The following is a 57,671-nucleotide window of genomic DNA, read 5'->3' on the forward strand; positions in this document are numbered from 1 at the left end:
GGCTGGGCATTCAAGAAGTTCTACAACTCCGAGTCAGCCCGACTCGCGGCCCTGCCAGCATGGGTCCACGAGTACAACCACCACCGGCCCCACTCAGCAATCGGCAAGGCCGCCCCCATCACCAGACTGACCAACCTGGCTGGGCATCACATCTAGATGATGGCGTTGTCGGTGATGAGCGGCCCGGTGTTCGTGATGCTTGTCATGCCTGGATCTGCTGCACGATGAGGGCGACTTCTTGGTCGGCTGCTTCGGTCGATGCCTTCCGGGCTCGAACGTGAAGTGCACCCGCTGGCCCAGACACACCAGGTCGTAGGTTCGACTTCTCCCGGGGGCGCCCGGGTCAGCCACATGCATCCTCGGCTCCTGCAACGATTCGGTGTGCAGAGCACGACCAGCCCTACGTCATGGTCCAGCCCGTCGTGCTGCTCGTCGGCGTCCACCGGACCGCGTGGCAACACGGCTCGCTGCTCAGGGCGGGTCGGGAGGCGGGGAGGGGGACCGGATCGAGCGTCGCGCGGGCTCGGGTCGGGAGCCCGGGCGCAGCGACGACACGAGGTCGTCGGCGTCCTCGGGGTGCACCGGACCGAACCAGGCGTCGTCGGGCTGCACGCAGACCACCGGCCCCCGGTTGCACGGCGAGAGGCAGGCGGTGTGGGTGAGCAGGACGTCGTCGTCCTCGAGGCCGCGGGCGACCATCGCGAGGACGATCGCCTCGGCGGTGCGGTCCGACCCGCGGGCCGTGCATCGCGGGCCGCGGCAGACCAAGAGCTGGTGGCGGTGGCGAGGGGGTTCCTCCCAGGCCGGCGAGTCCAGGGCCCCGGCGTCGTCGGCGACGACCCGGGAGGCCCCGTCGGCGACGAGCGCCAGCACGCGCTCGAGGGTGTCGGGGGCCGGGCCCAGCGTGGGCGCAGCCAGGTGGACGACGGGAGCCGACAGCCCGCGGACCGACCGTTCGTCGAGCCACGCCGCGGCCACGCGTCCTGCCCAGGAGACCCCGGGCGCCAGCGACCCGAGCGAGACCCCGACGAGCAGGACGTCGGTGGGAGCGCCGGGGGCGTCGGCGAGGGAGTCCAGGACCATGTGCAGCGAGGGGGCTCCGACCTGCAGGAACGCCACGTGGGCGACGGTCGAGGCGGCCGCCTCGGCCAGCTGGTGGCGCTCCTCGACCTCCCGCACGGACAGTCCGACCAGCACCACGGTCGCGGCACCAGGAGGGGGAGACGTCACCCACCGATCCTGACTCATGACCCGGACGCAGGACCACGAGGGGGACCGGGCACGGCTCGGCGTCCCGGGTCGTGCCCTAGGGTGACGACACACGTCTCGTGGTGATCAGGAACCCGGTGCGACCTCACGGTCCATTCCGGGGCGGTTCCGCCACTGTGAGTCCCCGCCGCGAGGCCGGGACGTAGCCAGACACTGGCCACGGGACCTCCGTCGAGCAGGGGCGAGAACCCCGAGGAGAAACCCATGACCCGTGGCGTCCGGATCGCCCTCTTGTCCACCTCCGACACCGACCTGCTCTCCGCGCGGGCCAGCGGTGCCGACTACGTGCTGGCGAACCCCTCGAGGCCCGGCCACCAGTCGATGGCCGAGACCCTCGACGGCTGCGACCTGGTCGTCGGCCGGCTCCTGGGCTCGGCCGAGGACCTCTGCTCCGGCTTCGAGAGGGTCAAGGCGTCCGGCACCCCCGTCGTCGTCCTCGGCGGCGAGCAGCAGCCCAGCGCCGAGCTGATGGAGATCTCCTCGGTCCCCCTGGGCGTCGCCGCGCAGGCCCACCGCTACCTCGCCGAGGGCGGCCCGGAGAACCTGCGTCAGCTGCACGCCTTCCTCTCCGACACCGTCCTGCTCACCGGTGAGGGGTTCGAGCCGCCGGCCGAGGTGCCGCAGTGGGGCTTCGCGGAGCGCCCGGCCGCGGCCGCCGTCCAGGGGGCGCAGGACCTGCCGCGCGTCGGCATCCTCTTCTACCGGGCGCACGAGGTGAGCGGTAACGCCGCGTTCGCGCACGCGCTCGCCGACGCCGTCGACGCGACTGGTCGAGCGGTCGGCGTCCCCGTCTTCGCGGGGTCCCTGCGCTCCGCGCCCGACGCGCTCTACGAGGCGCTCGGCACGCTCGACGCCGTGGTCGTGACCGTGCTCGCGGCCGGCGGCACCACCCCGGCCGAGGCACAGGCCGGGGGCGAGGACGACACGTGGGACGTCGCCCGGATGCGCGCGCTCGACGTCCCGGTGCTGCAGGGGCTGTGCCTGACCTCCAGCCGCGCCGAGTGGCTGGCCAACGACGACGGCGTGACCCCGCTGGACTCCGCCACCCAGGTGGCGATCCCCGAGTTCGACGGCCGGGTCATCACTGCCCCGTTCTCCTTCAAGGAGGTCGACGAGGACGGCCTGCCGCACTACGTCGCCGACCGCGAGCGCTGCGCCCGCGTCGCCGGGATCGCGGCCAACCACGCCCGGCTGCGGCGCCTCGCCCCCGCGCGACGGCGGCTCGGCCTCGTCCTCTCGGCCTACCCGACCAAGCACAGCCGGGTCGGCAACGCGGTCGGGCTCGACACGCCCGTCTCGACGGTCCGGCTGCTCCGCCGGCTCCGCGAGGAGGGCTACGACCTGGGCGCCGACAACGTCGTCACCGACGTCCTCGCCCTCGCCGAGAACGACGGCGACACCGCCGCCGGGGACGCGCTCATCCACGCGCTCATCGACGCCGGTGGCCAGGACGAGGAGTGGCTGACCACCGCCCAGCTCGGCGACGCCCACGTCCGCATCCCGGGCGAGACGTACCGCCGCTGGGCCGCCGACCTCGACCCCGACCTGCTGGCCGGGATGGAGGCGGCCTGGGGCCCCGCGCCCGGCTCGCTCTTCGTCAACGACGAGGGCGAGCTCGTGCTCGCCACCCTGCGCGCGGGCAACGTGGTGCTGCTGATCCAGCCGCCCCGCGGCTTCGGCGAGAACCCGGTCGCGATCTACCACGACCCGGACCTCGCGCCCTCCCACCACTACCTCGGCGCCTACCGCTGGCTCGAGGCCGAGGAGGCCGACGGCGGGTTCGGCGCCCACGCCCTCGTGCACCTCGGCAAGCACGGGTCGCTGGAGTGGCTGCCCGGCAAGAACGCGGCGCTCTCGGCGTCCTGCGCCACCGACGCCGCCCTGGGTGACCTGCCGCTGGTCTACCCGTTCCTCGTCAACGACCCCGGCGAGGGCGCGCAGGCCAAGCGCCGCGCGCACGCCACGATCGTCGACCACCTCGTGCCGCCGATGGCGCGCGCCGAGACCTACGGCGACATCGCCCGGCTGGAGCAGCTCCTGGACGAGCACGCCAACGTCGCCGCCATGGACCCGGCCAAGCTGCCCGCCGTCCGCGGGGAGATCTGGCAGCTCATGCACGCGGCCCAGATGCACCGCGACCTCGGCCTCGACGAGCGTCCGGACGACGAGGAGTTCGACGACTTCCTGCTCCACGTCGACGGCTGGCTTTGCGAGATCAAGGACGCCCAGATCCGCGACGGCCTGCACGTGCTCGGGCAGGCGCCCGACGGCGAGGCGCGGGTCAACCTCGTGCTCGCCATCCTGCGCGCCGCCCAGGTCTTCGGCGGCCGGCAGCACGCGGTACCGGGCCTGCGCGCGGCCCTCGGGCTCAAGGACGACGAGGCGACCGTCGTCGTGGACGAGGCCGAGCAGCGGGCCCGGGCGCTGGTCGAGGCCATGGAGGCGCACGGCTGGGAGCCCGCTGCCGCCGAGGGCCTGCACGACGACCCGGAGGTCGTCCGGGTGCTGCGCTTCGCGGCCACCGAGGTGGTGCCGAGGCTGGCTCGCACGACCGACGAGCTCGACGCCGTCCTGCACGCGCTCGAGGGCGGCTTCGTGCCCGCCGGGCCGTCCGGCTCCCCGTTGCGCGGCCTGGTCAACGTCCTGCCGACGGGGCGCAACTTCTACACGGTCGACCCGCGTGCGGTGCCCTCGCGACTGGCCTGGCAGACCGGCCAGGCGCTGGCCGAGTCGCTCGTCCGTCGTCATGTCGAAGACACCGGGGAGGTGCCGCGCTCGGTCGGCATCTCGGTGTGGGGCACCTCCGCGATGCGCACGTCGGGCGACGACGTGGCCGAGGTGCTCGCGCTGCTCGGCGTGCGCCCGGCCTGGGACGAGGCGTCGCGGCGCGTCACCGACCTCGTGCCCGTGCCGCTCGAGGAGCTCGGCCGCCCGCGCGTGGACGTGACGGTGCGGATCAGCGGGTTCTTCCGCGACGCGTTCCCGCACGTCGTGGCCATGCTGGACGACGCCGTCCGGCTCGTGGCCGGGCTCGAGGAGTCGGACGAGGACAACCCGGTGCGCGCGCACGTCGCCGCCGACCTCGCCGAGCACGGCGACGAACGGCGCGCGACGACCCGGATCTTCGGCTCCAAGCCCGGCTCGTACGGCGCGGGCGTCCTGCAGGTCGTCGAGTCCGGCGGGTGGCGCAGCGACGCCGACTTCGCCGAGGTCTACACGGCCTGGGGCGGCTTCGCCTACGGCCGCGGGCTGGAGGGCCGCCAGGCCGCCGACGACATGCGCACGTCCTACCGGCGCATCCAGGTGGCGGCGAAGAACGTCGACACCCGCGAGCACGACATCGCCGACTCCGACGACTACTTCCAGTACCACGGCGGGATGGTCGCCACGGTCCGCGCGCTGACCGGCGCCGATCCCCGGGCCTATGTGGGCGACTCGACCAGTCCGGACGCCGTGCGCACCCGGACGCTGCAGGAGGAGACCAACCGCGTCTTCCGCGCCCGCGTGGTCAACCCGCGCTGGATCGCGGCCATGCAGCGACACGGCTACAAGGGCGCCTTCGAGCTCGCCGCCACCGTCGACTATCTCTTCGGCTTCGACGCCACCGCCGGCGTCGTGCACGACTGGATGTACGAGGCGCTGGCGCAGGAGTACGTCCTGGACGAGACCAACCAGGCGTTCCTGCGACAGTCCAACCCGTGGGCGCTGCGCGGCATCGTCGAGCGGCTGCACGAGGCCGCTGAACGAGGTCTGTGGACCGAGCCCGACGCCGACCTGCTGGCCGCCATGCAGGCCGTCTACCTGGAGACCGAGGGCGACCTGGAGGACCGGGCGTGACCACCCCGCTCGCGCCTCCCCGCAGGGTCGCGGCGATCGGGATCGGGATGGGGCCGCAGCACCTGACGCTGCAGGCCGTCGCCGCGCTGCGGTCGGTGGACGTCGTCCTGGCCTTCGCCAAGCGCGAGGGCGACCCGCTGCTGGCCGTGCGCCGGGCCATCTGCGCGCGGCACGACGTGTCGCTGGTGGTCCTGGACGACCCCGAGCGCGACCGGAGCCCGGGGCTCGACGGGCCCGGTTACGCCGCCGCCGTGGACGCCTGGCACGCCGCGCGCGCGGCCGCCTGGGACGCCGCGCTCGACGAGCACGCCGGCGACGTCGGCGTCCTCGTCTGGGGCGACCCGAGCCTGTACGACTCGACCCTGCGCCTCCTGGACCGGATGGATCGGCCCGACCGTCCCCTGGCCGTCGAGGTGGTGCCCGGCATCTCCAGCCTGGTGCTGCTGGCCGCGCGGCACCGGCTCGTCCTGCACGACGTCGGTGACCCGCTGCACGTCACGACTGCCCGGCGCCTGCCGGAGGCGTTGGCCCAGGGGCAGCGCAACGTCGTGGTGATGCTCAGCCGCACCGTCGACCTGGGCGGGCTCGGCGTCGACGACTGGACGATCTGGTGGGCCGCCAACCTCGGCGCCGACGGGGAGCGAGCCGTGGCCGGCCGGGTCGGCGACGTGCTGCCCGACATCGCCCGCGCCCGGCGGGAGGCCGACGCGGTCGATGGCTGGGTGATGGACCTCTACCTGCTCCGGGGCCCGGCATGAGCGCGACGCCCGGCGCGTGGACCGCGGCGTCCGGCAGGCGTGGGCACACGGTGCTCGCCGTCCCCGTGCCGGCGCTCGACGACTGGGTCCGCCGGCGGACGGCGCACCACGACGCCTCCTTCGTCTCCGTCGACCCGGACTTCTGCCACGCGCACGTGACGGTGCTGGCGCCCTGGGTCGCCGAGCCGGACGAGGAGCGGATGGAGCGTGTCGCCGGCCTCGTCGGCGCGGTGAGCACGTTCGAGCTGGTGCTGGAGCGGGTCGGGGTCTTCCCGGACGGGCTGCTCCACCTCGTCCCGGAGGACGACGGGCCGCTGCGCCGCCTGGGCCGGGTGCTGACGGCGGCGTTCCCCGAGACCCCGCCGTACGGCGGCAGGCACGCCGACCCGGTGCCGCACCTCACGCTGGAGCAGACGGCCGCCGGCGTGGACGCGGAGTGGGTGCGGGCCTCGCTGGGCACGCTGCTGCCGGTGAGGCACACCGTCGACCGGGTCGACCTGCAGTGGTGGGCCAACGACGACTGCCGGCTGTTGCGGACCTTCCCCCTCGCAGCGGTGCCAGCGCCGGCCTCTCCGCGCGGGACGGTGGACGCATGACCGGCCTCCTCGTCGCCGGCACCACCTCGGACGCCGGCAAGAGCACCGTCGTCACCGGGCTCTGCCGCGCGCTGGCGCGCCGCGGGGTGCGGGTGGCGCCCTTCAAGGCGCAGAACATGTCCAACAACTCGATGGTCGTGGACGCGCCCGGTGGCCTCGACGTGCGGAGTGGGGACGACGACGGGCAGCCGCGCGGCGCCGAGATCGGCCGCGCGCAGTGGACCCAGGCCGTGGCCGCGCGGGCCGTGCCCGAGGTCGCGATGAACCCCGTGCTGCTCAAGCCCGGCGGCGACCGGCGCAGCCACGTCGTGCTCCTGGGGCAGCCTGGGGGGGACGTCGACTCGACCACCTGGGTCGAGGGACGTCGCCACCTGGCCGCAGCCGCCCACGCCGCGTACGCCGACCTCGCCTCCCGCTACGACCTCGTGATCGCCGAGGGCGCGGGCTCGCCCGCCGAGGTCAACCTGCGCTCCGGCGACTACGTGAACATGGGTCTGGCCCGCGCCTTCGACCTGCCGACCGTCGTCGTCGGCGACATCGACCGCGGCGGCGTGCTGGCCGCCTTCGTCGGCACCCGCGAGCTGCTCGACACCGAGGACCGCGCCCTGCTCGCGGGCTGGGTCGTCAACAAGTTCCGCGGGGACGTCGGCCTGCTGCAGCCGGGTCTGGACGTGCTCACCGAGCGCACGGGGCTGCCCGTCCACGGGGTGCTGCCCTGGCACCCGGACGTCTGGCTGGACTCCGAGGACACCCTCGACCTGGAGTCGCGGCGAGCGACGGCGAGTGGGCGCCGGCGGGCCGCGGTGATCCGGTTCCCGCGGGTCTCCAACGTCACCGACGCCGACGCGCTCGGCCTCGAGCCCGACCTCGACGTCGTCCTGGCCTCCTCGCCGCGCGACCTGTCGGGCGCCGACCTCGTCGTGCTGCCCGGCACGCGGGCCACTCTCGAGGACCTCGCCTGGCTGCGCTCCCGCGGCCTCGACCGGGCCGTGCGCGAGCACGCCGCCGCAGGACGCCCGGTGCTCGGGATCTGCGGCGGCTGCCAGATGCTCGGCCGGACCATCGAGGACCCTCACGGCGTCGAGGGCGAGGCCGGCGCCCGGGTCGAGGGCCTCGGCCTGCTCGACGTCGTCACCGTCTTCGGCCCGGAGAAGGTGCTGCGGCGGCACGCGCCCGCCGGCTACGAGATCCACCACGGGCGGGTCACGGGCGACGCCTCGCTCGGGGACGACGGCCGACGGGAGTTCGTCTCCGCCTCCGGGCTGGTGACCGGCACGATGGTCCACGGCCGCCTCGAGGACGACGCCCACCGCTCCGCCTACCTCCGCGAGGTGCTCGGCGTGGAGTCGCGCGCGAGCTTCCCGGCAGCCCGGGAGCGGCGGATCGACGTGCTCGCGGACCTCGTCGAGGCCCACCTCGACGTCGACGGCCTGCTCGCGCTCGCCACCGACGGGCTCCCCGGGGCGCGGCCGTGAGGGTGCTGCTCCTGGGCGGCACCGGCGAGGCGCGCGCCCTGGCCGCCGCGCTGGTGGAACGGGGCGTCGACGTCGAGACCTCCCTCGCCGGACGGGTGGCCGACCCGGCCCTGCCCGTCGGCGGCCTGCGCGTCGGCGGCTTCGGCGGGGTGGACGGACTGGCGGCCCACGCGGACGCCTTCGACGCGGTCGTCGACGCCACCCACCCGTTCGCGGAGACGATCAGCGGCAACGCAGCGCGCGCGCTCGCGGAGCCCGGCTCGCCGCCCCTGCTCCGGCTGGCCCGCCCGGGGTGGAGCGAGCCCGCCGGGACGGGCGTGCGGCCGTGGGTGCGGGTGCCCGACCACGAGACGGCGGCCGCCGCCGTCCTGGGGCACGGGGAGCGACCGTTCCTCACGATCGGTCGCCAGCACCTGGCTGCGTTCACCGGTCCGCTGGCGCACCTCCCGGTGCTGGCCCGGGTCGTCGACGCCCCCGAGGTCGCGGTGCCGGGAGCCTGGACGCTGCTGCGCAGCCGCGGCCCCTACGAGCTCGCCGGCGAGCGGGCGCTGCTGACGGAGCACCGCGTGGACGTCCTCGTCACGAAGGACTCCGGCGGGCCGCTGACCTGGCCGAAGATGCTGGCCGCGGCCGAGGCCGGTATCGCCTGCGTGGTCGTGGAGCGGCCCGCGCCGCCTGCCGGCGTCACCCTCGTCGAGGACGTCGCCGCAGCCGTGGCCTGGGTGTCGGCCCTGGCCGCGGAGACCGGCGAGGGGACGTCCGGTGCCTGATGGGTCGTGCGGTGGCGAGGCCCCACGCGGTGGCCGCAGCGAGCAGCGCGGCGCCCGCGTCGACCCGGCGCGCGAGGCGGCGGGCCCGGACCAGGTCGGGAGTGGCCGGCGGCGGGCCGTCGCCCAACAGGTGCCGGTGCTCGGTGCGGGCGTCGTCCCCGGTGCCGTAGACCAGCGTGCCGCCGAGCCGGACGCCGAGCGCGCCCGCGAAGGCCGCCTCCACCGGCCCGGCGTTGGGACTGGGGTGGCCGGACGCGTCCCGCCGCCAGACCGCCGCGGCCTCGCGGGGGCTGCCCGCCTCGGTGGGGGCCAGGGCGGTCGCGAGCGCCGCGGTGACCCGGGCGCCGGGCAGGCCCAGGACGTCGTCGAGCCGGGCCGAGGCCCAGCCGAAGCGTCCGTGCCGGGCGCTGCGGTGGCCGACCATCGCGTCCAGGGTGTTGGCGGTGCGGTGGGCGACCAGGCCCGCGGGCCCGGCGAGAGCGCCCCAGACCAGCGAGCAGACCACCGCGTCCGAGGTGTTCTCGGCGACGGTCTCGACGCCCGCGCGGGCAACGCCGGCCTCGTCGAGGAACCGGGTGTCGCGGCCGACGACGCGGGCGACCTGGGTGCGGGCCGCCGGCAGGTCCCCGGCGACCAGGTGCTGCTCCACGGCCGCGACCTCGCGGTCGAGGCTGGTGCCGCCCAGCACGGTCCAGGTGGCCAGCGCGGTGAACGCGGCCCGGGGCACGGGGTGTCCACGCAGCGCGCGGTCGACCGCCCACGCGGCGGCCGTCGGCACGCCCACGAGCAGCGCGGTGTACGCGGTGCCGACGGCGCGGCTGTCGCGCCAGGCGGTGCGCTCCAGGCCGTTGCCGACGGCGCCGAACCAGGCCACCGGGTGGTGACGCTGCGGGTCGCCGAGGAGACGGTCTGTGGCCACGCCGAGCAGGATGCCGATCGCCCGGGCGCTCATGGGCGCCCCCTCTCGTCGCAGGAGAACTCATGAGCAGCAGCAACCACGGTGCGCGCCGCGTCCTGGTCACCGGCGGCGTCCGCTCGGGGAAGTCCCGGCACGCCGAGGAGCTCGTGTGCGGCTGGGCCGGCGACGGACCGGTCGTCTACGTGGCGCCCGGCCCGACGGCCGCGGAGGACCCCGATCCCGATTGGGCCGCGCGGCTCGACGCGCACCGCCGTCGCCGCCCGTCCGCCTGGACGACGGTGGAGACCCGCGACCTCGCGGGCGTGCTGCGTGGCGTGCGGGGTGCCGGCGAGCCGGTGCTCGTCGACTGCCTCGGCACGTGGGTGACCGGCATCCTGGACGAGGAGCAGGCGTGGGACCGTCCGCCCGCCGCGCTGCTGGCGCTGGTCGAGGCGCGCGTGGACGCGACGCTCGCCGCGCTGACGGCGACCGACCGACCGGTGCTGCTGGTGACGAACGAGGTGGGCCTCGGGGTGGTGCCCGAGCACCGGTCCGGCCGGGTCTTCCGGGACCTGCTCGGCACCGTCAACCAACGCCTCGCCACGGCGTGCGAGGAGGTGCACCTGGTGGTCGCCGGGCGCGTCCTCGTGCTCTGAGGCCGTCGGTCCCGGCCGAGCGCTCATGCCACGACCGCCGCGAGACCGACGAGCACGATCGCGCAGGACGCCTCGACGCAGGCGCCCAGGACGTCCCCGGTGATGCCGCCGAGGCGGGCGGTGCAGCGGCGGACCAGCAGGACCGAGGCCCCCGCGGCCACCGCGGTGACCAGCAGCGGGCCGAGGGCACCGGACGGCCCGGCCGCGAGCGCGACCAGCGCGAGCAGCAGGGCCCCCAGCGTCCAGGACCCGACGGCGGCGGCGACCGGCACGGTGCCCGCGACGCCCGCGCCGAGCCCCTCGTGCCGGGCGGACGGGACGGGGCGCGCGCAGCAGGTGGCGAGTGCGCAGCGAGGGACGAGGACGGCCAGGCCGACGAGCAGCCAGCCGTGCTCGGCGCGCGTCAGGGCCGCGACGCCGGCGGCCTGGAGACCGGCCACGAGGACGGTGGCGAGGGTGCCCGCCGGTCCCGACGTCCCGGTGCGCATGACCGCCAGCGAGCGCTCGCGGTCGTAGGAGGCGGTGAGGCCGTCGGCGACGTCGGAGAGACCGTCCCAGTGCAGGGCCCGGGTGCCGAGCGCCAGGGCCGCGACGACGAGCAGGCCGATGGCCGGCGTCGGAAGGCCGAGCGCGCCGCCGACGAGGACGACCAGCGCCGCGAGCAGGCCCAGCGGCAGCACCGCGACGGGTGCGAGCACCATCGCGAGGCCGGCGACGCGCGGGTCGAGCCGGGGGACGAGCGAGGCGCGGCTCGGCGGAGGCACGGGCACCGCGGAGAGGGTGCCGACGGCGAGGAGGAGGGCGTCCCGCACCGACCCCACCCGGGACGGGGTCGCTGCGGGCCCGCCGGTCACGGGAGGACGTCCCCCAGCAGCGCCGTGCCCGCGAGCAGGGCTACCGCGGAGCGGACGACCGGGACGGCCGCCACGGCCCCGCTGCCCTCGCCCAGCCGCAGGCCCAGGTCGAGCAGCGGCTCGAGCCCGAGCTTCTCCAGGGCCAGCGACTGGGCCGGCTCGGTGGAGCGGTGCCCGGCCGCGAACCAAGCCGCCGCCCCGGGAGCCAGCGCCTCGGCGGTGAGCGCGCAGGCCACGGACATCAGACCGTCCAGCAGCACCGGGACGCCGGTCGAGGCGGCCTCGACGAGGAACCCGACGGCCGCCGCCAGGTCCGACGCGCCGAGGGCGGCGAGCGTGGCGAAGGCGTCGTCGTGGACGTCGAGGGTGCGATCCAGCGCCGCTTGCACGACCGCGGTCTTGCGGGCCAGCCCCTCGTCGTCCACGCCGGTCCCGCGGCCGACGACCAGGTCGGCCGGCAGCCCGAGCCGGGCCGCGACGAGCGCCGCGGCCGGGGTGGTGTTGCCGATGCCCAGGTCGCCCGTCATCAGCAGGCGGCCGCCGGCGGCGACCTCCTCGCGGGCCACGACGCGGCCGGCCTCGAACGCGGCCGTGGCGTCGTCGTGGCTCAGCGCGTCGACCAGGTGGATGGCGCCGCTGCCGCGGGTGACCTTGTGGTCGCGCACCGCAGCGGGGGCGCCGTCGAGGTCGTCGTCCACGCCGACGTCGAGCACCCGGACGCTCACTCCGTGCGCGGCGGCGAGCGTCGAGACGCCGGACCGGCCGGCGACGACTAGGTGGACCATCGCGGGCGTGATCGCGGCGGGGTAGGCAGAGACGCCGTGGGCGCTCACGCCGTGGTCCCCGGCGAGGACGACGAGGCGCACCTCGCCGGGCCCGTCGAGCAGCGGCGGGGGCACCGACCCGAGGGCTGCGGAGGCCCAGACGGCGAGGTCGCCCAGCCGTCCGAGCGCGCCCGCGGGCGTGGCCAGGCCGGCCAGCCGGTCGGCCGCCAGGCCGGCGACCACCGGCTCCGGCGGGGCGACCGGCCCGAGCGGCCCGAGCAGTGCGGGGGAGGCGGTCACAGGCCGGCCGCCAGCTCGCGTCGTGCCGCGGTCCCGGACGCCTGCCGGTGCAGGGCGCCGACGGCGCCGGTGAGGGCCGTGCCGAGCACCGCCCACAGCGTGGCCAGGGTGACGAGCGAGGCGGTGCGGAACTCCCACAGCGTCGAGGCGGGGAAGTCGCCCACCTCGTCCACCGTCGGCATGACGGCGCCGACCGCGACGACGACCGCGAGGTAGCCCAGCGTGCAGGCGACGACGGCCGCGAAGGCGCCGTGCCGGCGCGCCAGGCGCACCGCCAGGACGACGGCGGCGACCGCCGCCACCAGCGAGATGCCGGCGAAGCCGAAGTAGCCGGCCGTCCGGATGCCGATGGTGTCGCCGGACCCGACGGCCGGCGGGTTGGCCGGGTACCTCCAGAACGGGACGAGGGCGAACGCGACGAAGCCGACCAGGCTGACGACCGCGGTGGACTGGGCGGGCGTCAGCGAGCCCGTCCGCCCGGCAGAGGCAGCCGCCGCGATCGCGACGAGGCCGCCGAGGGCGAGACCGGCGCAGACGGTGGCCAGGCCCAGCCCGACGGTGCTCTGGACGGACCGGGGGACGAGGGCGTCCTCGCCGTGGGAGTGCGAGTGCTCCTCGGTCGCGGCCGCGCCGGCCGTCTCTTCGGAGTCGTGGCTGTGCGTGTGCGTGCTCTCGGCGCTGGTCTCGAGTGCGATGGCTCGCTCGACGGAGGGCTCACCGACGGTCCACGCCACCGCGAAAGTGACGAGACCGGCGAGGAGCCCGGCGAGGAGCCCGCGGACCAGGAAGGCGCGGGCGGTCATGTCCGCGCCTCAGTGGCAGGGGTAGCCGAGCAGGTGACGGCCGTCGTGCACGAGCTCGTGCACGAAGGAGCCCGCCGGCAGCGAGACGGCGCCCTGGTCAGCGCCGACGAAGAACAGCAGGAGGAGGCCGAGGAGGCCGAGGAAGAAGGCCCAGGGGGCGAGCTCGCGGAGCGGGACCGCGACGGTCTCCGGGGCGAGTGCGGGGCCGGCGACGGTGGTGCCGGCGAGAGAGGTCGACTGCGACATGAGTCCTCCTCAGGGATGAGTGCGTCCCTGTTCGATGGGGTGGAAGCGGACCTTCGGGTCTGACTTCCGCCCCACTGGTCCCCGGTCGTGCCGGAGCCAGGAGGACGGTCACAGTAGCGCGACTGTGTCGGAATCCCACCGACTTCCTCGTGCCCGCCGAGGCAGCCTAGGGCACGACCGGGGCACGTGCCCACAGGGTCCTCCGTCCGGATGCCCTGGACGGTGCGTGAGGACCGGACCCCCGGGAGGCGCCCCCGGTGAGAGGCGTGGCGAGAGGTGTAGCGTGCTGTCCGCCAGCGACGGGAACCCGGTGAGAGTCCGGGACTGACGCGCAGCGGTGTGGGTGACGGGCCGGGCACGACGCCACTGGGGGAGACCCTGGGAAGGCGCCCGGTTCGAGTGATCCCGAGTCCGAAGACCTGCTGGTCCTTGCGGCACCCGCCGCGAGGTCGACTGAGGGCTTCGCGCACGAGCCCCGGACCTCCCGAGGAGCCTCGTGGTCACCCCTGCTGCACCCTCCGTCCGCTCTGCCGGCACCACCCGGGTCCGGCGTGACCTCTGCCCGGCGGTGTCGCGGCCGTGGCCCGCCACCGACGGGCTCCTGGTCCGGCTGCGCCTCGTCGGCGGCCTGCTCCCCGCCCGCGCCCTGGGGTCGCTCTCGGAGGCGGCCGACCGCTTCGGTGACGGCGCCGTGTACCTCACCGGTCGCGCGAACCTGCAGGTCCGCGGACTGCCCGCCGGGAGGGAGGGTGGCCTGGCTCCGGCTGCCGACCGCGCGCTGCGGGCCACGGGACTGGTGCCTCACCCCGCGCACGAGCTGGCTCGCAACGTCCTGGTGTCGCCGCTGTCGGGCCTCGTCGGCGGCCGCGCCGACCTGCGTCCCGTCGCCGCGGCGCTCGACGCGGCGATCGTGGCCGACCACGCCCTCGCGGCGCTGCCCGGCCGCTTCCTGCACGTCCTCGACGACGGGCGTGGCGACGTCCTCCCCCGGGGAGGAGACCTGAGCCTGGTGGCCCTCGACGACGTCCGGTGCCAGGTGCGCGCGGGCTCGACGTGGGGCCCGGTGGTCCCCTTGGACCGGGCCGCCGAGGTCCTGGTCGCGCTCGCCCGGGCGTTCCTGGAGTCCCGCGGGGACGGCCCCACGGCGCCCTGGCACGTCGACGAGCTGCCGGGCGGCGGCGCCGCGCTCGTGACTCCGTCCGCCCCCGACCCCCGGGCCGAGGTCGCGTCACCGCCGCTGCCGTTCGGCCTCGTCCGGGCGCGCGGCACGGGTGCCGCGGTGGTGGACCACGTGGAGGCGCCCGACGGCCTGCTGGACGCCGCGGCGGTCGGCGGGCTCGTCAGCCGTGGTGACGTCCTCGTGGTCACGCCCTGGCGGGGGGTCCTGGCGCCGCCGGGTCCGCCGGGTCCGGCCCGTCCGGCCGCCCGCTCGACGGAGGAGGACCGATGACGGCACGCACCGACGGCTCGAGGGGGCCGCAGGCCCCGACGCGACACTACGAGTACGCCACCAGTGGACCGGCGATCTACCTCGAGTCCTTCGCCACCATCCGCCGGGAGGCCGACCTGTCGCTGGTGCCGCCGTCGGCCGAGCGGCTGGCGGTGCGGATGGTGCACGGCTCGGGCCAGGTCGACCTCGTCCCGGACCTCGTCGTCCACCCCGACCTCGTCCCGGCCGCCCGCGCCGCGCTGGACGCCGGCGCGCCTGTCCTGTGCGACGCGCGGATGGTCGCGATGGGCGTCACCGCCTCTCGGCTGCCCGCCGAGAACGAGGTGCTCTGCCGGCTCACCGACCCGGCCGTCCCGGAGCTGGCCGCGCGGTGGGGCACGACCCGCAGTGCCGCAGCGGTCTCGCTGTGGCCGGACCGGCTCGAGGGGGCGGTGGTGGCCATCGGCAACGCCCCGACGGCGCTGTTCCACCTGCTGGAGATGCTCGTGGACGGCGCGCCCCGGCCGGCCGCGATCGTCGGCTGCCCGGTGGGCTTCATCGGCGCGGCGGAGTCCAAACAGGCGCTGGTGGACCTGCGCGAGCAGCACGGCATCGACGTCCCCTTCGTGACGGTGCGGGGGCGCCGTGGCGGGTCGGCGATCGCGTCCTCGGCGGTCAACGCCCTGGCCCAGGAGGCCGAGTGAGCGCCCCCGGCTCCGGGACGGCGCCCCGGCCCGGCCGCCTCTGGGGCGTCGGCGTCGGACCGGGCGACCCCGAGCTCGTCACGCTCAAGGCCGCGCGGCTCATCGGGTCCGCGGACGTCGTCGCCTACCACTCGGGCGTCGGCAAGCCGTCGAACGCGCGGGCCGTCGCGGCCGACCTGATCCCGGCGTCCGCGACCGAGGAGTGCCTCACGTACCCGGTCACGACGGGCCGCACCGACCACCCGGGCGGCTACGCGGGCGCTCTGGAGGACTTCTACGTCGAGGCCGCCGGTCGCCTCGCGGCCCATCTCGAGGTAGGCCGCGACGTGGTGGTGCTCGCCGAGGGCGACCCGCTCTTCTACGGCTCGTTCATGTACCTGCACGACCGGCTCGCCGAGCGGTTCGAGACCACCGTCGTGCCTGGCGTGCCCGCGTTCGCGGCCGCCACCGCGACGGTGGCGTGGCCGCTGGTGAGGCAGACCGACGTCCTCGCCGTGCTGCCCGGCACCCTGCCCGAGGCGGAGCTCGCGCGCCGCCTGGCCGACACCGAGGGGGCGGTGATCATGAAGCTCGGCCGGACGTTCCCCGCCGTGCGTCGTGCGCTCGAGGCCGCCGGGCGGCTCGACCACGCGATGTACGTCGAGCGGGCCTCCACCGACGTCGAGCGGCGGATGCCCGTGCGGGACGTGGACCCCACCTCGGTGCCGTACTTCTCGATCATCGTCGTCACCGGCGACTCGCTGCACGGGGCCGGACGACGCCCCGCGACCGCGCCCGCCGCAGCGCCAGCGACCCCTGCCGAGCGGACCGGCGCGGACGTGGCAGAGCTGCTCGTCGTCGGCCTCGGCCCCGGCCCGGATGGCTGGCTCACGGCGGAGGCCACCGCGGCCTTGGCGCAGGTCGACCACGTGGTCGGCTACGCGCCCTACGTGCACCGGGTGCCGCAGCGCGCGGGGCTGACCCGGCACGCGTCCGGCAACGGCGTGGAGATCGACCGGGCCCGTGACGCGCTCGACCTCGCGCTGGCCGGCGAGCGGGTGGCGGTCGTGAGCGGCGGGGACGCCGGGGTGTTCGGGATGGCCACCGCCGTCCTGGAGGCCGCTGAGGACCCGCGCTACGCGGCCGTGCCCGTCCGGGTGCTGCCGGGGGTGAGCGCGATCCAGGCGGTCGCGGCCCGCGCGGGCGCGCCGATCGGCGGAGACTTCGCGGTGCTCTCGCTCTCGGACCGGCTCAAGCCCTGGGCGGTCGTCGAGCGGCGGCTGCGCGCGTTGTCCGAGGCCGACATGGTCGTCGGCATCTACAACCCGGCCTCGCGCAGCCGCACCGAGCAGGTGGTGCGTGCGCAGAAGCTGCTCCTGGAGCACCGCGACCCCGACACCGTCGTCGTGGTGGGGCGGGACGTCGGTCGGGCCGAGGAGTCCCTGGAGGTCACCACGCTCGGGGCGCTCGACGCGGAGGCGATCGACATGAAGTGCCTGCTGCTGGTCGGGGCGTCGCACACGCGCGTGGACGCGGCCGGCCGCGTGTGGACGCCGCGGTGGATCCGGTGAGGTGGGTGCGGTGACCGTGCACGTCGTCGGCGCCGGGCCGGGCGCCGCGGACCTGCTGACGCTGCGGGCGGTGGGCCTGCTGGGCGTGGCCGACGTCGTCCTGTACCCGGGCACCTACCTGGACGAGGCGGTGCTCTCGCACTGTCGGTCGGGGGCGCGGCTGGTGGACACCGCCCGGCTCGACCTGGACGCGATCCTGGCGGTCATGACGGAGGCCCACGCCCGGGGGGAGGACGTGGTGCGGCTGGTGTCCGGGGACCCGTCGCTGTACTCCGCGCTGCACGAGCAGGCCGCACGGCTCGACGCGGCCGGCGTGCCGTGGGAGGTCGTGCCGGGCGTCCCGGCGTACGCGGCCGCGGCAGCGCTGGTGGGCCGGGAGCTGACGGTGCCGCTCGTCGCCCAGTCGGTGGTGCTCACCCGCACCCGGGCGCGCTCCTCGGCGATGCCGGAGGGGGAGACCTGGGAGGCGTTCGCGGCCACGGGTGCGACCCTCGTCCTGCACCTCGCGATCACGCGGCTGCGTGAGCACCTCGACCGGCTGCTGCCGACGCACGGCGCCGGCTGCCCCGTCGTGGTCGTGCACCGCGCCAGCCAGCCCGGGGAGCTGGTGCTGCGCGGCACCGTCGGCGGGCCGGCCTGCGTGGCGGACGCCGTGGAGGCGGCAGGCCTGCGGCAGGCGGCGGTCGTGCTGGTCGGACGGGCGCTCGGGGAGTTCGTCGACGCCGCGGGTGAGTCCTGGTTGTACGCGGCGCATCGCCCGCGGGGTGCGCCGCACTGATGCGTCGCCTCGGGGTCGGTGGTGCTCCCCGCCCCACGGAGCCGACCGCGGTCAGGCGTGGGGCTTGGTCCAGGTCCACTGGGTGACGGTGCGGGCGGGGGTCCAGCCGGTGAACCGTCCGACGGGCGCAGCGTGCTCGACCGCGAGGCGGGTCAGCTCGCCGCCGTGCCCGGCGTACGCCTCGGCGAGGACCGCCTCGGTCTCCAGGGTCACGCCGTGGACGACCAGCCGGCCGCCGGGGCGCAGCCGCTCGCGGCACTCCTCGAGCAGCCCGTGGGCGGTGGCGCCGCCGCCGACGAACACGGCGTTGGGGGCCGGGAGGTCGGCGAGGGCCCCGGGCGCCCCGCCCTCGACCACGACCAGGTCAGGCACACCGAGCCGGGCGGCGTTGCGGCCGATCCGGGCGACGCGGTCGGGGTGCTGCTCGATGGCGATCGTGCGGCACGTGGGGTGCGCCCGCATCCACTCGACGCCGACGGACCCGGCCCCCGCGCCGACGTCCCACAGGAGCTCACCGGGGCAGGGCGCGAGCCGGGCGAGCGCGGCAGCGCGGAGGTCGCGCTTGGTGAGCTGGCCGTCGTGCTCGAAGGCGTCGTCCGGGAGGCCCGCCACCCAGCCGATCCCGTGGGCCGCGGCCGAGCGAGGCACCTCCACGCAGACCAGGTTCAGCGCCGGCAGGTCGACCAGGTCGTCGCGGGCGGCGAAGCCCGCGGCGGTGGTGTCCCAGCGTGCCTGGGTCGGGGCGCCGAGGTCCGCCAGCACGGTCAGCGCCGCGGCGCCCTGACCGGTCGCCACCAGCAACGCGGCCAGGACGGCGGGGGTGGTCGCGTCCGAGGACAGCACGACGACCCGGCGGCCCGGGGCGACCTCGCGCAGGACGCGCTCGACGCGACGTCCGACCACGGTGACGACCGCGCAGGACTCCTCGCCCCAGCCCATCGCGGCCCGGGCCAGCGCCACCGAGGAGACCGCCGGCAGCACCTCGACCCGGTCGGCGCCGAGCAGGTCCACGAGGGTGGCTCCGACCCCGGAGACCAGCGGGTCGCCCGAGGCCAGGACCACGGCGTCGGGATGCGACGCGAGCAGGTCCACGAGGCTCTCGCGGAACGGGCGGCCCCAGCTCTCGCGGACCTGGTGCTCCGCGCGGCCCGTGGGCGGGGGGAGCAGCGCGAGGTGCCGCTGCGCGCCCAGCACGGAGGGCGCTGCGAGGACGCGGTCGCGTCCGGCCGCGGTGAGGTCGCCGTCCGCGCCGATGCCGACGACGGCGACCCGGGGAGCCGTGCCGGCACGCAGCGCGCGCAGGGCGGGCAGCACGGCGTCGCGGGTGAGCGGGGCGAGTCCGTGGCCGCCGGGCACCGCGGGATCGGCGTCCGCCGGGTCGAGCCAGCAGAGCTCCTCGATCTCGCCGGCCACGACGGGCACGACGGCGGCGCCGGCGGAGTCCCGCGGCAGGTCGGCGACGAAGACGGTCGAGACCACGGTGCGGCCGGGCTCGTTGGCGGCGGCCGCGGTCCAGTGGCCCAACGGACGGGCCACGAGGTCGGTCAGCCCGACCTCCTCGGCCACCTCGCGGCGAGCGGCGGCCAGCGCGGTCTCGCCCGGCTCGAGCTTGCCGCCGGGAAGCATGAACGCGGTCGTCCCGCGCTTGCGGACGACGAGTAGCCGCCCCTGCTCGTCGAGGAGGCAGAAGGCGGCGACGACGATCGGGGCGTGGGCGGCGGACGAGGACATGGGCGCCGACGCTATCGTGAGCGCACAGCCACGAGGTGCCTCGAGCCACGGTCCGCGAGACCGGGGTGCGGAGGAGAATCTGGGAAGCCGGTGAGAGTCCGGCACAGGCCCGCTGCGGTGACCGGACGTGCACGCCATGCACGAGGCCGGAAGTCCGAAGACCGGCCTCGCGGCGTCCTATCCGATGGCGGACGAGCGGGAGCCTCTCATGCCACAGCAGTCAGACCTGTCCTACCCACTCTCGGCCGTCGTGGGCTCCGAGGACATGGTCCTCTCCCTCGTCCTGGCCAGCATCGCGCCCGCCCTCGGCGGCGTGCTCGTGCGTGGCGAGAAGGGCACGGCGAAGTCCACCGCGGTGCGGGCGCTGGCGCGCGTCCTGCCGCCCGTGCGGGTGGTCGAGGGTGACCGGTTCTCCACGGACCCCGACGACGAGGCCGAGGTCTCGCCCGACGGCCCGTTCGGCGTCGACGCCGCGGTCACCAGCCGGCCGGTGCGGCTCGTCGAGCTGCCCGTGGGCGCCGGCGAGGACCGCGTGACCGGCTCCCTGCACCTCGAGCGGGCGCTGGCCGACGGCGTCGCCGAGTACGAGCCCGGCCTGCTCGCCCGCGCCCACCGCGGCCTGCTCTACGTCGACGAGGTCAACCTCCTCCACGACCACCTCGTCGACCTTCTCCTCGACGCCTCCGCCACCGGCCGCGCCACCGTCGAGCGCGACGGTGTCTCGCTGACCCACCCCGCGCGGTTCGTGCTCGTCGGCACGATGAACCCCGAGGAGGGCGAGCTGCGCCCGCAGCTGCTCGACCGGTTCGGCCTCGCCGTCGACGTCGCCGCCCCCCGCGACCCGGCGACCCGGGTCGAGGTCGTCCGCCGTCGGCTCGCCTACGAGGCGGACCCCGCCGCCTTCGTCGCCCGCTTCGCCCAGGACGAGCACCTGCTCGCCTCCCGGATCGCCGACGCCCGGGACCTCGCCGCCTCCGTCGTCCTGGGCGACGCGATGCTGCTCGCCGTCGCCCAGGTCTGCGCCGCGTTCGAGGTCGACGGGCTGCGCGCCGACATCGTCACCGCCCGCGCCGCCGTCGCCCACGCCGCCTGGTGCGGCCGCACCGGCGTCACGCGCGAGGACGTCCGGGTCGCCGCCCGGCTCGCGCTCCCGCACCGGCGCCGCCGCTCGCCCTTCGACAGCCCCGGCCTCGACGACGACCTGCTCGACCAGGCCCTCGACGACGCCCTCGGCCCGGACGACGAGCCCGAGCCCCCGACCCCCGACGGCGGCACCGACGGCGGCGGCGGCGGCGGCGGCGGCGGCGACGGCCCCGGCGACTCGGACGGCCCCGCCACCGACGAGCGCCCCGGCACCGCCCCCGAGGGCGGGACGTCATCCACCCCGGACGTCCCCTCCGCACGGACGGATGACGTCCCTGCCCCGCAGCCCCACGCGCCGCAGCCCGAGCCGCCGCAGCAGCCCGCCGGCCCCACGACCACCGCCGCCGCGGACGCGCCCTTCCGCACCCGCCTGCTCCAGGCGAGGGGCACGACCCGGGGGAGGTCGCGCAGCGACGCCGGCCGCCGCAGCCGCGCCGAGTCCGCCACCGGCCGCCGCACCGGGGCCCGCCCGGCGTCCCGCGGTGGGTCGCTGCACCTGCTGGAGACGCTGCGTGCGGCGATCCCGCACCAGGCCGCGCGGGGCCGCGGCACGGGTGCCGGGGGCGGCGACCGCCTGCTGATCGAGCGGTCGGACCTGCGCGAGGCGGTCCGCGAGGGGCGCGAGGCCAACCTCGTCCTGTTCTGCGTCGACGCGTCCGGCTCCATGGCGGCGCGCAGCCGGATGGCGGCCGTGAAGGCGACGATCCTGAGCCTCCTGCTGGACGCCTACCAGCGCCGCGACACCGTCGGCCTGGTGACGTTCCGCGGCAGCGCCGCGGAGCTGCTGCTCCCGCCGACCGGCTCGGTCGACGTGGCCGCGGCCCGGCTGGAGCAGATGCCCGCCGGCGGGCGCACCCCGCTCGCCGAGGGCCTCGCCGAGTGCGCCCGCGTGCTCGACCGGGAGCGCCGCCGTGCCGGCGCGCGACGTCCCCTGCTCGTCGTGGTCACCGATGGCCGCGCCACCAGCGGTCCCAACGCCCTCACCCGCTCTCTCGAGGCCGCCGACGTGCTGGCCGCCGACGGCGTCGACACCGTCGTCGTCGACTGCGAGGCCGGCCCGATGCGCCTCGGCCTGGCCCGCACGCTCGCCGCCCGCCTGGGCGCCGAGCACCTGCCCGTCGGCACCGTCGACGCCTCCGCGCTGGACGCCGCCGTGCGGGGCTCGATCCTCCGCGGACGCGCGGCGTGACGGCGGCGACCCGTCCCGCCCGCCACCCGCTCTACGACGTCATCGAGGCCCGCAGGGACGTGCGGGCGGAGTTCACCGGCGAGCCGGTGGCGGACGAGGTGCTGGGCCGCGTCCTCGAGGCGGCGCACGCCGCGCCGAGCGTCGGGCTGACGCAGCCGTGGGACTTCGTGCTGGTCCGCGAGCCGGCGACGATCGTGCGGTTCGCCGAGCACGTGGCGGCCGAGCGGGCGGCGTTCGCGGCCGAGCTGCCTCCCGACCGGAGGGCGGTCTTCGAGCCGATCAAGACCGACGGGGTGCGCGAGAGCGGGCTCGGTGTGGTCGTCACCCACGACCCCGGTCGCGGCGGACACCACGTCCTGGGCTCTCGGACGGTCGAGGACACCAGGCTGTTCTCCAGCGTCCTGGCGATCCAGAACCTCTGGCTCGCCGCCACCGCGGAGGGGCTGGGCCTGGGCTGGGTGTCGTTCTACCGCGAGGAGGTGCTGGCCGCGTTGGTCGGCGCTCCGGAGGGGGTCCGTCCGATCGCCTGGCTCTGCCTCGGTCACGTCGGCCACCGCCAGACCGTTCCCGACCTCGAGCGCCACGGCTGGCGCTCGCGGCGTCCGCTGGCCGACGCCGTCCACCACGAGACCTACGGCGGCCGCGCGCGGCGTCGGTGAGGAGATCTGATGCCCCAGGGCAAGCCGCTCGTCGTCCCGGACGACGGGCTCACGACCGCGCAGCGCCGCTCGCTGCCGTTGCTGATGGTCCACACGGGTGACGGCAAGGGGAAGTCGACCGCCGCCTTCGGCCTCGCGATGCGCGCCTGGAACCAGGGCTGGGACGTCGGGGTCTTCCAGTTCGTGAAGTCCGCGAAGTGGCGGATCGGCGAGCAGACCGTGCTCGAGCGGCTCGGCGAGCTGCACGAGCAGACCGGCGAGGGCGGGCCCGTGACCTGGCACAAGATGGGCGCCGGGTGGTCGTGGTCGCGCAAGGCCGGGGAGGAGACGGACCACGCCGCCGACGCCGCCGAGGGCTGGGCCGAGGTGCGCCGCGCCATCGCGCAGGAGCGCCACGACCTCTACGTGCTCGACGAGTTCACCTACCCGATGGAGTGGGGCTGGGTGGACGTCGAGGAGGTGGTCTCCACCCTCCGCGACCGTCCCGGTCGGCAGTACGTGGTGGTCACCGGACGTCGCGCGCACCCGGCGCTCGTCGAGGCCGCGGACCTGGTCACCGACATGACCAAGGTGAAGCACCAGATGGATCGGGGGCAGAAGGGGCAGAAGGGCATCGAGTGGTGAGCGCTTCCCACGCCCTGGCCCGCGTCCTGCTGGCCGCCCCGAGCACCGGCGCCGGGAAGACGACCCTCGCCACCGGCGTGATGGCGGCGCTGCGCCGCCGTGGGCTGGAGGTGTCGGGGCACAAGGTCGGCCCCGACTACATCGACCCCGGCTACCACGCGCTCGCCACGGGTCGTCCCGGGCGCAACCTGGACCCGCACCTGGTCGGCGAGGAGCGGGTCGCCCCGCTGCTCCTGCACGGAGCGAGCACCCCACGCCCGGCCGACGTCGCCGTGATCGAGGGCGTCATGGGGCTCTTCGACGGCCGCGTCGGCACGGACGGCTTCGCCTCCTCCGCCCACGTCGCCACCCTGACCCGCACGCCGGTCGTGCTGGTCGTCGACTGCGCCCGTGCCTCCCGCACGGTGGGCGCGGTCGTCCACGGGCTGGTGACGTACGACCCGTCCGTCCAGGTGGCGGGGGTGATCCTCAACCGCGTCGGCAGCCCGCGGCACGCCGCCGAGGTGGCGTCGTCGGTGCGGGTGCCGGTGCTCGGCCAGGTGCCGCGGGACGAGTCCGTCGCCACCCCGTCGCGGCACCTGGGGCTCGTGCCGGCCGCCGAGCGCGGGATGGTCGAGGCCGAGCTCGATCCGCTCGTCGCGCTGGTCGAGGCACACGTGGACCTGGACGCCGTCCTGGACGTGGCACGCAGCGCCCCGGAGCTCGAGGTCGAGCCGTGGAGCCCGCCGCTCGCCCCGCCCCGGCCCGCGCAGACCCGGGCCGGCGCGCTCCCCGTGGTCGCCGTCGCCGGCGGCCGCGCCTTCACGTTCCGCTACGCCGAGACCGAGGAGCTGCTGCGTGCGGCGGGCTGCGACGTCGTCGTCCTCGACCCCACGAGCGCGCCGGCCCTGCCGGCCGGGGTGGCAGGGCTGTACCTCGGCGGGGGCTTCCCCGAGGTGCACGTGAACGCGCTCGCGGAGAACGTCTCGCTGGTGGGCCAGCTGCGCGACGCGGTGCGCTCGGGCCTCCCGACCGTCGCCGAGTGCGCCGGGCTGCTCTACCTGTGCCGCACCCTCGACGGGGTGTCGATGATCGGCGCGATCGACGCCGACGCGGCGATGCACGAGCGGCTGACGCTGCGCTACCCGGAGGCCGTCGCGGTCTCGGACTCGCTGCTCACCCGGGTCGGCGAGAGCGTGACCGGGCACGAGTTCCACCGCACCCGCGTCACCCCGACCGCCGGGGCGGCGCCCGCGTGGAGGGTGGCCGACGGCCCGCACGGCGCCGGCTTCGGAGCAGGAGGCGGGGTCGAGGGCTTCACGAGCCCCACACTGCACGCCTCCTACCTGCACACCCACTGGGCCGGTCAGCCGCAGATGGCGCAGCGCTTCGTGGAGGCGGTGCGCGCGTGGTGAGCGTTCCCGGGGTCGCGGGCGACCCGGGCACCGACCTCCTGCACCACGGCGACGTCGAGGTCCGGGGAGCCGGGCTGCTCGACCTCGCCGTCAACGTCCACCCCCACGGTCCGCCGCGCTGGCTCGCCCAGGCGTTGCGCGACAGCGTCGAGGACGTCGCCGCCTACCCTGACGCGCGCGCCGCCGAGGTCGCGCTCGCCCGAAACCACGGTCGCGACCCCCGCGAGGTGCTGGCCACTGCCGGCGCCACCGAGGCGTTCACCCTGCTCGCCCGGATGCGCCCGTGGCGGCGGCCCGTCGTCGTGCACCCGCAGTTCACCGAGCCGCACGCAGCGCTGGAGCAGGCCGGGCACCGCGTCGAGGTCGTGCTGACCTCCGGCGACCACCGCCTGGCCACGGCGGCCGTCCCCGAGGACGCCGACCTGGTCGTCCTCGGCAACCCGACGAACCCCACGGGGGTCCTGCACCCGCGCGAGGACGTGCTGGCGCTGACCCGGCCCGGCCGGCTCGTCGTGGTCGACGAGGCGTTCATGGACGCGTTGCCCGGGGAGCCCTCCTCGCTCGCGGGATCTCCCGTGGAGGGCGTCGTGGTCGTCCGCAGCCTCACCAAGACCTGGGCGATCCCGGGCGTGCGCGCGGGCTACCTGCTGGGTGGCCCGGACGACGTCGACACACTCCGCGCCGCCCGCCCGCCGTGGTCGTTCTCGGCCGCCGCGTGCGCGGCGGTCCTCGCCATCAGCACGCCGCAGGGGGCTGCCGAGCAGGCCCGGCGTGCGACCGAGCTGTCGGACTGGTCGGCCTCGATGGCGACGCAGCTCCGCGCGCGCGGGGTGGAGGTCGTGGCGGGCAGCGCGCCGTTCCTCCTCGCCAGGCTCGGTGAGGGGACGCACCGGCGTCTGCGCGAGGTCGGCGTAGCGTCGCGGCGTTGCGACACCTTCCCCGGGCTCGACGACGGCTGGGTCCGCCTGGCCGCGAGACCGCCGGCCACCGTGGCCGTGCTGCTGCGGGCACTGGAAGCATGCGGAATGCGCGGTTGCGGCCCGTGACCGGGGTTCGCTGCGTTCACCTCGGCCCTGGTAGGCGTCACTGGTGAACGGCCGGACGCTGACCGCGCGGCACGCTCTGAGGCGGTCCAGCAGGCGCGGTGGATCTGGCCACCGTCGCCGACAGTCCTCGCCGCACGCCACGGCCGCTGGCTCACCAGTCCCCACACGGTCCGAGCGCGCTTGGGTTCCGTTACCCCGCGCACCGCGCCTGACTGGTTCGGCTGACCGCTCTAACGGTAGGTCCGTCTGATCGCGCCATCATGTGCTTGACATCGGCAATCAATGCTGCCAACTTTGTCCTGACATTGTCTCGGGAGGAATTGGCTCGTGATGCGGATGACCTCGCCCCCCTCATCGTGCGCGAGACCGGCAAGCGTCACCCCGAGGCGATGGCGGAGGTCGAGATGAGCGCTGCCTACTTCGACTGGTTCGCCTCGGTCGCGGAACGACTCGAGCACGAGTGGACCGATGACCGGGCACAGGTTCATCGCGTGCCTGTCGGCGTGGTCGCCGCCATCACCGCCTGGAACTTTCCGCTCTCGCTGCCGGCGCGCAAGCTCGCTGCCGCTTTCGCCGCAGGCTGCCCTGTCGTGCTGAAGCCTTCTCCGCTGTCACCGCTCAGCGCCATCGCCCTCACACGCGCCTGCGACCGTCACCTGCCCGCCGGCTGCGTGGGCGTCGTCCTGGGTGGGCGGGACCAGGCCCACGAGCTCGTGGACAGCGACCACGTGCGGGCGGCCTCCTTCACCGGGTCGACGGAGGTCGGAGTCGGCCTGGCGACGCGTCTCGGCGCCACACTCAAGCGCGGTGTGCTCGAGCTCGGCGGACGAGCCCCGTTCGTGATCCTTCCGGGGGCGAACGTCGGCCGGGCGGTCGACCACCTCATGGTGGCGAAGTTCCGCAACAACGGGAGCTCCTGCATCGCTGCGAACAACGTCTTCGTGCACGAGTCCCTGGTCGACGAGGTGTGGGAGTCCGTCGTGGCCAGGGTGTCCTCCATGGTCACGGGCGACCCGTTCGATCCCGAGTCCGATCTCGGCCCGCTGCGCACGGATGAGCTTGCGGACTCCGTCAGAGCACTGGCCGACATTGCCGTGCGTGATGGTGGGGAGTCCGCAGTGGGGACCGCGATGAGCGGGGGTACGCGCAACGTGCCTGCGACCGCGGTGCGGGTGCGATCCGACTCCGCGTCGTGGGCCGCCGAGGTGTTCGGACCGCTCCTCCTCCTGCGCGGCTTCGACAGCCCGGAAGAGGTGTCCCGGGAGGTCAACGGGTGGCGCAGAGGGCTCGGCGGATACGTGGCAGGGAGGTCCCGCCAGGAGGCGTCGAGCTTCGCGTCGCGGTTGCGGGTGGGCATGATCGGGATCGACACAGGATCGCCCAATGCGCCCAGGCTCCCGTTCGGCGGCTTCGACGAGGCGGGCTGGGGACGCGAGGGTTCGGCCCTGGGCGTCGATCCCTTCCTCGAGACCCGGACGCTGTCCTTCGGCTCCGGCGTCGCACCGACGGTGGGGGAGGCGCGGTCATGACCAGCGAGCACGTCCGGCGGCCTCGGTGGGTCTACGGCCAGGGCGACGAGCCGGACTACCGCTTCAGCTTCGCGAACGAGCGCACCTTCCTGGCCTGGATCAGGACCGCTCTGGCTTTCATTGCCGGCGGCGTCGGAGCGGACCTGCTCGCGCCGGCCGGTGCGGGAGCCGCCGGCACGGTGCTCGCCTCGGTCCTGGTGCTGCTGGGCGTGCTTCTGTCCGGCATCGCCACCCTGCGGTGGGCGCGGGCCGAACGTGCGATGCGGGAGGGGCGTGCCCTTCCCGGCTTCCTGTGGGTGGGGGTTCTCCCGGTGGGGCTGGTGCTCGCTGGTGTGCTTCTGTGGGCGGCGTTCTGGTGAGATACGCCCGCGTGCCGGCCCAGGACCCGGGCCTGCAGAACGAGCGGACCGCACTGGCCTGGCGGAGGACGGCGTTCTCCGTGGCCGTCGTCGGCCTGGCGATGGTGCGACTCTCGTTCCACGACTGGGGACCCGCCGCCGCGGTGTGGGCACTCGTCACGATGCCCGCCGTCGTGCTGGTCCTCGTCGGGTCCTCCAGGTCCTACTCGGGCCGATACCTCGACGCGCACAGGGTCGGCGCTGGTGTCGCGGTGCTGGCAACAGGGTCCACGGTGGTCGTGCTGGGGCTCCTGGGTGCCGTGTTCCTCTGGGCGCGATGAGGGCAAGGGTCGCTGAGGTGGATACGACGTGTGAGCAGTACGGGCTCCTCCAGCGCCGACAGCCGCCCTCGGCAGGCCGGGTGCCGCAAGCCATGCAGCGACCTCGTGCGACCTGCCTCCACCCCTCCATCATCCCGCGCGCGCACGCAAGGGCGCGGTCGGCCGATCCACGAGGTACGCGGCACCGAGCACGGCCGCGTCCGGTCCGAGTGTGGACGTGCGGACCTCCGGCAGCGGCTCGGCGGCACGGGTGACGAGCCGGTCGCCCAGCGCGCGCTCGACGGCACGGGAGAGCAGCGTGCCGGCCGCGGCCACGCCGCCGCCGAGCACCACGACCTCCGGGTCCAGGAGCAGGACCGCGTGGACGAGCCCCTCCGCGACAGCGTCGGCGAACACGTCGAGTACGGCGATCGCCGGCAGGTCTCCGGCGGCCGCGGCGGCCACCAGGCTGTGGGAGTCCGGCCAGCCGCGCTCGCGGGCCAGGCGGCCCAGAGCGGTGCCGGAGGCGTACTGCTCGTAGCAGCCGCGGCCGCCGCACCCGCAGGGCAGCCCGCCCGGCCGGATCGGCACGTGTCCGATCTCCCCGGCGGCCCGGAAAGCGCCCCGCACCAGGGCGCCCTCGTGGACGACGGCGCCCCCGATACCGGTGCCGAGGCAGACGTAGAGGAACGAGTCGGAGCCTCGTCCCGCCCCTGCTCGGGCCTCTCCCAGGGCGGCGACGTTCGCGTCGTTCTCGAGCCGGACGGGCACGCCCCACGCCTGCTCCAGCTCAGTGCGCAACCCGCGTCGGCCGAGGCCCGCGAGGTTCGGCGCCACGCTCAACTGCTCGCCGGTGGGGTCGAGCGGTCCGGGCACGCCCACGCCCACGCCGTCCACGGCGGCGGGGCCGCCGAGGTCGGCGATCAGCTGCGCGACGTGCGCGAGAAGGGTCTCGTAGGGCGCCGGGTCACCGACCGTCGCCCACGAGGTGCGCGAGCGCACCGGCCCCTCCGGCGCGGCGACGACGCCGGCGAGCACCTTGGTGCCGCCGACGTCGACGCCGACCCTCACACCCACCGGCCCGCGTGGGTCGTACGCGGGCTCACTGGGCGGGCTCCTTCTCGGCGTCCTCGCCGAAGATCATCCGGGCCCACTGGTGGTGCCGCTCGGGCGTCCAGGACGGCTCCTGTGCATGCCAGGAGACCGGCGTCGCGCCGGACGCGGCCGCCAGCCGCTCCATCAGGTCATCGGCGAGGTGGGCACGACCGGTGTCGCGCAGGTGCTGCGCGTAGGTGACCGGGTCGTTGTAATAGGTCGGCCCGGTCTGCAGGGTCGTCTGCATGGGGTCCGGCAGCGCGCCGGGACGCCCGGCGAGCTCGTTCCACCACTCGGTGAGATGGGCACGCATCTCGTTGGCGAGGACGGGCTCCTTGTCCAGCAGGTTCTCCGTCAGGTGCGGGTCGCTCGGCACGTGGTACAGCGACTCCCACTCCACGAAGTTGGCGCCGGGGTGGTACGTCCGCACGTAGAGGTGCTCCCTGGTGCGGACGGCGCGCTGGTAGGTGTGCGCGCCGTGGCCGAGCACCAGGTACTCACGGTCCTCGATCTCGCCACCGGAGATCGCGGCCGCGAAGGACCGCCCCTGCCAGCCGGAGCCGGGCGCGATGTCGAGCATCTCGCACAAGGTGGGCGCCAGGTCGATGTTGTAGAGCATCTCGTCCCGGTGTCGGGCCTCGTCGGGGAGGTCGTCGGTGACGCCCGGCCAGTACATGACCAGCGGCAGGCGGTGCACCGGCTCGTTTGCGTTGCCGTGCTCGGCGTAGGAGCCCATCTCGCCCAGCGACTCGCCGTGGTCGGCGGAGACGATGATCGCGGTCTCTTCCGCGATGCCGAGCTCGTCGAGGGTGGCCAGCAGCTCGCCGAAGAGCGAGTCCCAGTACATGATCGAGCCGTCGAAGCCGTTGATCAGGTGCTCGAAGTCGGCCCGGTCGCCGATCTGCTCGGGCATGTTCGAGGGCACCGGGCTGGGCAGCGGGAAGCCGGCGTAGTGCAGGTCGCGGGCCGTGCGCGGCCCGTAGACCTCCTGGTGCGCTTCGATCGTGGCGGCATCCGGCCACTCCTGGACGGGGCCGGACTCGGCGGCCTTCCGCGTCCAGGACGGGTCTGCCAGGTAGGGGGTGTGGGGCTCCCAGTACGTCAGGTGCAGGTACCAGTCGTCCTCGTCCGCGTGCCGGCGAATCCAGTCCAGCCCGACGCGGTTGATGTCGGCGCCGTCCTCGTCGTTGAGCTCACCCGTGGCGCGGATGGTCTCGCGGAAGTTGCCGAGGAAGTAGTAGGCGCGGTGGCGCTCGGCGAACATCGACACGGCAGCGGTGTAGGTGCCGTGGGCCTGGAGCAGCTGGCCGAACAGAGGCCGGGTCGGGTGCGGCGCGTGACCGGAGTCGAGCCGGTAGCGGGCCGCGTCCCCGAAGTGACCGATGACGCCGTTGGTGATGCCGAACTGGCTGGAGTACAGCGCCGTGCGGGAGGGCAGGCACGGAGAGTCCGAGCCGTAGTAGCGGTCGAAGGTGACGCCCCGGTCGGCCAGGGCCTGGAGGTTCGGCGTGGTGTCGCGGTGGTACCCGTACGGGGTCGTGTGGTCCGCCCTCAGGGTGTCGACGTCGATGTAGATGATGCGCACGTGGGGTCTCCTCGTGGTCTCGGGCGTGCTCAGGCGGTCGGGGCGGCGAGCTCGCCCGGGAAGTGGCAGGCGGCCATCTGGCCGGTCGCGGTCGGCGTCAGCGTCGGCGCCTGCTCGATGCAGACCTGGCGGTCGTCGCGGAAGAGCGGCCCGATGGGGCAGCGGGTCCGGAAGCGGCAACCGGTCGGCGGGTTCTTGGGGGACGGCAGGTCACCGGTGAGCACGATCCGCTCGCGGTCGCGCTGGGCGACGTCCGGCTTCGGGGAGGACGCCATCAGCGAGGCCGTGTAGGGGTGCTGCGGGTCGCTGTAGACCTGCTCGGCGTCACCGATCTCGACGAAGGTGCCCAGGTACATCACCGCCACGCGGTCGCTGATGTGCTTGACCACCGACAGATCGTGGGCGATGAACAGGAAGCCCAGGTCGAGCTCGTCGCGCAGGTCCGAGAGGAGGTTGATGATCTGCGCCTGGATGGAGACGTCGAGCGCGGAGACGGGCTCGTCGCACACCAGCAGCCGGGGCTCGGCAGCCAGGGCACGCGCGATGCCGACGCGCTGGCGCTGGCCGCCGGAGAAGGCGTGGGGGAGCCGGTCCAGGTGGAGCGGGTTGAGCCCGACACGCTCGGAGAGCCGCAGGATCTCGGCCTCCCGCTCCTTCGCCGGCACGCCACGGACCTCGAGGGCCTCCTCGATCGACTGCCGCACCGTGCGGCGCGGGTTGAGCGAGGCGAAGGGGTCCTGGAAGACGTACTGGACGGTCTCACGGATGCGCTTGGACCCGGCCCGGTCCTTCGGGCCGAGCTCCTGGCCGCCGATGCAGACCGAGCCGCCGGAGACGGGGTTGATCCCCATGATCGCGCGAGCCAGCGTGGACTTGCCGCAGCCGGACTCGCCGACAAGGCCGAGCGTCTCACCGGGGCGGACCTCGAGGCTGACGCCGTCCACCGCGTACACCGGGTCGGCCTTGCCGAGCAGCCCGCCGCGTCCGCAGTTGACGTCGACCCGCAGGTCGGTGATCTCCAGCAGTGGCTCGCCGCCGATCTCGCGACGGGCGGCCGTGGCCTCCGCCGGAGGCGCCGGGGTCAGCGGCGCGCCGTCCCCGGTGACGTGGCAGGCGGCACTGTGCTCGGGTCCACGGATCGTCAGCACCGGCACGGACTCGCGGCACCGGTCCTCGGCGAAGCGGCAGCGCGGGTTGAACGAGCACCCGGTGGGCAGGCGGGACGGGTCCGGCGGGGCGCCCGGGATCGCCGGGAGTCGGTGCTCCTCCCCGTCCTCGAGCTTGGGCATCGCGGCCAGGAGATCCGCGGTGTAGGGCAGCTGGGGCGCGCTGAAGATCGCCTCGACCGGCCCGCGCTCCATGACGCGCCCGCCGTACATGACCACGACGCGGTCGCACATCTCGGCGACGACGCCCATGTCGTGGGTGATCATCAGCACCGCGACGCCGAGATCCTCGCGCAGCTGGGCGAGGAGCCGGAGGATCTGCGCCTGGATGGTCACGTCGAGCGCGGTGGTCGGCTCGTCGGCGATGAGCAGCTTGGGCGAGCTGGCCAGCGCGATGGCGATGACCACGCGCTGGCGCATGCCGCCGGAGAACTGGTGCGGGTACTCGTCGAGCCGGCGCGGCGCGTCCGGGATGCCGACCTGCTCGAGCAGCTCCAGCGCGCGAGCACGCGAGGCCTTCTTCTCGCCGCCGTGTACGATGAGTGCCTCGGCGATCTGGTCGCCCACGGTCATCACGGGGTTCAGCGCCGACTGCGGGTCCTGGAAGACCATGGCGATCTCCGAGCCGCGCAGTGCCTGCATCTCCTTGTCGGAGACACCGAGCAGGTCCTGGCCGCGGTAGAGCACTTCGCCGCCGACGACGCGGCCCGGCTTGTGGATCATCCGCAGGATCGAGCGGGCGGTGACCGACTTGCCGGAGCCGGACTCGCCGACGATGCCGACGACCTCGCCGGGGCGGACCGTGAAGGAGACGTCGTTGACCGCCCGGACGATGCCGAACTGGGTCTCGAAGTGGGTCTGGAGACCGCGGACGTCGAGCAGCAGGTCCGTGTCCAGGGAGCCGGCGGGCTCGGTCGAGGGGGTGGTGATGGTCATCGTCGGTTCGCCGCCTTGTTGAGCGCGTCGGAGAGGAGGGTGAAGGCCAGGGCCAGGAGCAGGAGCACCACGCCGGGACCGATGACGTAGGTGGGCAGGGTCTGGACGTAGCGCGCGCCGGTGTTGAGCAGCGCGCCCAGCGAGGGCTGCGGCGGGTTGATGCCCAGGCCCACGATCGAGAGGCTGGCCTCGATGAAGATCGCGGCCACCGTGTAGATCGCCGCGGTCACCAGCAGCGGGTCGACGACGTTCGGCAGGATGTGGCGGACCATCACCGTGCGACGCGGCACACCGAGCGTCCGCGAGGCCACCGCGTACTCACGGTCCTGCTGGGTCAGCAGGCCGGCGCGCGCCAGGCGACCGAACTGCGGCAGGCCCGCGATGACGATGGCCGAGAACAGGGCGAACCATCCGGCGCCGATGACCAGCACGATCATGATGCCGAGCAGCAGTCCGGGGATGCCGAGCACGATGTCGAGGGCACGCTGCACGAACAGGCCGAGGCGACCGTTGAGGTAGCCGGTGAGGCCCAGCAGGGTGCCGATCGCGAGGCTGACGGGCACCGCGGTGATGATGAGCGTGAGGTCGGTGCGCAGGCCGTAGATCGTGCGGACGAGGATGTCGCGGCCGAACTCGTCGGTGCCCAGCCAGTGGGCGGCCGACGGCCCGGCCAGCGCGCCGCTGCTCTGCTCGTCGTACCCGCCCGGGAAGAGGGCGGGCGCGAGCAGAGCCAGCGCCACGAGGGTGCCGAGCAGCACGAGAGCGGTGATGCCGCGCCCGCTCTTGAGCACCATGAGGTAGCGGTGGAGCGTGGGGAACCGGGGGGCCCGGCGGACGTCCTTGGTCGCCCTGCGCGCGGGAGCGCTGGTGGCAGACATGGCTTCTCCAGTCGTGTCGCGCGGCTCAGGCGAGCCGGATGCGGGGGTCGAGGGCGGCCAGGGTGATCTCGGTGAGCAGCTGCGCCATGACGGCGACGAAGACCGTCCCGACGATCACCACCTGGATGACGGCGTAGTCGGAGGCCTGCGCCGAGGTGACGGCCAGCTGGCCGATGCCGTTGCGGGCGAAGATGGCCTCGATGACGACGGCACCGGCGAGCAGGTCGCCGAAGCGGATGCCGATGGCCACGACGGCCGGGCCGAGGCTGTTGCGCAGGACGTGGCGCCGGTAGATGCGCCCGGACGGCACGCCCTTGGCCGTAGCCAGGTCGACGAAGTCCTCCTGCTGGACCGAACGCATCTGGGTCTGCACCAGCCGGGCGATGCCGGCCGCCATGGGCAGGGCCAGGGCGATCGCGGGCAGGATCAGGTACTGGATGCCGATGACCGGGTCGGAGAGCACCGAGACCTCGCCGCTGATGGGGAGGACGGGCAGCGCGACGCCGAAGACCAGGATGAGCAGCAGGCCCGCCAGGAACGGAGGCATCGCGAGCATCGTGGTGTTGGTGCCCTCGGTGAGGAATCGCGACCAGCGTCGGTTCGAGGAGCCGGCCGCGACGCCGAGACCGATGCCGGCGACGACCAGCAGCAGCCCGGCCAGCACGGCAAGCTCGAGGGTCGAGCCGATCCGGTCCCCGATCAGTTCGGAGACCGGCCGCCGGTACTGCAGCGAGGTGCCGAGGTCACCGGTGAACAGTCCCTGCATCCAGTGCAGGTACTGCGTCACGTACGGCTGGTCGAGGCCGAGCTCCGCGCGGATGGCTGCGATCGTCTGCGGCGAGGCGTCCGGACCGGCGAGCAGTGCCGCGGGGTCACCGGGCACCAGGCGCGGCAGGCTGAAGGCGATGACGCTGGTGACCAGGAGGACCAGCACCACCGAGGGCAGCTTGCGGACGAGGTAGCGGATCATTGGGTCACGCAGGCGTCGTAGTAGTTGGTGCCGCCCAGCGAGTAGGCGATGCCCTGGACGCTGGAGTCGACGACGGACGGGAACGGCGCGGTCACGAGCACGTCGAGGAACGCCTGCTCGTTCATGTACTCGGTGAGGGCGGCGGTGGCCTCGGCGCTGTCCTCGCCGGCTGCGATGACCGCGTTCACGAGCTTCTCGTACTCGGGGGTGTCGAACACGCGGTGGGCACCGGCGAGGCGCAGGTCGGCGTTGGTCTGGAGCATGAACGCCGTTCCGCCGTTGGAGCCGCGGAGGATCAGGTAATTGCCGGCGGCTTGCTCGGCGGCACGCGCCTGGAAGTCGGGACCGGCCAGCGGCGTTGCCTTCACCGTCAGGCCGATCGCCTCGAGGTTGTTGGCGATGATCTGGTACTCGGCGGCCAGTGTCGGGATGTTGAGGTAGGTGATGGTGACGGTCTCGCCCTCCGCACCGGCCTCCTTCACGAGCGCCGAGGCGGCGTCAGGGTCGTACGTGAAGCCGGCCTGGTCGGTGGGGTAGTCCGGGCTGGACGGCGACCAGTACAGGCCGTCGGTGTCGCCGAGGCCTGAGAAGACCTGCTCGTTGATCCGGTCCCGGTCGATCGCCATGGCGATGGCCTGGCGGACCTTGACGTCCGCGCCGGCTCCCTTGGTGGTGTCGATGACGAGGGGGAAGACGGCGTCCGCCCCGGAGGACAGACTGAACGAGTCGTCGCCGTCCACCAGGGTCGTGGCGTCCTGGATGGTGAGACCGGAGGCGATCGCCGTGCTCCCGGAGCGCAGGGCCGAGATCTGGGCGGTGGAATCGGCGATGGTGTCGACCTGGACCGTGGCCAGCGACGGCTCCTCGCCCCAGTAGTCGTCACGACGCTCCAGCGTGATGCCGGCGCCGGCGGTGTAGTCGCTGACCACGTACGGCCCGGTGCCGATCATCTGGCTGCCGTCGAGCAGGCCGTCGTAGGTCTCGGAGTCCACGATCGGGGTGAGGTCGAGGGTGCTCGCCAGGACCGGCGTCAGCGGGTTCTGGCCCGTGATGGTGACCTCGAGGTCGCCGGTCTTCTCGATGTCCCACGTAGCCAGGATGGCCTTCACGTCCGACGGCGACGTCTCCGAGGCAGCCGTCTCGAAGGTCCACACGACGTCGTCGGCAGTCATGTCGCGCCCGGTGCTGAAGGTGACTCCCTCGTTCAGCGTGATGACCGCGGTGAGGTCGTCGTCGGAGAGGGAGATGTCCGAGGCGAGGACCAGGTCCAGCGCCGTGGGGTCCTCAGCCGTCCCGTAGGCCAGCGGCTCGAAGACCCCGCGGGCCCACCACTGGTTCGCGGCACCCTGAGCGAGCACGCGCTCGGGGATCGGGGCCTGGGCGTTGGCGATGGTGAGCGTTCCACCGTCGACGCACTCACCCGAGCCGCCGGACGCCTCCTGCTGGACGGCGGATGCGCAGGCCGTCAGGGAGCCGCCGGCGAGCACGAGGGCGGCGATGCCGACCAGGGCCCGACTGACGGGCGCGAGACGAGTCTGGGACATGGCTGTTCTCCTTGGATGACGAGGTGCCCTCCGACCGGCCGCAGTGCGGGTCGGTGGCGTCGGACTCTCAGGTCCGTGACGTGGCACACGTTACTTAATGCTCAGTAAGTGAGCAAGCGCACGCGGCGATCTTTATCCGATGGATGTCCCTCAGCGTTACTCCACGAAGGCGACGACCACGAGGACGCCGAGCATCCCGAGGCAGCAGCAGACGGCCAGCACGGTGACGGGGACGCCGGCCCGCGCCGGCCCCACCAGCTCGTCGTGACGGTGCAGGGACCGCGTCACAGTGCGGTACCGGAGGGCGGAGGCGCCGGTGGCGAGGGCGGCCAGGGCGAAGGCCAGGGCCGCCGCGAGGGCGACCCGCGGCGAGACAGGGGCGAGGACGCGGCCGGCCCCCGCGGCGGCCACCGCCAGCGAGAGGGCGGTGCGGCGCCAGCTGAGCGCCGTGCGCTCGGCCTGCACGGCGACGTCCCAGAGTCCCGCCTCGCGGGCGTTCCCGAGGCGACGCCCATTCAGCGGCGCCGCACTCACAGGCTGCTCACGACCAGGGCGACCAGCAGCACGCCGAGGACGACGCCCGTACCGCCCGCGAGCACGGGCGAGAGGAGCGCGGACGGCAGTGGCCGCTCCTCGCGCAGGGCACGCTCGGTGCGGACCCAGCCCCACCAGCCCTCGAGGGGAGCGAGCGCGCCGAGCAGCACCAGGCCCAGGGCTAGCACGCGCTCGAGCCACGGCTCGATCGGCAGGTCGAGGGCGACGAGCGCGACGCCGGCCGCGCCCAGCGCCAGCGAGGTGCGGATCCAGGCCAGGAACGTCCGCTCGTTGGCGAGGCTGAAGCGGGGGTCCGGCTCCCCGCCGGCAGCGTAGACCCCCGCTGGGAAGCGTCGGGTGCCACGGTCGGTCGCCCCGCTCATGCGCCGACCACCGTGGTGCCGAGGTGCGCGCGGAATTGCTCGACCAACGGGTCCTCGACGTCCTCCATCCACCGCAACAGCGCCGCTCGGCACGCCGCGAGGTCGTCGGCGTGCTCCGAGGAGGAAGCGAGGTCGTCCAGCGCGTCCGGGTCGACCTGTGTGTCGTAGAGCTCCTCGGGAGCACGGCGCAGGTAGAAGTCGGTGCGCGCCGCCATCGCGGGGTCACCCTCGGCCGCCTCGACCATGGCCGCCCAGGAGCGGCCCCACATGTTCTCCGCCCGGTAGCGCGGCGTCCCGTCAGCCCAGGCGTTCCACACGTAGGTGCGGTCGGGGCGGTGCAGGCCGCGCATCTCCAACCGCATGCCGCCGGAGTTCTCGTGGAAGACGGAGACGACCTCCTCGCGCCAGGTCGAGACCTCCCCGCGCAGCAGCGGGCCGAGGCTGTGCCCGTCCACCCCCTCGGGGACCCGTGCGCCGGCGGCCTCGCACAGCGTGGGCAGCAGGTCCAGGGTGGAGGTCCACGCATCGATCCGAGTCCCGGGCTCGACCTCTCCCGGCCAGCGCAGCACGACGGGCACGTGGATGCCCGGTCGGTAGCAGCTCGCCTTCGCCCACGGCAGGGCGATGCCGTGGTCGCCGTGGAAGACCACGAGGGTGTCCTCGACCAGGCCCTCCTCCTCCAACACCCGGAGCAGGGCCCCGATGGTGTCGTCGCAGCGACGCACCGAGGAGAGGTACTCCCGGTACTCGCGCTCCACCTCCGGTAGGTCCGGGAGGTATCCCGGCAGCCTCACCTCGTCGTCCGGGGGGCAGGTGCGCGAGGGCTCCGGGAAGGCATCGCGGACCTCCGGCGGGTAGAAGGTCTGCTCCTCGTCACTGCCGTGGAAGGGCCGGTGCGGGTCGTGGGAGTTGGCGAGCAGGAACCACGGCCGGCCCTGCTCGCGGGCGCTGCGCACGAACGTGCGGGCGCTCGCCCCGTACGCGGTGGCATCGCGACCGTCGGCGAGGTCGGCCCGGTCGCGGGTGAAGTCCCAGGCGAGGCGGTCCTGGGGCTGGAGGTGCTCGAGCTTGCCGAGCGCGCCGGTCAGGTAGCCCTGCTCGCGCAGGACGTCGGTGAGCAGCTCGACGTGCTCGTCCATGGGCTCGAACCCCATGGCGCCGTTGCGGTGCGGCCAGCGGCCGCTGAGCATGGCCGCCCGGCTGGGCTGGCACACCGCGATCGGCACGAACGCGTGGCCGAGGACTGCCCCGGATGCGCCCAGCGCGTCGAGGTGGGGAGTCGTCCAGGACGGCCCGCCCAGGCAGCCGGGCGCCTCGGCCCCCATGTCGTCGGCGGTGATGACGAGGATGTTCAACGGCATGGGCGCTCCTGGACCTGCGGGACGTGTCTCAGGACACGTTACCTAATGGTCAGTAAGTCGCGCACCAGTCGGAAGCCGAGGTTACCGCCGGCGCTGTCCGGCGAGTTCCGCGTGCGGGCCGCGACCCGGTATCGGTTGCAGTAGGAGTCGTGGCAGAGGTAGGAGCCGCCGCGCATCACCCGGTCCTCACCTGTCGCCGGCCCTCGCGGGTCCCGTGCGCCCGCAGGGGCGTGGGTGGTGCCCCACCGGTCGGCGCACCACTCCCACACGTTGCCGGCGACCTGGTGCAGCCCGTAGCCGTTCGGCGCGTAGGCGTCGACGGGCGCGGTGCCGCGGTAGCCGTCCTCGCCCGTGTTGCTCACCGGGAAGCGGCCCTGCCAGATGTTGGCGCGGTGCTCGCCCCCCGGCGTCAGCTCGTCGCCCCACGCGAACCGGGCCTGCTCGAGGCCGCCTCGGGCCGCGTGCTCCCACTCGGCCTCGGTGGGCAGCCGGGCACCGGCCCAGCGGGCGTAGGTGTTCGCGTCCGCCCACGAGACGTGGACGACGGGGTGGTCGGCGCGCCCGTCGAGGTCGCTGCCCGGCCCCTCGGGGTGGTCCCAGGTGGCGCCCGTGACGGCCGCCCACCAGGGTGTGACGTCGGGCCGCGGCGAGGCCTTGCGCAACGGCCCGGGCAGGAACGAGGCGAAGACGTAGGACCAGCCGATCCGCTCGGTCTCGGTGACGTACCCGGTCGCCGCGACGAACGCGGCGAATCGGTCGTTGCTCACCGTGTACCGGTCGACCTCGAACGGACTGAGCACGACCTCGCGGATCGGCCCCTCTCCGTCGGAGGCAAACCCCTCGGCATCCTCGGTGCCCATGAGGAAGGGCCCGCCCTGCAGCGCGACCCAGGAAGCCCCGTCGTCCGCCGTGGTCGCGGTGGGCGGGGAGCCCGCAGACGGGGCCACGCCCTCGCCGTCGGGTCGTCCCGGCATGCAGCACGAGCTCATGAGTCCTCCTGACCGAGTGCTTGGTAGGTCGGGGGACAGTGTGCCCCGTCACGCCCACCGGGCCCAGGCTGGGGCCCGGTGGGACCGCCTGCCTGGCGGGGCCGAGGCTCGGTCAGGCGGCGCCCGTCCGGTAGCGGCGGACGTGGGCCATCAGCAGCCCCACGAGGTCGACGTCCCCCGCCGAGAGCCAGAAGAGCTGCAGCCCGTTCATCATCGCCAGGACCTCGATGGCCACGACCTCGGGGTCCAGGTCGGTGTGCACCCGGCCGGCCTCCTGGTCGCGTCGCACGATCGCCGTCAGCGCGGCACGGCTGTGGAGGTGACGCTGGCTGAAGTACTCGTGCGCCGGGTGGTCGGCGTCCAGGCTCTCCGCCGCCGTGAGCGTGAACAGCCGGACCAGGCCGGGCTGGCCCAGGTTGCGCTCGGCGATCACCCGCACCCACGTCTCGAGCGTGACGTCGTCGGGGTCCAACGCCCCGGCCATCCACTCCTCGTCCTCCGCGTCGCGCTGCTGCAGCACGGCGAGGATGAGGGCGTCCTTGGTCTTGAAGTGATGCAGAAGGCCGGGCTGGGAGACGCCGACCTCGGCCGCCACCTCCGCGAGCGAGGTCGCGCGGAAGCCGGTCTTGGCGAACACGCGCGCCGCTATCTCGATGATCTCCTCGCGGCGGGTGCGGCGCGGCGCGATCGTCACGTGGCCTCCTCGGGTGTCGAGCAAGTGTAGGCGCTGTCGTAGCGGGAGACGCACGCGGTCGCGCCCGGTCTCTGCGCCAGTACGACCACATGACCGGGGCGAGCTCGTCCGGCGGCGATCAACGCCGTAATCGGAATCCCTCGATCCGTTCGACTGTAGCCCGGGGGCGGTGGCGCCCCTCGCGTGGGTTGGTGGCCACACTGCAGGCGGCGCCGCCTTGTTCTGCGAGAGACGCCTCCCGCGGAAACTGCAAGGCTGAACCCGAGGACGTGCCGGGCCAAGGTGGCGTAGGTGAGAACAATAGTGTTCGGCCCTCCACGCCTTGCGCCGGAAGCGCCTGGATGTCACAGTGTGATCCACATCAATCGAATCGGTTCGATCAGGGGGTATGCATGGTCACGATCAGTGACGTGGCCAAGCGCGCCGGTGTCTCGCGTTCCACGGTCTCCTACGTATTTTCCGGTCGTCGAGCCATCTCGCCGGAAGTGCGGGCTCGTGTCGCGGACGCTGCCCGCGAGCTCGGCTACACCGCGAACGCGGGTGCCCGTGCGCTGAGGACCTCGCAGACGCGGGTGATCGGCCTTCTCGCCCAGTTCCTCGATGACGAGTTCGCTCCGGCGATGCTCCAGTACATCCAGGGAGTCACGGACACGGCCCGAAAGCTCGGCTACGACGTGCTCCTCGTGACTGACCCGGACGGTCCTGCGGCGCTGCGTCGCGTCACAGACTCGCGGATGGTCGATGGGGTGGTGCTGTTGAACGTCGCAGAGGATGATCCCCGAATACCTCTGCTCCGCAATGCGGAACAGCCAGGAGCCCTCGTCGGTCTTCCGCGCGACGGTGCGGGTGTCGACGTGTTCGACCTTGATTTCCCTGAGGCCGGGCGACTCATGGTCGAGCAGATGGTGGAGGCAGGCCACGAGGAGATGCTGCTCATCTCGCAACCTCACGACGTGGTCGAACGCGGCGGTGCCTACGTGTGGCGACTGCGTGACGGATGCATGCAGCGCGCCGAGCAGCTCGGGGTTCGCGTACATCACAGCTTCGCTCCCTCCCGCGCTCCCGAGATAGGGGAGTGCCTCCATGATCTTCTCGACGAGCACCCCGGGGTCACGGGCCTCCTGCTCAACAACGAGGCGGCGGCGACAGCGTTGCCCGGCGTCCTTCACCAGCGCGGGCTCAGCGCTCCCGACGACCTTTCAGTGATCGGCCGCTACTCCGAGGAATTCGCTCGTGTCTTCTCTCTTCCGTTCAGTTCGGTCGAGAGCGCACCCGACTTCCTGGGACGTCTCGCTGTCCAGCACCTCGTCCATCGCATAGAGGGGCAGCGCCCCCACGACTCCGCCTACATCGCCCGACTGGTCGCGCCGGTGTTCCGCGACCGCGGCAGTGTCGGCCCCGCCAAGAGAATCTGACCCACTCAGCGTCCTGCAACCCGGGCAGGCGTCCGTCGTTGCACCCGGCCGCTGCGCTCCGAGAAGGAAGGTCTCCTATGACATCCGTCGACGAACCCCTGGCGCGAGCAGCCCGCGCCACCTCGCCAGTCTCTACCCGGGCCCGCGCTGTCCCTGTCTCTCCGCGTACCGGGCGACTCCATCCGCTGCCACTGGACGCCCTGGTGCTGCACGGCGGACTGTGGCGTCAGTACCAGTCCGTCAATGCCGACCGGACCTTCGACCACGTCATGCACTGGCTCGATCACGAGGGCTGGCTGTCGAACTTCGACCGCGTCGCCTCGGGTGAACCGATGGGCGACAGGCCTGGGTGGGTCTTCTCCGACTCCGAGGTCTACAAGGTCGCCGAAGCGATGGCCTGGGAGTACGCCCGCACTGGCGACAAGACCCTGCCCGTGCGGCTCGAGGCGCTCGCCACCCGGATCGCCGCGGCACAGGATCTGGACGGCTACCTCAACACCGCGTTCGGGCACGGGGAGCAGCGGCCTCGGTGGAGCGACCTGGCGGAAGGACACGAGCTCTACGTCGCCGGCCACCTCCTCCAGGCCGCCGTCGCACACGTGCGCACGATCGGGGAGGGCACGCTGGTGCGTGCTGCGGTGCGGGCCGCAGACCAGTTGTGCGAGGAGTTCGCGGACGGGGCACGTGAAGCCATCTGCGGACACCCGGAGATCGAGGTGGGACTGGTCGAGCTCGGCCGGGCGCTCGACGAGCCGCGCTACATCGACATGGCCCGTACGTTCGTGGACCGCCGTGGCCACGGCTCCCTGGGCGAGGGCAACTTCGGTCGTGCCTACTTTCAGGACGACACGCCCGTGTTGACGGCCGACGTGCTGCGGGGTCACGCCGTCCGAGCGCTCTATCTCTCGGCGGCTGCGATCGACCTCGCCGTCGACCAGTCCGACACCGAACTGCTCGACGCTGTGCAGCGCCAGTACGACCGCACCGTCTCCCGCAGGACCTACATCACGGGCGGCATGGGGTCGCGGCACCAGGACGAGGGGTTCGGCGAGGACTGGGAGCTCCCCAACGATCGTGCCTACTGCGAGACCTGCGCAGGGATCGGTTCGATCATGGTGGCCTGGCGCCTCCTCCTTGCGACCGGGGAGGTCAGATATGCCGACCTCATTGAACGCACGCTGTACAACGTGGTGGCAGCCTCGCCGTCCGACTCCGGGGACGCCTTCTTCTATGCCAACCCCCTCCATCAGCGCGTGGAGGGTGAGCCCGTGGACCCGGTGCGGGCCAATCCCCGGGCCGAGAGTTCCGACCGTGCCCCCTGGTTCGAGGTCTCCTGTTGCCCCACCAACCTCGCCCGCACGTTCGCCTCACTGAGTGCGTACTTCGCTACCGTCGACGAGCGTGGGGTGCAGTTGCACCAGTACGGCGACTACGTCCTGCGGACGCCGTGGCGCGGTGGCTCGTTGGCGCTGAGTGTCCGTACCGACTACCCGGATGACGGCACTGTCGTCGTCGTTGTCGAGGAGGCTCCCGAGACGCCGTGTGAGCTTCGGTTGCGGGTTCCGGAATGGTGCGAGGGAGCCACGTTCCGGGTGCGCGGAGCCGCGCCCGTGGACGTGAGCCCTGGCTGGGCCACCGCGGTGGGCCCGTGGAGCCCGGGGGACCGGGTGGAGCTGCATCTGCCGCTGCGGCCCCGTGTGATCGAGCCTGACCCCCGCATCGACTCGGTGCGAGGGTGCCTGGCCGTGCAGCATGGCCCGGACGTGCTGTGCTTGGAAGGCATCGACCTGCCGGCCGGCTGGTCCCTCGACGACGTGGCCGTAGACGACCCGTCCTCGGAACTCCGCGAGGGGATGCCGGCACGGGTGTCGCTCCGCTCGCGCTCTGCACTCGACGCCGCGTGGCCCTACCGTCCTCGGGTGCGTGGGGCGGCCGGTCGCCTCATCGCGGGTCGTGCGACGAGCTCAGGCGAGGGCGCGGTGTCGTCCAGCCCCGGGCCGTACCGCGAGACGCATCTGGGGCCCGCGGACCCTTCGGGTGGTGCCGAGGACCGTGTGCGGGTCGCACTGAGGCCCTATCGCGGATGGGGCAGGCGGGGACGGACCACCATGCGCATCTGGCTCCCGACGAGCTGAACCGTCTGCCGGATCACGGCGCTTGCTTCTCGATCGCCGCAGGTCATGCAAGGTTCTCGGCCAAATCCTTAGTAACCGCTTGATAGTAGATGTGATCGTGGTTACATTAAGCGAACCGATTCGACGAATCGTTTCGACTGCATCGAATCGGTTCGACAGTGAAGTCAGGCGAGCAGGACGCGGCGACCGAGCCGGCCCCGCCCGCAGGCCGACGGGCAACCGTCCGGCGAACTGAATACCGGCCAGAACGTTTACCCGGCCGAACGGCCGAACAGAACGGCCGTCCTTCGTCACCCTGACGCCCGCACAACAGGCAAGGCGCAACGGTGGTCCGGCCCGAGATCGGCCGACCAGGCGTGGCACAGAGCGGCCGGACCATCGGTCGCAGCTGCTCACAGGCTCACACGGCGCGCACGGGAACGCCGCGACAGTCGGCCAGCACAGCAAGGCCAACACCAGAAACGCGGACCACGGTCACCGATGGGACACCGGTGGTGACCGACACAGACACGGCTGAGGGGCACTCGGGTTCCTCACCGCCGACCCCACAAGGCGCCCACCGTCCACCCGGACAGCGCGGCAGCAGACAGAGACACCGGCCCCTGCCGGTCCCACGAGGAGGAACAATGAACACCAAGCGCACCCGTCGTACGGGCCTCGCCGCGACCGCCGTCCTGGCGATCGTCGGCCTGGCCGCGTGCGGTGGCGACGGCAGCGGGTCGGCCAACGGCGACTCGGGTGAGCCGCTGACCACCGTGAGCTTCTGGGATCCCTACCCCCAGTACGACGACAGCTCCGACTGGGCGAAGTACGTCGAGGGCTGCGCGCCGGAGGGCACCACCCTCGAGCGGACCACGGCACCCAACGGCGACCTGCTCAACAGCCTCACCAGCGCCGTCCGCGAGGACAACGCCCCGGACGTCGTGCTCCTCGACAACCCGGCCGTGCCGGACGCGGCCGCGTCCGGCCTCCTGGCCTCCTCCGACGACGTCGACTTCGAGATCGGTGACGCCGACGAGAACCTCGCCGGCCCCGGCCTCATCGACGGCAAGACCTATGGCGTCCCGATCGGAGCGAACACGCTCGGGTTGTACTACAACGTCGACGTGCTGAAGGCCGCCGGTGTCGACCCGGCTTCGATCACCGACTGGGCCAGCCTCAACGACGCGCTCGCCGCGGTCACCGACAACGGCAACTCCGGCATCACCTTCGCCGGTATCGCCGGCGAGGAGGGCACTTTCCAGTTCCTGCCCTGGTTCTGGGGTGCGGGCGCCTCCCTCACCGACCCGGGGTCGTCCGAGGCCGTCGAGGCCGGGCAGCTCCTGTCGGACTGGATCGGTGACGGCTATGCGCCGAAGTCGGCCATCAGCGACAACCAGTCCGCCTCCTGGGACCTGTTCCTGACCGGCGACTACGGCTTCGCCGTGAACGGCTCCTGGTTCGCCAAGTCTGCCGCCGACCTGGATTTCGACGCCGTCATGATGCCCATCCCGGCCAAGGACGGCGGCGCCGCACCGGTCCCCACCGGCGGAGAGTTCGCGGTCGCGCCGATCCACCAGAGCAACGCGCAGGCCCGCTACGACGCGGCCAACGAGATCATCGACTGCCTGGTCGGCAACGGCAATCAGGTCGAGACCGACGACCAGCTGGGGTACTTCGCCGCCAACGGTGAGGAGCGCCAGACGCAGATCGACGCCGACGCCGTCTGGACCCCGTGGACCGACGCCATCAACAACGCCCAGGGCCGCACCAGCGACCTCGGCGCCGACTACACCGCCACCTCGGGTGCGCTCTCCGCAGCCGAGCAGGCCGCCCTCAACGCAGCCGGTGACGAGGACGCCGTCGCGCAGGCGTTCGAGGAGGCCGGCCAGTCCGTCGGCCAATGATCCATCATCTCGCCGGTCCGGCGGCCGCATCGGGCGCCGGACCGGCGTGAGACCCCCGAAAGATCGATCGAGACGGCCGCGAGGTCGAGAACCAGGAGAGGGTGACCAGCCATGGTCCACCAGACCGAGGACGTGCAAGGCCTCGTCCGGCGCCCGCCCGCGCCCGAGGCCCGCACAGCCGAGGCCGCCGGTAGCGACACGACGAGCCCGAAGCGGCCCCGTCGCCCACGGATCTCCCGTCCCACGCTGGCAGGGCTCGGCTTCATCGCTCCGCTCGCGGTCTACATGGTCCTCTTCTACCTGTACCCGCTCGTTGAGAACGTCTCGATGAGCCTGCACCGCTTCACCCGTGCCACCTACGTCACCGGTGAGGCGCCCTTCGTGGGCACTGACATCTACCGCGAGGTGATCGGCTCCGCTACCTTCGCGCCCACCATCGTCCAGACGGGTCTGTTCGTCGTCATCTCTCTGGTCTTCCAGTACACGATCGGCCTGACCCTGGCCGTGTTCTTCCAGCGCCACTTCCCCCTCTCGGGGGTCCTGCGAGGCCTCTTCCTGGTCCCCTGGCTGCTACCGATCATCGTCTCCGGCACGACCTGGCAGTGGATGATGGACGCCGACTCGGGAGTCATCAACGGTCTCCTCGGGGTCATCGGCATCGACTCGGTGTGGTGGCTCAACGCCGACAACGCCCTGTGGGCAGTCATCATCGCCAACATCTGGCTCGGTATCCCGTTCAATCTGGTCATCCTGTACTCCGGCCTGCAGAACATCCCGACTGACCTGTACGAGGCGGCGTCCGTGGACGGCGCCAGCCCCTGGCGCCAGTTCTGGTCGATCACTTTCCCGCTCCTGCGGCCCGTCACGGCCATCACCCTGCTCCTCGGCTTCGTCTACACGCTCAAGGTCGTCGACATCATCTGGATCATGACCACGGGCTCAGGGTCGTCGCAGACCCTCGCCACCTGGGCGTACTCGATGGCCTTCGGAAAGGGTTCCTCGGCCATCATCCGCTACTCCGAAGCCTCGGTGGTCGGCACCGTCCTGCTCCTCATCGCAGTCGCGATGGGATTCGTCTACCTCGCTGTCCAGCGCCGTCAGGAGGCCTGAGTCATGGCCATGCAGGCCCTGCCGGAATCGACCGGCACTACGCGAAGCTCGGCTCCCCGCCGGCTCGGTCGTCCCGGCCGAACCGGTGGTCCGACCAAGGCTGCGGCCGCCCGCCCGCGTGGGCGAGGTTTCTGGAAGACGGTCCTCGGGCTCGTCCTGACCGGCCTCATGCTGTTCCCGCTCTACTGGATGGTGAACGTCTCGCTCACTGAACGCAGCGCCATCCGTGAGGCCAGCCTCTACCCCCGCGCCTTCACCCTCGACAACTACCGAACCGTGCTCGGCGACCAGCTCCCCTACCTGGGGACCAGCGTGATCATCGGCTTGGGAACGGTCGTCCTCACGCTGATCATCTCTGCCCCCGCCGGATACGCACTGGGGAAACTGCTGACCCGTGGCAAGCGTGCGCTGAGCTTCCTGTTGATCGTTGCCCAGATGATCCCGGCTGTCGTCATGGCGCTGGGTTTCTACGCCGTCTACACCGACCTCGGCGTCCTGGACACGTTGCCGGGGCTGATACTGGCCGACTCGACCATCGCTGTCCCGTTCGCCGTGATGCTCTTCTCGGCCTTCATGAGCGGCATCCCCAAGGAGCTTCTCGAGGCAGCCCAGATCGACGGTGCGTCCCATACCAGGACGTTCTTCACCGTCGTCCTGCCCCTGTCCCGCAACGCTGCGGTCACGGTCGGCCTCTTCGCATTCCTGTGGGCTTGGTCGGACTTCCTGTTCACCTCGACCCTGAACAGGGGGGGAGGGGATCTCCGGCCGATCACCATGGGTCTCTACGACTACATCGGGTCGCAGAACCAGGAGTGGGGCCAGCTCATGGCGACCGCTGTGCTGGCGTCCATCCCGACCGCCGTCCTCCTCGTCGTGGCCCAACGTTTCGTCGCCGCGGGCCTCACCGCCGGCGCGGTCAAGGACTGACGCGTCGTGATCCCCACCAGCTGGGCAGCACGTACCCCTCAGCCCATGGATGCTTCGTGCATACGCTCCTCTCAGAAGCGGATCACGACGCGACCGGAAGCGAGCACGCTGCCGCCGTTGAATGTTCGACAGGTGCCCTTCTCTCATCGTGGATCGTGGACCAGCCTCTCCCCGGTCACCGGGACTTGCTCGATCTCCGACACCATCCACCTGGTGTCGCACGTGAACGGCATGCACGCCGTGCTCGCTCTCCGGCCGGAGGTCGCGGGTCGGTCCGTCGACCTGCGATGGGACGCCGACCCGGCCGAGTTCAGGTGGGTCTACCGCGATGAAGGTGGGCCTACGATCCGCGCCGCGTTCGACGGCGCCGAGACGATCCGACTGCGCGGCGACGGTAAGACGGTGCTGCGGATCAGCGACGCCGCCGGCACCCTCACCCCGTTCACCGGTACCTATTTGTTCGACGACCCCGTCGACGACGCACCGGTGTTCACGTCCTACGAGACCGGACGCCGGTACCGGGTCACGCTCCTGGAGGGTTCCTGCGAGGTGACTGGTTCAGGTGTGCTCGGTGAGACGCCCCGGTCGGTCCTCCTGGGCGGGTGCGGCGGACCCTGGGAGGCATCCATCGAGGAACTCACGTCCCACCGTGCCCCGTACCGGGCGGAACGACCCTTCGACGATGTTGTGTCCGCCAGCGCCGCCGCGTTCGGGACCTACCTCGACACGATCGCCCCGTGGCGGGACGAAGGCACACCCGCTGTCGACCTGGCCGCCTACGTCCTCTGGTCGGCAACCGTGGCCCCCAGCGGCTACCTCACCCGCGAATCGGTCCTGATGTCGAAGCACTGGATGGACAAGGTGTGGAGCTGGGACCACTGCTTCAACGCGCTGGCGCTCGCACCCGGGCTGCCCGACGAAGCACTCGACCAGTTCCTGGTGCCGTTCGACCACCAGGACGGGAGCGGCGCCCTACCGGACTCCGTGACCCAGTCCGAAGTGCTCTACAACTACGTCAAACCACCGATCCACGGCTGGGCCCTAGCCAGACTGCGGGCCACGGCCGCCCGCACCCTGACCCACGAAGAGCTCAGCTCCCTGCACGACCGGCTCGCAGCGTGGACCAACTTCTGGCTGGAGCACCGCCGCGTCCCCGGGTGGCGGATACCCCACTACCAGCACGGCAACGACAGCGGTTGGGACAACTCCACGACGTTCGATCGCGAACGGGTAGTCGAGTCCCCGGACCTCGCGGCGTTCCTCGTCGTCCAGCTCGACGTCCTCGCCGGGCTCGCCGACGAACTCGGACGCCCGAGCGGCCAGTGGGCGCGGGAACGCGACGACATGCTCCGCGCCCTCACAGATAAGCTCTGGACAGGGGACGGGTTCGTCGCGCGTGGTGTGCGCGACGGTCGCGCCAGCAGCGGTTCGAGCCTGCTCAACACCCTGCCCCTGGTCCTGGGCGACCGGCTCCCCGTGGCCTCTCGGGACGTGCTCGTCACGGACGTGACCGAGCACCTCACACCGTGGGGGCTGGCCACGGAGCCCGTCGGGTCGCCGCTCTACGAGGACGACGGATACTGGCGCGGCCCCATCTGGGCGCCATCGACGGCGCTGGTCGAGGACGGACTCCGGCGTTGCGGGGAGAGCGATCTTGCCGACCAGGTGAGCGCACGCTTCCGACACCTCTGCGAGGCGTCCGGTTTCGCGGAGAACTTCAATGCGCGCACCGGAGAGGGACAGCGTGACCGCGCCTACACCTGGACAGCCGCGGTCTACCTGATGCTCGCAGCCGACCACCAGCGGCGAGAAGGCTCCGAGGTCCATCAACACCGGACGCGCGCTGCCACCCGGGACCGGGTGTAGGTCACCTCCGTCGGTCCGCAGCTGGCGCCGGGACGGGATGCTCGTTGACCAGGTGGCACGCGTTCGTAGCCGGCTGTCTATGACCTTCGATGTGAACGCTCACATAACGATCCCTGCCTCACCCGGGCAGTGCTCGAGCCACACCCGGACGGGACCCGATCGAAGCCCGAGCAAGCCCCCCAGAAGTACCCGAAGAGAAGTACCCACAGAAGAGAGAGCACCTGCAATGAGGAACCCTCCGATGTCCAACCGGCTGCCACGCCTGGCAGTAGTGGCCACGGTCGCAGCCGCCTCGATGGCACTGCCCACCGCGGCTCCCACTCAGGCCGCCGAGGCCACAGCCGCAGCCGCCTCCGTCCCCGACCCCGTCGTCCACTACGAGTTCAGCGACGACCCATCCACCGGAGTCATCGCCGACTCGAGCGGCAACGGCCTCAACGCGACCCTCCTCAACCCCGGCACCGCCACCTCGACTGGCGACGCCCTACGGTTCTCCGGCGGAGCACCTGCCTCGGGCACCTCCGTACGTCTTCCGGCCGGCGCGCTCGGCGGCGCCGCTGACATGACAGTGTCCATGCGCCTGACCTGGAACGACGACGAGCGCTCCTGGGAACGGCTCTTCGATCTGGGCAGCGGGACCAGCAGATCCTTGTTCGTCACCCCCCGCTCCGGCGACGGGAGCATGCGCAACGTCATCACGGTCAATGGGGCTGGCGGCGAGAGACGCGTGAACGCCTACGACTCACTTCCCGCGTCTCAGGAACACACCGTCACCGTCGTCCTCGACGCGACCGACGACACCATGACCCTGTACCTCGACGGTGCGCGCGTCGGCACGACCGCCACGACCATCACCGCACAGGAGCTTGCCGGAGGCAGCACCGCGGGCTGGATCGGGCGCTCCTTCTACCCGGACTCCCTCCTGCCCGCCACGGTCGACGACTTCGTCATCTACGACGCAGCACTCGACGCCGACCAGGTCGCTGCGCTGATCCCCGGTACCGTCCCGACTGCCACCACCCTGGTCGAGACCGAGTTCGAGCGCCGCACCACCATCGGCGTGGCTCCCCAGCTCCCCACCAGCGTCCGATCGGAGTTCACCGACTCCTTCGACCGTGACGTCCCCGTCGAGTGGGACGAGGTCACCCCTGACCAGTACGACCACCGGGGCGACTTCGTCGTCGACGGTACGGCCGGCGGCCAGCCCGTCACGACCACGGTCATCGTGACCCGCGAGGGCGAGATGACCATCGACCTCGGCTCCGACACCGGCGACTTCACCGGCGGAGCCGCCGGTAGCCTCTACGGCCTCTACGACGACGGCCTGCCCACCGACAACCTCGTCGAGGGATTCGGTCTCCAAACCACCGCCACGAAGGCCCAGGACGGCGGTCAGCACCCCGGGTCGGACGCCCTGGAGATCCTCGAGCCACTGGCCCGCACCACCGGCGGCAAGGTCTACATCCGACCCACTGACTACTACCGAGGCTTCCCCTACCAGTGGCCAGGCAACACTCCGCAGGAGAAGCTCGACGACTACTTCTCCAAGCTGCAGATACAGCTGGACCAGATCGACGCATTGCTCGCCACCAAGCCCGACCTCGTCGACAGCATCGTCATCGAGCCGTTCAACGAGCCCGAGGGCAACATGTTCGGCACCGGCCAGTGGAGCCTGAACGGCGTCAGCTGGCTCAATGACCCGACTGACTACTTCGCTGCGTGGGACAAGGCCTACCGGATGATCCGGGAGCACAACCCCGACATCCCGATCGCGGGCCCCAACACCAGCGTCCTGTTCAACCAGGTGCGCGGCTTCCTGGTCCACACCAAGGAGCAGGGCACGGTCCCCGACATCGTCACGTGGCACGAACTGAGCGACCCCGCGTCCGTCCGACGCAACATCGACCGGTTCCGTGGCTGGGAGGACGACGTCCTCGGCACCGAATCCGACCTGCCCATCAACATCGACGAGTACGCGTTCAACTACCACACGTCGGTCCCCGGCCAGATGATCCAATGGATCTCCGCGCTGGAGGAGAAGAAGGCCGACGGCATGATCGCCTTCTGGAACTTGAACGGCAACCTCACCGACTCGGCCGTGAAGACCAATCGCGGCAACGGCCAGTGGTGGCTCTACAACGCCTACACCCGCATGACCGGGCACACCGTTTCGGTCTCACCGCCGCAGCCGGACGTCAGCTACACGCTGCAGGGCACCGCGACGTACGACTCGGACCGCACCATGGCCAAGGCCATCATCGGCGGCAAGTCCGGCGACGCTTTCGTCGCCTTCGACAACGTCCCCGACGCCCTGGGCGGACAGGTCCGCGCCAACATCGAGGAGATCCCGTGGACCGGGCAGCTCGGTGACTCCACGCAGCCCCGTCACGTGGCCGACATCGTCCTCCCGGTCCAGGGCGGCTCCGTGTCCCTCGACTTCGGCGGCGACCTGCCCGACCTCGTGGAGTCCTCCGCCTACCAGATCACGCTGACCCCCGTGGGAGCGTCGCCCACCACGGAGGTCGCCCCGACCACCTGGCAGCAGACCTACGAGGCAGAGGACGCCGGGCACACCGGGAGCGGATGGTCCAACAACGGCCCCGAGGGCAATCCGAACAACGTCGGCGGGTTCTACACCTCCAATTTCCGCAACGTCGGCGGTCTGCGCACCGACTCGGACGTCAAGCTCAACTTCAGCGTCGACGTGCCCGAGGATGGCACCTACGACCTGCAGCTGTTCACGAGCACCCTGAACACGTTCTTCCGCGTCGCCGACAGCGGTCCGACCAACGTGTTCCTGTCCGTGGACGGTGACCAGGAGCAGGAGCTGTTCCTCCCCCTGGGCTACAAGTGGGTCGTGTGGGACCACACGGACACCACCGTCGACCTGACGGCCGGCGACCACACCATCACCGTCGCCGCTCAGAGCCTGGACGGAACGAAGAGCACCGTGGGCGACGCCATCGTCGACCGGATGGTCCTGTCCAAGGCGGACCCCTCCGCGACGAGCTCGGTCTACGAGGCTGAGTATGCCCAGCTCGACGGCGCCACAGCCTTCTACGGCGGCGACGGCTCGGTCTCCGGACCCGGTGGCGCCACCCTGGACGAGGGCAAGGACGTCACGTTCTGGGTCTACTCCAAGGACGACGCGCCGGCGAAGGTCCTGGTCGACAGCGCCAGCGGCACGCCGACGCTGCAGGTCAACGGCCGCCCTGTCCTGCTCAACAAGCGCACCGGCACGGTCACCTTGTCCGGTGGCGTGAACAAGGTCGTCGTCTCCGGTACCGCAGTGGCACTGGACCGGATCGTCGTCACCCCTGACTCCACCGTCCTCCCCGGGACGACGTACCAGGCGGAGAGCGCCACCCTGGCCGGCGACACGGAGGTCGTCGACCTCTCGCTCGCCGCGGGGGGCAAGGCCGTGGACCAGATCGGCGGAGCGCCGGGCAACGGAAACACGGTCACCTTCGACGTGCGCGCGGCCAAGGCAGGCCCTCACGCGGTGACCATTCGATTCTCCAACCCGGAGCAGGTGCCGGCGACTCACTACAACCCGAACCCGGTCGCGCGTCACGCCGACATCTCGGTCAACGGGGAGCTGGTGGCTCCGGGCACCATGTTCGTGCCGACGTTCCACGAGAACCAGTTCTGGGAGCGGACCGTGGTCCTCGACCTCGCGAAGGGCGCAAACGCCATCGAGTTCCGTTCCGAGGAGGAGCCCAACTGGGACCAGGAGACCTACGCCTCGAACGTGTGGGGCCCGGGCTGGCCCGGTCTGGTGCTCCGTGACGACATGGCACCAGTCCTGGACCAGATCGTGGTGCGACCGTTCGCGGCCCAGGTGAAGGCACTCGCCCCGACCCTGACCGCTCGGGAACGGCCCTCCATCTCCGGGGTCGCCCGGGTCGGCGGTCGGCTCCGTGCGAACCCGGGTACGTGGGGCCGTGGAGTCGAGTTCACCTACCGTTGGTTGCGTAACGGCGACCCGATCCGCAAGGCCGTGGGACGTGTCTACCGCCCCACGGTCCGCGACAAGGGCGACCGTATCCGCGTGCGGGTGACCGGCCTGCGGACGCGGGACGGCGCCAAGGGCACGGCGACCTCCAAGCCGGTCCGCATCAAGTCCGCTCGGTCGCGTCACAGCCGCTGAATCGCACGGTCCCGGGGCCCGGCTGGTCGGGCCCCGGGACCGCTGGGGCAGCGAAGGTGGCCGCCGCGAGGCCCACGGCGAGCCAAGGCAAGGATGGGAGCCTTCCGCGGTGTTCGTGACCAGATCGCCAGCGCACGGTTGATGCCGGCGACGACTTCGGACGCGCTGCTCGTGAGCGTCTCATCGCCGCTTCATCCCTGCCCCGCCAAGCTGTTGCCGGCTGGGCGTGCACGCACGCACCACACGCGGAGCGGGGGCGAGCTACTTCATCGGGCTCGAACGCCCTGGCTGATGTGCCCGTGGCGAGGAAGGCTCGCGCGGCCGTCACAGAGCCTGATCATCATGGTTGGATCGCGGTGACTCGTGTCTGTTGCTCAGGCCCTCGATCATCAGCGTGAGCCCGTAGCGGAATTCCTCCACCAGGTCGATCGAGCCCGGGGGTCGGGCCGTGCTCCCTCGCGCGGTAGTGGGGTCCACGCTGCTCGCGGCGCCGCCTGGACCGGCGAGAGACGCCTGTCGCGGAACCTGCATGCCGAACCCGAGGACGTGCCTGGCCAAGGTGGCGTACGTGAGAAGAGCTTCGTCCGGCTCGAAGCCACGCTGCTGGAGGACCTCGAGCGTGCGCTCACGGAGTCCGACTGCGTGGGGGCCGGACGGGAAGTCTGCCAGGAGCAGTGGGGCGACGTTCCTGTGCGCCTGCAGCGTTGCAAACATGGCTTCGGCGACGTGTCGCAGACTGACGTCCCACGTGGCCTGCGTCAGGAGGGTCTCGTCGAGCTCCACCTCTCCAAAGACCTGGTCGACCACCGCGCGGATGAGCGCTGCGCGATCGGAGAAGTGCCGGTACAAGGTCGCTGTGCTCCCTTTGAGTCGAGCAGCGAGGGACCGCAGGGTCAGGGCCTCTGCGCCCTCTTCATCGACGATCCGCAGCGCGGCCGAGACGATCCGCTCCAGGGGTACCGGGGGGCGGCCAGGCCCTCTGTCAGAGGTCGAGCGCGCATCAGGAGAGGCAGTCGGCATCTCGTCAGTATGCCGCCCGGGCTTGGCCGGCTGGCCAGCCATGCCAATAAGGGATACAGTGTGGTCATTATTGGCGCCGGTGGTGAGCGGGCCTCGCCGGCATGCCCACTCGTCGGCCCGCACGTGTCGGAGGTGTGACCCATGTCCACCCATTCCTCCACTTCTGTGCTCGTCGTGGGCGCTGGTCCGGCGGGGCTGACTCTCGCCTGCGACCTGCGCCGCCGTGGCGTCGATGTCCGCATCATCAGCGCGGCTACCGGGGTCTTCCCGGGGTCCCGTGCCAAGGGGGTGCAACCGCGCACTCTGGAAGTTCTCGACGACCTGGCCGTACTGGAAGATGTCGCAGCCCATGCCACGACCTACCCCAAGCTCGGAATACATCTCGGCCCCGCGGTCATCAAGCGCAGGATGATCTCGCTGCACCGGGCCACGGAAGACGTCCCGTATCCCAACACTCTTCTGTCCGGTCAGTACGACACGGACGCCGCACTTCTCCGGCGGCTCGAGCAGCTCGGCGGTTCCGTCGAGTTCGAGACTCGTCTCACCGGCCTGGCTCAGACCGACGGGACTGTCACGGCGACCCTGGAAGGGCCCGACGGAGTCGAGCAGTGCTCAGCTGACTACCTCGTCGGCGCCGACGGGGGCTCGAGCGCGGTCCGCAGGTCGGCAGCCATACCGTTCGAGGGGACGACAGACGAGACCGACCGGATGATCGTGGCAGACCTGGTGATGTCCGGGCTCTCCCGAGACCTCTGGCACATCTGGCCGGGGCTCAACGGCCACTTCATGGCGCTGTGTCCGATGCCCGGTGGTGAGCTCTTCCAGTTGATGCTCAAGCTCAAGCCCGGTGAGCCCGCTGAGATGACCTCGGATGCGCTCACGAGGGCCATCCGCGCTCGCCGCGGCACCCGCTCGGTGCAGATCGCGGAGGTCCGATGGTCGTCCGTGTGGCGGCCCAACGTCCGACTGGCCCAGCGCTACCGCAGTGAGCGGGTCTTCCTGATCGGCGACGCCGCCCACGTCCATCCGCCCACCGGGGCCCAGGGCCTCAACACGGGGGTGCAGGACGCCTACAACCTCGGCTGGAAGCTCGCGCAGGTCATTGCCGGTGCGCCTGATGGTCTGCTCGACAGCTACGAGGCTGAGCGGCAGCCGGTGGCGGCCGGCGTGCTCGGGCTGGCCGTCAGGCTTTACGACGACACACGCGCCCACCCGTCGGCGGCACTGAAGCGAGGCGACGAGGAGCGGCAGCTCTCCCTCACCTACCGTGGTGGACCGCTCGCGCTGGACGTGAGCGACGACAGCCCTGGCGTGCGACCGGGAGACCGAGCGTCGAATGTCAGCTGGGTCGATCCGAGCGAAGGCCCCCAGCGCCTCATCGATCACCTGCGCGGGCCGCATTTCACCCTCCTGGCGCTCGGCGAGGCGGCGGTCGAGGCGGTCGGGGGAGTCGCCTGGCCGGCCGCTGGCGCGCGACTGCACACCATCTCGCTCACTGGTGCTTCGGCTCAGCACGTGGCCACTGCCTACGGAGTCACCTTGCCGACCCAGGTGCTGATCAGGCCGGACGGCTACGTCGCACAGGTGGCCCACGAGAACTTTGCTGATGCAGTGAACCGATTCATCTCGCTGAGCGCGCCCCGATGATGCGCCCAGCGGCCCAGCGGCTGGGTAGGGGTGCAGTCGCTGGCCGGCACGGCAAGTCGACGCAACCGAGTGCTCAGACGTAGCACCTCCGCCGCGTCAGATGCTCGAGGCATCGGGGTGGGGCGTCCTGACACACTGTGGTCCGTGAGTGAGGAAGCCCCTTCGCGCAAACGCGGGCACAAGCTTGAGGCGGCCATCCTCGAGGCGGCCTGGGCCGAGCTGTCCGAGTCGGGCTGGCGGGGGTTCACGATCCAGGGCGTTGCCAAGCGGGCGCGGACCGGCAAGGCCTCGATATATGCCCGCTGGCCGACCAAGGCCCTTCTGGTTCATGCGTCCGCGCAGATGGTCGGTTCGCAGCTGCCCCGACCAGTTTTATCGACGGGACACCTCGCCGAGGATCTCGCGGCGACTCTGACAGCGGCCTCCGAATACCTGAGCGGCCCGTTCGCTGAAGCCCTCCATGCCATTACCGAGGCCCTTCGGATGGACCCCACGGCCCCCGCGATCGACGCGGCCACCGAGGAGATCCGCATCGTTGCCGACATCATTCGCGCTGCTCAGGCCGCTGGCGAGCTGGGTCCGGGCGCCGTCCCACGATCGGTGACTCACTGCGGCTTCGCGCTGTTGAACTACCACTTGATGACTCGTCGAACGCCGCCGGACCCGGATGAGATCGAGTCGATCGCACGCGACGTCTGGGCTCCGGCGATCCGCGCCAGCCTGCCCTGTGCTGACTGACGGCGGTCTGGGTGGCCGGGCTGCTCTGGCTGCACCCCAATAGAGGTCGCCGCGTTCTCTATTGACGTCGTGTGACCCCCGTCATACAGTGCTGCCCACCCGCTGAAAGGTTTCAATACCTGGGGCGGGCCCGCGTGGACCGAGCCCTGTCCACGACTTCGCCTCCGGTCCATCGACCGCCGCTTGCCAGGGAGTCGCGTGATGCACTCATTCCCCCTCAGAACCAGACTTCGAGCCACGCTCGCTGCTGCAACCATGGCGTCCGTCGTCATGGGGCTGGCCCCGATCGCCCCGAGCCTCGCGACAGAGCCACAGGAGCAACCTGCCCGAGCAGCAGGTTCGACGGTGGACTGGCGCGAGTACGTCCTGGGGCCAGACCACAAGCTCGTTGCACCGGTAGCGGTCACCTTGCTCTCCGGTGATGTCACCAACCTCCCCGCACTGACCGGCGCGGGCGGAGCAGCCACCTTCACTGTCGAGGAGGGGGGCGAGCCGGCCTCGGTCCTCATCGACTACGGGAAGGAAATTGCCGGCACGCCTTTCCTTGATTTCGCTGAAGGTGACGACAGCGCCGCGCCGGACATCTACACGGCCTTCAGCGAGACCCGCGACAACTTCTACGGACAGGCGCTGAGCAAGACGTCGGCGCCGGCAAGTAGCGGCGATTCTGTGATCGAGGTGACTGGCCCGGCTCTCTTCCGCGTTGGCGACACCATCCACTTCTACCCTGCGGGTGGCCAGAACGTCGTCACGGCCATCGACGGGGACGTGCTGACCCTCGAGAATCCGCTGGCGGCCGATCTCGGCACCGGGGTCTACGTCGTGGCGCTGACGAGTCGCCTGTCCGGTGACAGCACCACGTCGGCCGGCTACCCCAGAGTGCTCAGAATGGCCGTCTCGAGCGGAGCTCGGGCATTCGGATCGTTCGAGGGTGGCCAGCGCTATCAGGTCATTGAGCTGCAGGACCCGGGCTCGGTGAGCA

General features: G+C 72.5%; 46 protein-coding genes, 2 pseudogenes and 3 riboswitches (1 of these 51 running past the window's edge). Of the genes and pseudogenes, 29 read left to right on the forward strand and 19 right to left on the reverse strand.

The annotated features are described in order from the left end of the window. Positions 1 to 156, forward strand: a 156-nt coding sequence (locus tag M8330_RS13655; RefSeq protein ID WP_250827877.1) for an integrase core domain-containing protein, incomplete at its 5' end; no start/stop codon positions are given. Between the two features lie 315 nt (positions 157 to 471). Here M8330_RS13655 and M8330_RS13660 read toward each other — a convergent pair. Then, positions 472 to 1,230 (reverse strand): (2Fe-2S) ferredoxin domain-containing protein, encoded by a 759-nt coding sequence (locus M8330_RS13660; protein WP_250827783.1) that lies wholly within the window; start codon positions 1,228 to 1,230, stop codon positions 472 to 474. 62 nt (positions 1,231 to 1,292) lie between these two features. Continuing rightward, positions 1,293 to 1,445, forward strand: a riboswitch (cobalamin riboswitch). 28 nt (positions 1,446 to 1,473) lie between these two features. Between M8330_RS13660 and cobN the strand changes: the two genes are divergently transcribed. The 5 genes from cobN to M8330_RS13685 are packed head-to-tail and all read left to right on the forward strand — an operon-like array spanning position 1,474 to position 8,705. After that, positions 1,474 to 5,106, forward strand: coding sequence for a cobaltochelatase subunit CobN (gene cobN, locus M8330_RS13665; RefSeq protein ID WP_250827784.1), 3,633 nt, complete (start codon positions 1,474 to 1,476; stop codon positions 5,104 to 5,106). After that, on the forward strand, positions 5,103 to 5,864 hold the full coding sequence (gene cobF / locus M8330_RS13670; RefSeq protein WP_250827785.1) for a precorrin-6A synthase (deacetylating): 762 nt from the start codon (positions 5,103 to 5,105) through the stop codon (positions 5,862 to 5,864). Before cobN ends, cobF begins: the two co-directional genes overlap by 4 nt. Then, entirely contained in the window at positions 5,861 to 6,460 is a 600-nt protein-coding gene (locus M8330_RS13675; RefSeq protein ID WP_250827786.1) for a 2'-5' RNA ligase family protein, read from the forward strand. Before cobF ends, M8330_RS13675 begins: the two co-directional genes overlap by 4 nt. Continuing rightward, the gene (locus M8330_RS13680) at positions 6,457 to 7,935 is read left to right on the forward strand and encodes a cobyric acid synthase (RefSeq protein WP_250827787.1); all 1,479 of its coding nucleotides are present in this window, start codon (positions 6,457 to 6,459) and stop codon (positions 7,933 to 7,935) included. The genes M8330_RS13675 and M8330_RS13680 overlap by 4 nt, the downstream gene beginning before the upstream one ends. Then, positions 7,932 to 8,705: a cobalt-precorrin-6A reductase gene (locus tag M8330_RS13685; protein ID WP_250827788.1), complete on the forward strand. Its 774-nt coding sequence runs from the start codon at positions 7,932 to 7,934 to the stop codon at positions 8,703 to 8,705. Before M8330_RS13680 ends, M8330_RS13685 begins: the two co-directional genes overlap by 4 nt. On the opposite strand, the gene M8330_RS13690 is transcribed toward M8330_RS13685, so the two are convergent. Continuing rightward, entirely contained in the window at positions 8,620 to 9,657 is a 1,038-nt protein-coding gene (locus M8330_RS13690; protein WP_250827789.1) for a CobD/CbiB family cobalamin biosynthesis protein, read from the reverse strand. The genes M8330_RS13685 and M8330_RS13690 overlap by 86 nt on opposite strands. Positions 9,658 to 9,686: 29 nt before the next feature. On the opposite strand from M8330_RS13690, the gene cobU reads away from it, so the two are divergent. Continuing rightward, a complete protein-coding gene (gene cobU, locus M8330_RS13695; RefSeq protein WP_250827790.1) occupies positions 9,687 to 10,259 on the forward strand; it encodes a bifunctional adenosylcobinamide kinase/adenosylcobinamide-phosphate guanylyltransferase in 573 nt (190 codons plus the stop codon). Positions 10,260 to 10,282: 23 nt separating this feature from the next. Here the strand turns inward: cobU and M8330_RS13700 are convergent, their stop codons facing one another. Genes M8330_RS13700 through M8330_RS13715 form a run of 4 tightly spaced genes read right to left on the reverse strand, consistent with a single transcriptional unit; the run spans position 10,283 to position 13,226 of the window. Further along, complete coding sequence (locus M8330_RS13700) at positions 10,283 to 11,071, reverse strand: adenosylcobinamide-GDP ribazoletransferase (protein ID WP_250827791.1); 789 nt, start codon at positions 11,069 to 11,071, stop codon at positions 10,283 to 10,285. A gap of 38 nt (positions 11,072 to 11,109) precedes the next feature. Continuing rightward, a complete protein-coding gene (gene cobT, locus M8330_RS13705; RefSeq protein WP_250827792.1) occupies positions 11,110 to 12,177 on the reverse strand; it encodes a nicotinate-nucleotide--dimethylbenzimidazole phosphoribosyltransferase in 1,068 nt (355 codons plus the stop codon). Continuing rightward, on the reverse strand, positions 12,174 to 12,980 hold the full coding sequence (locus tag M8330_RS13710; RefSeq protein WP_250827793.1) for a CbtA family protein: 807 nt from the start codon (positions 12,978 to 12,980) through the stop codon (positions 12,174 to 12,176). The genes cobT and M8330_RS13710 overlap by 4 nt, the downstream gene beginning before the upstream one ends. A gap of 9 nt (positions 12,981 to 12,989) precedes the next feature. Then, positions 12,990 to 13,226, reverse strand: a complete 237-nt coding sequence (locus M8330_RS13715) for a CbtB domain-containing protein (RefSeq protein WP_250056281.1) — start codon at positions 13,224 to 13,226, stop codon at positions 12,990 to 12,992. 301 nt (positions 13,227 to 13,527) lie between these two features. After that, a riboswitch (cobalamin riboswitch) is annotated at positions 13,528 to 13,646 on the forward strand. 76 nt (positions 13,647 to 13,722) lie between these two features. Here M8330_RS13715 and M8330_RS13720 point away from each other — a divergent pair. From M8330_RS13720 to M8330_RS13735, 4 genes are read left to right on the forward strand one after another with little or no spacing between them, the layout of a single operon-like run. Then, positions 13,723 to 14,676: a ferredoxin-like domain-containing protein gene (locus tag M8330_RS13720; protein ID WP_250827794.1), complete on the forward strand. Its 954-nt coding sequence runs from the start codon at positions 13,723 to 13,725 to the stop codon at positions 14,674 to 14,676. Then, a complete protein-coding gene (locus tag M8330_RS13725; RefSeq protein ID WP_250827795.1) occupies positions 14,673 to 15,359 on the forward strand; it encodes a precorrin-8X methylmutase in 687 nt (228 codons plus the stop codon). The genes M8330_RS13720 and M8330_RS13725 overlap by 4 nt, the downstream gene beginning before the upstream one ends. Continuing rightward, positions 15,356 to 16,909 carry a precorrin-2 C(20)-methyltransferase gene (locus M8330_RS13730; RefSeq protein WP_250827796.1) on the forward strand — a complete coding sequence of 518 codons (1,554 nt, stop codon included), beginning with the start codon at positions 15,356 to 15,358 and terminating at the stop codon, positions 16,907 to 16,909. Before M8330_RS13725 ends, M8330_RS13730 begins: the two co-directional genes overlap by 4 nt. 10 nt (positions 16,910 to 16,919) lie before the next feature. Next, complete coding sequence (locus tag M8330_RS13735; RefSeq protein WP_250827797.1) at positions 16,920 to 17,687, forward strand: cobalt-precorrin-4/precorrin-4 C(11)-methyltransferase; 768 nt, start codon at positions 16,920 to 16,922, stop codon at positions 17,685 to 17,687. Between the two features lie 51 nt (positions 17,688 to 17,738). Here the strand turns inward: M8330_RS13735 and cbiT are convergent, their stop codons facing one another. Further along, positions 17,739 to 19,418, reverse strand: coding sequence for a precorrin-6Y C5,15-methyltransferase (decarboxylating) subunit CbiT (gene cbiT / locus M8330_RS13740; RefSeq protein WP_250827798.1), 1,680 nt, complete (start codon positions 19,416 to 19,418; stop codon positions 17,739 to 17,741). Positions 19,419 to 19,464: 46 nt separating this feature from the next. After that, a riboswitch (cobalamin riboswitch) is annotated at positions 19,465 to 19,602 on the forward strand. A gap of 24 nt (positions 19,603 to 19,626) precedes the next feature. Here cbiT and M8330_RS13745 point away from each other — a divergent pair. The 7 genes and pseudogenes from M8330_RS13745 (at position 19,627) to M8330_RS13780 (ending at position 27,681) form a co-directional block, all read left to right on the forward strand. Next, a complete protein-coding gene (locus tag M8330_RS13745) occupies positions 19,627 to 21,750 on the forward strand; it encodes a VWA domain-containing protein (protein ID WP_250827799.1) in 2,124 nt (707 codons plus the stop codon). Further along, positions 21,747 to 22,409, forward strand: a complete 663-nt coding sequence (gene bluB, locus M8330_RS13750) for a 5,6-dimethylbenzimidazole synthase (protein WP_250827800.1) — start codon at positions 21,747 to 21,749, stop codon at positions 22,407 to 22,409. The genes M8330_RS13745 and bluB overlap by 4 nt, the downstream gene beginning before the upstream one ends. Positions 22,410 to 22,418: 9 nt before the next feature. Beyond that, positions 22,419 to 23,033 carry a cob(I)yrinic acid a,c-diamide adenosyltransferase gene (gene cobO / locus M8330_RS13755; RefSeq protein WP_250056265.1) on the forward strand — a complete coding sequence of 205 codons (615 nt, stop codon included), beginning with the start codon at positions 22,419 to 22,421 and terminating at the stop codon, positions 23,031 to 23,033. Then, positions 23,030 to 25,473: pseudogene (gene cobBC / locus M8330_RS22690) on the forward strand (bifunctional hydrogenobyrinic acid a,c-diamide synthase/histidinol phosphate aminotransferase CobBC). Before cobO ends, cobBC begins: the two are co-directional and overlap by 4 nt. 266 nt (positions 25,474 to 25,739) lie before the next feature. Next, on the forward strand, positions 25,740 to 27,002 hold the full coding sequence (locus M8330_RS13770; protein ID WP_250827801.1) for an aldehyde dehydrogenase family protein: 1,263 nt from the start codon (positions 25,740 to 25,742) through the stop codon (positions 27,000 to 27,002). Continuing rightward, positions 26,999 to 27,361 (forward strand): YidH family protein, encoded by a 363-nt coding sequence (locus M8330_RS22055; protein WP_284704709.1) that lies wholly within the window; start codon positions 26,999 to 27,001, stop codon positions 27,359 to 27,361. Before M8330_RS13770 ends, M8330_RS22055 begins: the two co-directional genes overlap by 4 nt. An 11-nt stretch (positions 27,362 to 27,372) precedes the next feature. Beyond that, the gene (locus M8330_RS13780; RefSeq protein WP_250827802.1) at positions 27,373 to 27,681 is read left to right on the forward strand and encodes a DUF202 domain-containing protein; all 309 of its coding nucleotides are present in this window, start codon (positions 27,373 to 27,375) and stop codon (positions 27,679 to 27,681) included. Between the two features lie 129 nt (positions 27,682 to 27,810). Here M8330_RS13780 and M8330_RS13785 read toward each other — a convergent pair whose 3' ends face one another. From M8330_RS13785 to M8330_RS13835, 11 genes are all read right to left on the reverse strand, one after another. Then, positions 27,811 to 28,737, reverse strand: coding sequence for an ROK family protein (locus M8330_RS13785; protein ID WP_250056255.1), 927 nt, complete (start codon positions 28,735 to 28,737; stop codon positions 27,811 to 27,813). 25 nt (positions 28,738 to 28,762) lie between these two features. After that, positions 28,763 to 30,340 (reverse strand): sulfatase family protein, encoded by a 1,578-nt coding sequence (locus M8330_RS13790; protein WP_250827803.1) that lies wholly within the window; start codon positions 30,338 to 30,340, stop codon positions 28,763 to 28,765. Between the two features lie 29 nt (positions 30,341 to 30,369). Continuing rightward, positions 30,370 to 32,442, reverse strand: coding sequence for an ABC transporter ATP-binding protein (locus M8330_RS13795; RefSeq protein WP_250056252.1), 2,073 nt, complete (start codon positions 32,440 to 32,442; stop codon positions 30,370 to 30,372). Next, positions 32,439 to 33,320: an ABC transporter permease gene (locus M8330_RS13800; protein WP_250056250.1), complete on the reverse strand. Its 882-nt coding sequence runs from the start codon at positions 33,318 to 33,320 to the stop codon at positions 32,439 to 32,441. Before M8330_RS13800 ends, M8330_RS13795 begins: the two co-directional genes overlap by 4 nt. A gap of 25 nt (positions 33,321 to 33,345) precedes the next feature. Further along, positions 33,346 to 34,290: an ABC transporter permease gene (locus M8330_RS13805; protein ID WP_250056248.1), complete on the reverse strand. Its 945-nt coding sequence runs from the start codon at positions 34,288 to 34,290 to the stop codon at positions 33,346 to 33,348. Then, positions 34,287 to 35,834 carry an ABC transporter substrate-binding protein gene (locus M8330_RS13810; protein WP_250056246.1) on the reverse strand — a complete coding sequence of 516 codons (1,548 nt, stop codon included), beginning with the start codon at positions 35,832 to 35,834 and terminating at the stop codon, positions 34,287 to 34,289. Before M8330_RS13810 ends, M8330_RS13805 begins: the two co-directional genes overlap by 4 nt. Positions 35,835 to 35,990: 156 nt before the next feature. Next, the gene (locus M8330_RS13815) at positions 35,991 to 36,299 is read right to left on the reverse strand and encodes a DUF202 domain-containing protein (protein WP_250827804.1); all 309 of its coding nucleotides are present in this window, start codon (positions 36,297 to 36,299) and stop codon (positions 35,991 to 35,993) included. A 65-nt stretch (positions 36,300 to 36,364) separates the two neighbouring features. Continuing rightward, positions 36,365 to 36,751: a YidH family protein gene (locus tag M8330_RS13820; protein ID WP_250827805.1), complete on the reverse strand. Its 387-nt coding sequence runs from the start codon at positions 36,749 to 36,751 to the stop codon at positions 36,365 to 36,367. Further along, positions 36,748 to 38,112, reverse strand: a complete 1,365-nt coding sequence (locus tag M8330_RS13825) for a sulfatase family protein (RefSeq protein ID WP_250827806.1) — start codon at positions 38,110 to 38,112, stop codon at positions 36,748 to 36,750. Before M8330_RS13825 ends, M8330_RS13820 begins: the two co-directional genes overlap by 4 nt. A 38-nt stretch (positions 38,113 to 38,150) precedes the next feature. Further along, positions 38,151 to 39,101 carry a formylglycine-generating enzyme family protein gene (locus M8330_RS13830; RefSeq protein WP_250827807.1) on the reverse strand — a complete coding sequence of 317 codons (951 nt, stop codon included), beginning with the start codon at positions 39,099 to 39,101 and terminating at the stop codon, positions 38,151 to 38,153. A 112-nt stretch (positions 39,102 to 39,213) separates the two neighbouring features. Then, positions 39,214 to 39,795, reverse strand: a complete 582-nt coding sequence (locus M8330_RS13835; RefSeq protein ID WP_250056236.1) for a TetR/AcrR family transcriptional regulator — start codon at positions 39,793 to 39,795, stop codon at positions 39,214 to 39,216. A gap of 392 nt (positions 39,796 to 40,187) precedes the next feature. Between M8330_RS13835 and M8330_RS13840 the strand changes: the two genes are divergently transcribed. The 8 genes and pseudogenes from M8330_RS13840 (at position 40,188) to M8330_RS13870 (ending at position 53,284) form a co-directional block, all read left to right on the forward strand. Further along, positions 40,188 to 41,210 carry a LacI family DNA-binding transcriptional regulator gene (locus M8330_RS13840; RefSeq protein ID WP_250827808.1) on the forward strand — a complete coding sequence of 341 codons (1,023 nt, stop codon included), beginning with the start codon at positions 40,188 to 40,190 and terminating at the stop codon, positions 41,208 to 41,210. 77 nt (positions 41,211 to 41,287) lie between these two features. Beyond that, a pseudogene (locus tag M8330_RS22695) lies at positions 41,288 to 42,574 on the forward strand (glycoside hydrolase family 127 protein); the annotation flags it as partial. A 99-nt stretch (positions 42,575 to 42,673) separates the two neighbouring features. Further along, the gene (locus tag M8330_RS22700; protein WP_372490223.1) at positions 42,674 to 43,345 is read left to right on the forward strand and encodes a glycoside hydrolase family 127 protein; all 672 of its coding nucleotides are present in this window, start codon (positions 42,674 to 42,676) and stop codon (positions 43,343 to 43,345) included. A gap of 626 nt (positions 43,346 to 43,971) precedes the next feature. Beyond that, a complete protein-coding gene (locus M8330_RS13850) occupies positions 43,972 to 45,231 on the forward strand; it encodes a sugar ABC transporter substrate-binding protein (RefSeq protein ID WP_250827809.1) in 1,260 nt (419 codons plus the stop codon). A 111-nt stretch (positions 45,232 to 45,342) separates the two neighbouring features. Next, entirely contained in the window at positions 45,343 to 46,341 is a 999-nt protein-coding gene (locus M8330_RS13855) for a carbohydrate ABC transporter permease (protein ID WP_250056228.1), read from the forward strand. A gap of 3 nt (positions 46,342 to 46,344) precedes the next feature. Continuing rightward, positions 46,345 to 47,268, forward strand: a complete 924-nt coding sequence (locus tag M8330_RS13860; protein WP_250827810.1) for a carbohydrate ABC transporter permease — start codon at positions 46,345 to 46,347, stop codon at positions 47,266 to 47,268. 213 nt (positions 47,269 to 47,481) lie between these two features. After that, positions 47,482 to 49,134, forward strand: coding sequence for an amylo-alpha-1,6-glucosidase (locus tag M8330_RS13865; protein WP_250827811.1), 1,653 nt, complete (start codon positions 47,482 to 47,484; stop codon positions 49,132 to 49,134). Between the two features lie 241 nt (positions 49,135 to 49,375). Next, positions 49,376 to 53,284, forward strand: a complete 3,909-nt coding sequence (locus M8330_RS13870) for a LamG-like jellyroll fold domain-containing protein (RefSeq protein WP_250827812.1) — start codon at positions 49,376 to 49,378, stop codon at positions 53,282 to 53,284. A gap of 324 nt (positions 53,285 to 53,608) precedes the next feature. On the opposite strand, the gene M8330_RS13875 is transcribed toward M8330_RS13870, so the two are convergent. Beyond that, positions 53,609 to 54,346: a TetR/AcrR family transcriptional regulator gene (locus tag M8330_RS13875; RefSeq protein WP_250827813.1), complete on the reverse strand. Its 738-nt coding sequence runs from the start codon at positions 54,344 to 54,346 to the stop codon at positions 53,609 to 53,611. 99 nt (positions 54,347 to 54,445) lie between these two features. Between M8330_RS13875 and M8330_RS13880 the strand changes: the two genes are divergently transcribed. The 3 genes from M8330_RS13880 to M8330_RS13890 all read left to right on the forward strand — a co-directional run. Beyond that, entirely contained in the window at positions 54,446 to 55,951 is a 1,506-nt protein-coding gene (locus tag M8330_RS13880) for an FAD-dependent monooxygenase (RefSeq protein WP_250827814.1), read from the forward strand. A 144-nt stretch (positions 55,952 to 56,095) separates the two neighbouring features. Beyond that, positions 56,096 to 56,689, forward strand: a complete 594-nt coding sequence (locus M8330_RS13885) for a TetR/AcrR family transcriptional regulator (RefSeq protein WP_250827815.1) — start codon at positions 56,096 to 56,098, stop codon at positions 56,687 to 56,689. 345 nt (positions 56,690 to 57,034) lie between these two features. Continuing rightward, positions 57,035 to 57,671 carry the start of an alpha-L-rhamnosidase C-terminal domain-containing protein gene (locus tag M8330_RS13890; protein WP_250056214.1) on the forward strand. 1,412 nt of this gene lie beyond the right edge of the window, so 637 of the gene's 2,049 nt are visible here — the first part of the coding sequence; it begins with the start codon at positions 57,035 to 57,037; its stop codon lies off the right edge, out of view.

Origin of the sequence: Nocardioides bruguierae (genome assembly GCF_023656415.1) — a bacterium.
GTDB classification, from domain to species: Bacteria; Actinomycetota; Actinomycetes; order Propionibacteriales; family Nocardioidaceae; genus Nocardioides; species Nocardioides bruguierae.

What these genes read in the sequence shown, in the direction of transcription:
- cobN (WP_250827784.1), top strand. Translation starts at nt 1,474, where the DNA reads ATGACCCGTGGCGTCCGGATCGCCCTCTTGTCCACCTCCGACACCGAC.
- M8330_RS13675 (WP_250827786.1), top strand. Translation starts at nt 5,861, where the DNA reads ATGAGCGCGACGCCCGGCGCGTGGACCGCGGCGTCCGGCAGGCGTGGG.
- M8330_RS13680 (WP_250827787.1), top strand. Translation starts at nt 6,457, where the DNA reads ATGACCGGCCTCCTCGTCGCCGGCACCACCTCGGACGCCGGCAAGAGC.
- M8330_RS13690 (WP_250827789.1), bottom strand. Translation starts at nt 9,657, where the DNA reads ATGAGCGCCCGGGCGATCGGCATCCTGCTCGGCGTGGCCACAGACCGT.
- cobU (WP_250827790.1), top strand. Translation starts at nt 9,687, where the DNA reads ATGAGCAGCAGCAACCACGGTGCGCGCCGCGTCCTGGTCACCGGCGGC.
- M8330_RS13710 (WP_250827793.1), bottom strand. Translation starts at nt 12,980, where the DNA reads ATGACCGCCCGCGCCTTCCTGGTCCGCGGGCTCCTCGCCGGGCTCCTC.
- M8330_RS13715 (WP_250056281.1), bottom strand. Translation starts at nt 13,226, where the DNA reads ATGTCGCAGTCGACCTCTCTCGCCGGCACCACCGTCGCCGGCCCCGCA.
- M8330_RS13725 (WP_250827795.1), top strand. Translation starts at nt 14,673, where the DNA reads ATGACGGCACGCACCGACGGCTCGAGGGGGCCGCAGGCCCCGACGCGA.
- cbiT (WP_250827798.1), bottom strand. Translation starts at nt 19,418, where the DNA reads ATGTCCTCGTCCGCCGCCCACGCCCCGATCGTCGTCGCCGCCTTCTGC.
- M8330_RS13745 (WP_250827799.1), top strand. Translation starts at nt 19,627, where the DNA reads ATGCCACAGCAGTCAGACCTGTCCTACCCACTCTCGGCCGTCGTGGGC.
- cobO (WP_250056265.1), top strand. Translation starts at nt 22,419, where the DNA reads ATGCCCCAGGGCAAGCCGCTCGTCGTCCCGGACGACGGGCTCACGACC.
- M8330_RS22055 (WP_284704709.1), top strand. Translation starts at nt 26,999, where the DNA reads ATGACCAGCGAGCACGTCCGGCGGCCTCGGTGGGTCTACGGCCAGGGC.
- M8330_RS13795 (WP_250056252.1), bottom strand. Translation starts at nt 32,442, where the DNA reads ATGACCATCACCACCCCCTCGACCGAGCCCGCCGGCTCCCTGGACACG.
- M8330_RS13800 (WP_250056250.1), bottom strand. Translation starts at nt 33,320, where the DNA reads ATGTCTGCCACCAGCGCTCCCGCGCGCAGGGCGACCAAGGACGTCCGC.
- M8330_RS13805 (WP_250056248.1), bottom strand. Translation starts at nt 34,290, where the DNA reads ATGATCCGCTACCTCGTCCGCAAGCTGCCCTCGGTGGTGCTGGTCCTC.
- M8330_RS13810 (WP_250056246.1), bottom strand. Translation starts at nt 35,834, where the DNA reads ATGTCCCAGACTCGTCTCGCGCCCGTCAGTCGGGCCCTGGTCGGCATC.
- M8330_RS13820 (WP_250827805.1), bottom strand. Translation starts at nt 36,751, where the DNA reads ATGAGCGGGGCGACCGACCGTGGCACCCGACGCTTCCCAGCGGGGGTC.
- M8330_RS13825 (WP_250827806.1), bottom strand. Translation starts at nt 38,112, where the DNA reads ATGCCGTTGAACATCCTCGTCATCACCGCCGACGACATGGGGGCCGAG.
- M8330_RS13830 (WP_250827807.1), bottom strand. Translation starts at nt 39,101, where the DNA reads ATGAGCTCGTGCTGCATGCCGGGACGACCCGACGGCGAGGGCGTGGCC.
- M8330_RS13840 (WP_250827808.1), top strand. Translation starts at nt 40,188, where the DNA reads ATGGTCACGATCAGTGACGTGGCCAAGCGCGCCGGTGTCTCGCGTTCC.
- M8330_RS13850 (WP_250827809.1), top strand. Translation starts at nt 43,972, where the DNA reads ATGAACACCAAGCGCACCCGTCGTACGGGCCTCGCCGCGACCGCCGTC.
- M8330_RS13855 (WP_250056228.1), top strand. Translation starts at nt 45,343, where the DNA reads ATGGTCCACCAGACCGAGGACGTGCAAGGCCTCGTCCGGCGCCCGCCC.
- M8330_RS13860 (WP_250827810.1), top strand. Translation starts at nt 46,345, where the DNA reads ATGGCCATGCAGGCCCTGCCGGAATCGACCGGCACTACGCGAAGCTCG.
- M8330_RS13870 (WP_250827812.1), top strand. Translation starts at nt 49,376, where the DNA reads ATGTCCAACCGGCTGCCACGCCTGGCAGTAGTGGCCACGGTCGCAGCC.
- M8330_RS13875 (WP_250827813.1), bottom strand. Translation starts at nt 54,346, where the DNA reads ATGGCTGGCCAGCCGGCCAAGCCCGGGCGGCATACTGACGAGATGCCG.
- M8330_RS13880 (WP_250827814.1), top strand. Translation starts at nt 54,446, where the DNA reads ATGTCCACCCATTCCTCCACTTCTGTGCTCGTCGTGGGCGCTGGTCCG.